Genomic DNA, 57,671 nt, shown 5'->3' on the forward strand with positions numbered 1-57,671 from the left:
CAGTTCGTACTGTCGCTGAGTCAAAAGCTTCTATTGCAAACGCCCAGCAACAACAAGAGCTGAACCAGTATGCCAAAGAGCTGGGTGATGCTGAGCAAGCCTACGGTGAGCTGTTTAAGACACTGGCTTATGATGAGTCTGGTAATCATCTTCGTCCAATCGAAGCGATTGCAGCAGATTCGGAAGCCCGTCGTGTTGGCCAGCGTCTGTTCCTGCAGAACTGTGCTCAGTGCCATGGCTCTGATGCTCGTGGTCAGCAAGGATTCCCGAATCTGACAGACAACGACTGGCTGTACGGTGGTGAACCTGAGACGATCAAGACAACCATCATGCATGGCCGTCAAGGTGCAATGCCTGCGTGGATTGACACTTTAGGTGAAGACGGTGTACAAGAAGTAGCCAGCTATGTTCTTAGCCTGTCTGGACGTAAAGTAAATGCCAAAGAAGCTGCTGCAGGTAAACAACGCTTTGTTGTCTGTGCTGCCTGCCATGGTACTGACGGTAAAGGTAACCCGGCTTTCGGTGCACCTGACCTGACAGATAACACCTGGCTGTTTGGCGGTTCACGTCGTGCGGTTGTTGAGACGATCACTCACGGTCGTCAAGGTGTTATGCCAGCATGGGAGCATATTCTGGGTGAAGAAAAAATCCAGCTTATCTCTGCATATGTCTGGGGTCTGAGCAACAGCGAACAGTAATTCATATTTCTGTTACGAATCAGTTGATTGTTGACGTTTGCTGACAATTTCACTGAAGATATGCCACTGAGCCCCTGCTAAAATCAGGGGCTCTTTTTATAGATTCGATAAAGGATTCACAATGCAAAAACCATGGTATAAGCAGTTTTGGCCTTGGTTCATAATTGCGATCCCAACCATCTCTGTCGTCTACAGTATGACGGCACTGTATGTCTTCTCGCAGAACAAGGTCGATTTAGTTGCTGAGGATTATTACAAGAAAGGAAAAGGAATCAATCAGGACTTTTCCCGACTTCGTGTTTCTGACGCTCTGAAAATCCAGGCGAATATCAGCGTAAGCGACACCGATATCGTTCTCCGTCTGAACAAGGGTGAATTGAAGTCCTTCCCGACTTTACGTGTGATGTTTACGCACCGAACGCTGGCTGAAAAAGACTTCACTCAAATGATCAGCCCGGATATGCAAGGGAATTATCGTTTCTCCGCTCCGGAGTCAATTGACGGTCCCTGGTTTGTTGAAGTTGAGCCTTTCAAAGGCGACTGGATGCTGAATGGTCGTTTGAATCTCCCCTCATCTGACCCGATTCCACTTTATGGACAGAAGCAAAGATGAGTGAATCTTGCTACCACTGTGGTGATCCGGTTCCACAAGATACTCATTTGAATGTCGAGATCCTGGGAGAGGCACGAAGTATGTGCTGCCCGGGATGCGAAGCTGTTGCACAGACTATCGTCGATAGTGGTTTAACATCTTATTACGAGTATCGTACAGCCACAGCAGATAAAGCCGATCTGGTGCCTCAGCAACTACAATCTTTGTCTCTCTACGATAACGAAGATATTCAGCAGGATTTTGTCCGATCCAGTGAGAATGCAAACGAAGTGACATTGTCACTCGAAGGTGTCTCTTGCGCGGCCTGTGCATGGTTGATTGAAAAGCAGCTCAAACGTGAACATGGGGTGCTCAATATTCGGGTAAACACAACGACGCATCGTGCCTTGCTCAGTTGGGATCCTGCTCAAGCAAAACTCAGCCAACTCTTATCTGCGATACATCGTCTCGGGTACAAAGCGGCTCCTTTTGAAGCTGATAATCAGGAACAGCATTACCATCAGACAATGAAGAACTACCTGTACCGGCTGGGCATTGCTGGTCTGGCAACGATGCAAGTCATGATGCTGGCGGTAGCGCTGTACTTTGAAGTTTTCGGTGATCTTGATGAAAGCTTCAGAAATTATTTCCGCTGGGTAAGCCTTTTATTTGCAACCCCTGTCCTGCTCTATTCTGCATTACCCTTTTATCTCAATGCCTGGCGGAATCTGAGAGCCAGAGCACTGGGTATGGACGTTCCCGTCTCTATCGCTCTGATTTTTGCTTACGTAGCCAGTTTTTATGCAACAGTCACAGAGAAAGGTGAAGTCTTCTTTGAATCTATTTCGATGTTCACTTTCTTCTTATTGATTGGGCGTTACCTGGAAATGCGAGCAAGGCGTAAAGCTGCTGCTGCCAGTGCGAATCTGCTCAAGCTTATCCCGGCCATGGCCAATCTCGCCGATGGCAGTCAGATTGCAGCAAAAAGCCTGAAAGTAGGTGACGTTGTCACTGTTCTGCCCGGAGAGAGCCTGCCTGCAGACGGCGTAATTGTTTCAGGAAGCAGCGTGATTGATGAATCCATGCTGACAGGCGAGCCATTACCTGTTCGCAGAATCCGTGGTGAGGATGTCTACGCAGGTACGATAAATGGTGATGGCAACCTGAATATTCAAGTGACCCAGGATCGCCAGCATTCTCTGATCTCGAATATTATCCGACTCCAGGATGAAGCTCAGGCATCAAAACCCAAGATTGCTGAATTAGCTGATGTTGTCGCGCGATATTTTGTTGCCACAATACTGATGATTGCAGCCGGCACCTGGCTATACTGGCATCAGACCAGGCCCGACGATGCCCTTTGGATCACACTGGCTGTTTTGGTCGCCACCTGCCCTTGTGCCTTATCGCTGGCAACACCGACAGCGCTGACGTGTGCAACGTCCCGTCTTGGACGCCTCGGTATTTTGTTAAGACGCGGCCATGTTCTGGAAACTTTATGTAATATCAATCAGCTTGTGATTGATAAAACCGGAACACTCACAGAAGGCAATGTCCGAATTGTGACAACGGCGTGTTTCTCTCACCAGTGTGAAGCTGAAGTTCTTTCAATCTCAGCCGAACTTGAACGCTTTGCGAATCACCCGATTGCCAGAGCATTTTCATCTCACCGAAACTCCGATTTTTCGTTTGATGAGGTGATCAATGAAGTCGGTTTTGGGCTGAAAGGATATCGCAATGGCCAGGAGTGGCGAATTGGTAAAGCATCATTTGCGCTTTTTAATCAAGCCCAGATGCCAAACGAAGAGGATTTTCAGGTCTGGCTGACTTGTGATGGACAGGCAATCGCCGCTTTCAAACTGGATGATCCGATTCGCCCTGACAGTAAAGCATTAATCAGTGCCTTTCAGTCGGAAGGAATTCAGGTCACCATGCTGACAGGTGATCATTCAGACAACGCTACACGCGTCGCTGAACAACTCGCTGTCGATAAGCTGGTAAGCGGGGCGACACCACAAGGCAAACTGAATTATCTGCAGGAACTGGATAAGCATCAGATTACTCTGATGATTGGTGATGGTGTCAATGATGCGCCTGTGTTGGCTGGAGCGCATTTGTCACTGGCGATGGGCAGCGGTACTGACATTGCAAAATCGTCTGCAGACATGGTGCTCTTAGGAGACCACCTCAGCCGGATACTGGAAGCACGCAAACTTGCGATGAAAACACGCAAGATCATACGCGAGAATCTGTCATGGGCGTTAGGCTATAACCTTGTTATTCTACCCCTGGCGGTTGCAGGTCTGGTTGCCCCTTACATTGCGGTTTTGGGCATGTCGGCCAGTTCCATCATTGTTGTGTCCAATTCACTGAGGTTATTAAAAGAAGATGGCTAGCCTTTATCTGCTGATTCCAATTGCAATCATTTTCGTCTGTATTGCGGTTGCGGTGTTTATCTGGGCAGTGAAATCAGAACAGTTTGAAGACCTCGAAAGACAGGGGTATGACATTCTGTTTGATGAAAATGATGACAATCCAAAGCCTGATCATCTTTCCAAAGCGTCTGAGGCAGAGAAAAAACAGTGACAACAGATTTCTTTGCCGCTTTTGCGATTGGCCTGCTGGGTGCAGGCCATTGTCTCGGCATGTGCGGCGGTATTGCTGCTGCCATCACGCTTGGTATGCCAGGTCAGCAACAAGGCCAGCGCTTTCCTTTCCTGTTGTTGTATAACGCTGGTCGTCTGGCTTCTTATGCGACCGCAGGTGCGCTCATTGGCGGCGCCGTCGCTGGCATGGCATCGTTCAGTGGCATCAGCTCCGCCCTTCTCTATCTGCGTCTGTGCGCGGCTCTGATGATGATCCTGCTGGCGCTTTATATTGGCCAATGGTGGCAAGGCATAACTAAAATCGAATTTTTAGGGCAATCGCTGTGGCGCCGCATTTCACCTTTTGCGAAATCAATGTTGCCGCTGAAATCCCCCTTTGCTGCTTTTCCCTTTGGTCTCATTTGGGGCTGGCTCCCCTGCGGTTTGGTTTATTCGACCCTCAGCTGGGCAGCTGTCGCCGGAAATGCTGTTTCGGGTGCGATGGTTATGCTGGCATTCGGACTGGGAACCCTGCCCGCAATGCTACTGGTTGGCGCTATGGCGGAAAGGCTCAACCATTGGCTGTCGAATCATATATTTAAAAAAACCAGTGCATTTATATTATTGAGCTATGGAATTCACACAGGTTATGTAGCAATCACACAGTTTTCGTGATGTTTTATACTCGTCATCGTGAATAAGAGTATGTTAAAGTGAGTCCAGTATCCGAACTTGGTTAGGCCACAGTTTATGAATTCAGATAAAATCCCTACAAAACGTGTGCAGTCTGGTGGATGTGCAATCCATTGCCAGGATTGTAGTATCAGCCAATTATGTATTCCCTTCACACTCAATGACACTGAGCTTGATCAACTCGACAGCATCATTGAGCGTAAGAAGCCAATTCAGAAGGGACAGGAACTGTTCAAAGCCGGGGATGAACTTAAATCGCTGTATGCGATCCGTTCAGGCACAATCAAAACTTACACAATCACAGAACAAGGTGATGAACAGATTACTGCTTTCCATCTTGCAGGTGATCTGGTGGGCTTTGATGCAATTAACAACAATAAGCATCAGAGTTTTGCGCAATCGCTTGAAACATCCATGGTCTGTGAAATTCCTTTTGAAATCCTGGATGATCTCGCCGGCCAGATGCCTAAGCTCAGACAACAAATCATGCGTCTGATGAGCAGTGAGATTAAAAGTGACCAAAACATGATTCTGCTTCTTTCTAAGAAAAATGCAGAAGAACGTCTTGCAGCTTTCCTCTACGATCTGTCTTGCCGCTTCTCTGAGCGAGGCTTCTCCGCCCGCGAGTTCCGTTTAACCATGACGCGGGGTGATATCGGTAATTACCTGGGCCTGACGGTTGAGACAATCAGCCGCCTGCTGGGACGATTCCAGAAAGCCGATATTATTGGTGTTAAAGGTAAGTACATTACGATACTTGACCGCGAGCAGTTAGCCGAACTAGCCGGCGCCAATTTGTGTAAATGATTTTTCTATAAATTGATGGGCTTGATGCCCATCAATTTTTTCTCCAATTCCCTTCCAAACCGCTCCACTAATTCGCAGCAATCCATTACAGTGAATATACTAATCTGAATAAAAACAGTTTTTCAGGTCAGGTCGATTGCTATTCTGTTGAAGAAGGGGGCAGTTATGAACGTATACAAGAATATCCTTGTGGTCGCGGATCCACTTCAGGATCATCAACCAGCCTTATCTCGTGCCATACATCTTGCTGAGAAAGCCGACAACGCCCGCATCACCGTTTTTCTCGCTATCTACGATTTTTCATACGAAATGACATCGATGCTCTCTTCGGAAGAACGACAGGCAATGCGTCGAGGCGTTGTTCAACAAAGAGAAGAGTGGCTAAAAGACATCGTTCGCCCTCATACCAGTACAGGTTTGGACATTGATATTATTGTTGTCTGGCATAACAGACCCTACGAGGCAATTATCGCGGAAGTCTACAGTCAGCATCATGATTTGCTGATTAAAGCGACGCATCAGCACGATAAAATTGGTTCCGTAATATTTACACCGACTGACTGGCACTTATTACGCAAATGCCCCTGCCCTGTGCTTCTGGTGAAAGAACACAGCTGGCCTGAGAACGGAAAAATCCTGGCCTGTGTGAATCTGGCAGCGGAAAACGACACCCATGATGCCCTGAACGAAAAGATCATACATGAAGCGAAATCTTTGGCTGAACTGCTTTGTGCTGAGGTCAATCTGGTCAATGCATACCCTGCGACGCCTGTGAACATTACCATTGAGCTCCCCGAGTTTGATCCGGCAACCTATACTGATGCGGTCCGGGGTCACCACCTCACCACAATGAAAGCCCTCAGACAACAGCATGGAATTGAAGAAGATAAAACCCATGTCGTCGAAGGCTTACCTGAAGACGTCATTCCAAAAGTCGCAGAAGAGTTAGATGCAGAACTCGTGATTTTGGGAACAACCGGTCGAACCGGTCTTTCTGCTGTGTTCATTGGCAATACAGCTGAGCACACGATTGACAGCCTCAATTGCGACTTACTGGCACTCAAACCCGACGGCTATATCAGTCCATTAGACCCGAATCAGTCAAGCGGGCGCTAGCATTTCAATAGCTGCAATGATGATCAGACGCCCGGACTAAATGCCGGGCTGTTTCCTCAACACTCAGTTCGATGAATATGTATCGTATCATCATCTTACTCCTATCCAGCGACATTCATGGTTTATTCCTGCGTAGATACCAATAGAAACTAATTAAGAGAAAACAACAACCTCTGTAATTCAACGAGATTCATTATTGAATATTAATCCTTCTCATAAAACCAGCACAGTCATGATACTTACATCCTCATCAGAGCAATTTAAATTCATCAAAAAAAGATCTATAGCAAAATATATGAAAAATCATAGATTCAAACACATGCTCATAAAAACAACAGGTTAAAATGAAATATCACAAGCCACCTCTAAAAATTACATATAAATCAAACATCTGTATTGGTTTTGAATAATCATCTTAATTTCATTGAAAACGTGATGTAAACCTTTATTTATAAAAACAGATTATTCAATAAGAAAAAATCAGAAAACAATTCATCAATTGAAAACCGAATCTGTAATTCACACGGATATTAACCACCTTAAAACATTAATTTGCCATGGTGTTTAAGTTGAACTAAAGTACCAGAACCTGATGTATTGAACTGATAAAGTTCAAATGGTGCTCGTTAATAATTTGAATCTATTTAATTGAGGAAATAACAATGAGTACTATAGTTTGGAATGACGGTCGTAGCATTGCCTTAACAAAAGGCGACACAGCAACATGTGAAGCACTGAAAAGCGGTCAGCTTTATGCTGTATTTTTATATAATGCAGCTGGAGAGGATCAGGATATTCCGGTAAACGTCAATATCGGTAATGGCTTCCCACCAAAAACCGTCACTGTCCCCGGAACCACAGGCAACAATGGCTTAGCTGCTCTGGCATTGGTCTCAGGTACCGATACACAAACAGTTTCTATCTCAATCACCAGTCAACAGTCAGGAGCGAAAGTTGATGCATGGATCGGTAGTGTTGGTATGCCAACAAACACTTCTGGTATCGAAAACATGCAATTACCTTTCAATGGTGAGACTCGTTCGTATGGCAGCCGTGATCGTTACTACGCAGTGCCTGAAAGCCGCTGGTACCAGCTGACGATTAATAGTCCGCAAAATCAGTTCATTTCAGTTCAATTCACCGAAAACCAAGCGAAAGTATTTATCAATAACCCTGTAGGTGATCCCGGTAATGTGATTGTGCCAACCGGTACAGTTGCTGAAGGTTCAAGCTACGAAATCGTAAAACCTAAAGGACAACCACAAACAATTACTTATGATGACCAGGGTAATGGCAGACAAAAAGTATGGATGAATGCTGATAGTCAGCAAAACTCATCTGACTCAACAATTGTTGCTCAATATCTGTAAAAAATAATGAGAGGTTGCGTGAAATGGAAAAACCAAAGCAACCTTCTCATAATCAAACCGCTATAATGAATGTGCCCAGGCGTCAATTTCTGATTTCAACGGTTGGAATTGTATGCTTGGGATTTTCATTCCTTACCAGCTTTCCTGTTATTTCTTCTGAATCGCTGCAAAAAAGTCAAAGCATTATCAATTGGGATGATGGACGACTCATTTATTTGCAGGAAAGTCAAACTGCAACCTGCTCCTCTTTATTAAAAAATCATATATATTGTGTTGTCGTCTATAACGCTTCAGAAAACGATAACGATATTGAATTAACGGTCACTTGGAGCAATCAATACCAACCTGAGATTTTCACCATTCCAGGCACAACAGAACGTCAAGGAAACGCGTCTTTAATTATTGTTTCCGGTGATGATACTTCAACCCTTTCAATCTCTTTATCACAAGGCAATGGAGAACCACTGGAATGTTGGCTGGTGAGCACCGAAATGCCTAAAAACTTAACTCAATTATCAAAAACCGAACTACCCGCGGACGGAAAAATGTACCCGCTGCCAAAACGGAAAATATACAATGCTCAAACAAGCCAGAACTGGTATCAGTTAACGCTGGAGAACGTACAAACCCAATCCGTCATTGCTCAAATTCAGCAACAGAAAATTGTACTTTATATCGTCAACCCGGTTGAGCACCCAAATGTAAATATACTTGCACTGGGCACAGTGAAATCTGGTGATCAATATGTCATTCAGATGCCCCCTTCTGATGAACAGCCACAACGGTTAGAGACATTTGTTCAAGGAGACGGTGAGCAATTGGTTTGGCTTGGCGTGTCTAGTCAGCAGGACCTTGAAAATGCAAAAATTTCATTACAAACCCTGTAGTAAATGCCAATCGGCATAGTCACCAATCTTCATGTCCTCCTGATAATTTCTTCATTAACGGTGAAAACCCCGCTCAGCTTAACTTCGTCTTCCCAGGGATTGGTCGTGTAAACAAACACTTTTTCAGATCATAGGCTTCTGCGCGTTTACGCAAAACATACTGGAATCCATCGCAGGAATCCGTATCATACCCGCCATAATTTTTGCTAAAGGCCAGCAAGTCCGACTTGCGCCTCGAAAGCATGCATTTTTACGATGGCGAACTGTCGATTTAGCAGTTCATCACGCTCAGTGAAATAACCGCCAATAGGTTGAAAGCAATACTATTGGTGTGAAAGAGAGAAACAATGATTCAAGATCAAGAGCTTACAAAATCACAGAAGTATGGTTTTGACAAATTAGCGAAAAAACTGCGCCGCAATACCGGACAGGCCATTGCTGATTTCAACATGATCGAAGATGGCGATCGGATTATGGTCTGCCTGTCTGGTGGTAAAGACAGTTATACCATGCTGGAAATGTTGAGCAGTTTGCAACGCAGTGCGCCTATTAGTTTTGAATTGATCGCAGTCAACCTTGATCAGAAACAACCTGGTTTCCCTGAGCACATTCTGCCTGAGTACCTGGAGTCAATTGGTGTTCAGTACAAGATTGTCAATGAAGATACCTACTCCATTGTGAAAGAGAAGGTTCCTGAAGGGAAAACAACCTGCTCTCTTTGCTCACGTCTGCGCCGGGGAATTCTGTACCGCACCGCCAAAGAGCTGGGTGCAACCAAGATTGCTCTTGGACACCACCGTGATGACATGCTAGAAACCCTGTTCCTGAATATGTTCTACGGCGGCAAGATGAAAGGTATGCCCCCCAAACTGGTTTCGGATAATGGCGAACACGTTGTGATCCGTCCTTTAGCGTACTGCCGTGAAAAAGACATTGAACGTTACTCGGAAATGAAGGAATTCCCAATCATTCCATGTAACCTTTGCGGTTCACAACCGAATCTTCAGCGTCAGGTGATCAAAGAGATGCTGCGTGACTGGGATAAACGTTATCCGGGCCGGATAGAGACCATGTTTACAGCCATGCAAAATGTGGTGCCATCACATCTGGCAGACTTTAATCTGTTCGATTTCAAATCGATCGACAAAGATTCAGGTGCAATCAACGGTGGCGATATCGCATTTGACCGAGAAGAAATGCCCGCCTCTCCCGCTGCTGCGGATGATGTCAGTGAATTTGACCCGGGTGAAAAACTGAATATCCTTCAGGTCAATTAACCCAAAGTACTCCCTGAGCCGCAGACACTGCGGCTTTTTTTAATGTCTGCAGTCATCAGTTTCTCTGAGATTCCATACTTCAATTAAAAGATGATAGCTACAGCTTCTATATTTACAGTCAGTCACACTGCATTTTGTAGAAAACATTTAACAAAACACCAAAGTTTTTGTTAAAAACGGACTGGTATATGGTTGTATTATCCGTATCATACTAAGGTACGTTAGATACTTGTCATCATTTGAAGCCGTCTGTTCGCCCGCTGCGCAGATCGTTAAGAACCAGATCGAAACCCAGGAGTTTCTTCCCTGAACATCATTTCATCGATTGAACAAAGTGGCCTTTGGCTGGGTTCTTTATCGCTAGACGCGTTTCAGACAAGTAAGGTTCAAAGTCTGCAGTAGTCCTGCACGCTGCCAAGTCACTATAAAGGATTAAAAATGACTTATTACCAAAAATTGGAGCAACACACTAAGAAGCTCTCAAGAATTCATCATTTATCCTCAATCTGCAGCTGGGATCAAGCTGCAAAAATGCCTGAAGGCGGGAACACTGCGCGCTCAGAAGCCATGGCTGAGCTGGCTTTAATTCACCATGAACTCTCTACCGCTCCTCACCTGGGTGAATGGTTTGAAAAAGCTGAATCTGAGTCTCTGTCCGCTGAACAAAAAATCAGCCTGAAAGAAATGAAGCGCCAGTGGAAAAAGGACAACGTCCTTCCCGCAACATTAGTCGAGCAAAAATCTCTGGCCGGCTCAAAATGTGAGCATGCGTGGCGCTCTCAGCGTAAAGAAAACAACTGGCATGAATTCAGCCAGAATCTGGAAAAAGTGGTTCAGCTTGCGCGTGAAGAAGCACAGATTCGGGCAGAAGCCACAGGATTAAGCCGCTATGACGCGATGCTGGATTTATACGAACCCGGAATGACCTGTGACAAAATTGATCAGATTTTTGGCCAGGTCAAAACCTGGTTACCTTCTCTGATCCAGGATGTCCGGACAAAACAAAGCCATGACGAAGTGTTAGTGCCAAAAGGCCCATTCCCGGTTGAACAACAAAAGACGCTTAGTCTGGATATCATGGGCAAACTTGGTTTCGACTTCAGGCATGGCCGACTTGATGTCAGCACCCACCCGTTTTGTGGCGGTGTGCCAACTGATGTTCGCATCACGACGCGTTATGATGAAGACGACTTCACCAGTGCATTAATGGGCGTCATTCATGAAACCGGACATGCTCGTTATGAGCAAGGTCTGCCTGAGCAATGGCTGGACTTCCCTGTCGGCCAGGCACGATCAATGGGAATTCACGAATCTCAGAGCCTGTTCTTCGAAATGCAGCTTTCCCGCTGTAAGCCTTTTATCGAAATTCTGGCGCCTCTCGCGCGTGAAGTATTTGGCCGCAATAACGATAAAGCCCTCAGCACAGAAAACATGGCACTCTTCAATACCCGCGTTGAGCCGGGCTATATTCGTGTCGATGCCGATGAGGTGACCTATCCTGCCCATATTATTCTTCGTTATGAAATTGAGCGTGATTTGATGGAAGGCAAGATTGAAGTCGCTGATATTCCTGAGCTTTGGGATAAGAAAATGACGGAATACCTCGGCCTGTCAACAAAAGGAAACTTCACCGACGGTTGCATGCAGGATATTCACTGGACAGACGGTAGTTTTGGCTACTTCCCTTCCTACACGCTTGGTGCCATGTATGCCGCGCAATTCATGGCCGCTATGCGCCGCGAGATGAATGTTGATAACCTGATCCGCGAACGGAACCTGCAACCTATTTTCAATTGGCTGGACCGACACATCTGGAAAAAAGCCAGCTTCCTCTCTACCGAGGACATCCTGAAAGAGGCGACAGGTGAAACATTGAATCCGGATTACTTCAAGGAACATCTGGTCAGCCGTTACCTTGAAGGTTAAATGAGCTGAATCACTGAAATAAAGGGCCGTTGAGGCCCTTTTTCATTTCAGACCATACTCATTTCAAGCACGGTGTTAATCGCAGTACCATTCCATTTATAGACATAGTGTGCAGACTGGCAGACTTTATGGACTAGATTTGGCTTATAAAGTGCGTAACAATCATGCCCCCGATGACGCACAGATTCATACACAACGCCATCGCTTTTATTTTCTTTCAATGAAACAGCCAGCGCCTGTGAATGGGCATAATGCGTTGGGTGGTACAAATTAGAATCCAAATGAACCTGTGTTGTCAGGTCAGTGAGATCGGCGGTAAACCAAGCCTGAATGCTCCGCATTTGGATATCTTGTGCAGGTTCCCGGGTATATCCGAGAATCCGTTCCATGTGATAGATCGTTTCCTTAATGGAGGTATTCACATCTCGTGATGCATAGTAAGCACCAAAATCAGACGTGTTAAACCGGCCACCGTCAGGGTTCACATGAGTAAAAGCCGCCATCACAAAACTACAGTGCGGGATACCGACTAACCTTTCTTCCGCCGGGACCCTTGAAAAGTCTCCCGTTTCTTCAGATAACCGCGGATTCGTTAAAGCCTCAACTGCAAAAACGGCTTCTAATTGTTCGGGATCGGCAACATCTTCATATAGATTGATCGGTGGATACTTTGAAGGGATCAGCCTGAAACAGACCTGATCATTAAAATGCTGAATATTGTCATCATTCGGCATATCAGGATCGTCCTCCTCGCCAGGCATTCAATCGCGATGCAACTTCGTACAAGTCTGCCACCCGGCCCTGAGACATCACATCCATTGCACTTCGGCCAGCGAAGAATGGGTGACTGTTTGGCTTTTGAACCCATCGATAGACACTGTCTTCACTGGTGAACAAGATTCTCAGACATTTATGAATGTTCAGCAGATAACTCATTCTTTCCAGCAGATCCTTCGAGACTTTGGCTGACTCAGGATTTGAACGGTATTTATTCAGTGTTGAGCGACTGGATAAACCCAGCAACGCCATCTGTTGGTTCTGATTACAGTCCCATTTGTCCAGAATGTTGAAGACAACGGGTAGCACTTTGTTACCCGCATTCTCAATCGGCTCATTGGCAGCAACGGAATGCGTACTCATGACCCTCTCCCACCATGCTTATTAATAGACATATTATAGCACAATGTTTATAAATGGACATTCATCCGGCATGTTGGGAAGAAGGGAAAGTCAGCAGAATTGTGGAAGGTGGGCCCGAAGTACAATCCCTCAAGCCCGGACTTTAATTGACTAGGAAGAGGATTTTGCCAGCCAAGGCGTCACCTTATCCGCAGGGTAAGGTAAAGTTAAAACAGCATTTTCCGGAAGCTCTTTGACGTGGACGACAGCTTTACCATCTTGAATCGCAATCGTGCTCTTGTCTGAAACTTCAATCAGCCCTGATTGGGTCTGCTCAAAATGCATGACAACACCACTGACCTCTGGCATAAACCAGGAAGAGAACATACCACCAAGATCACTTAGCATTGTGTCCATTTGTGGCAGAAGTCCAGCAAGCTCAGCCTTTGTCACAGACTTTCCAAATGAGTGGGTCGCAATCACTTGCATGGACAGATCGCAGACGATGTCATCGTCAATGACAAATGTGACATCCGGATTCGCCTGACGGAGATTGTTATCCAGCGGAATCACCAAGGCATTATCTGCGGGAATCACAAGCTCCTCATAATGCTCTTCTTTCTGCATCCAGCCTTTATGAACAACACAGGTTTTACCCGTTTGCTGTTCAATCAAATAAAGGGCGATCTTTACATCAGGATGGGAAGATTCAACATTGTGCTTCAATTTGCCAAAAAGGTTGCTGTAGCGCATCTCAATATTCTGCGCCAAGGTTTGTGTTGAAGCACTGAGTAATGCTGCAGCGCATGCTGCCAGTAAAAAAGTGTTTTTAGCCATCGGTCAGCCCTGTTGCCAATACTGTCTGTTATGCCGAATCATTCCCTGAATTTCATCAACATAATCCTGCCCGCGCTCAGAGTAACGATGCAGGCCTTCCGCAAGTTTCAGTCCTGTAATTTTGTGGCCGGAAGCTCTTTCCTGAGCCCGGATTTCTCTCAGTTCTGCATAAGCCCGATTACGGTTCACATTCATGAAATAAGCGTGAACCGATTGCTGCGCATCGGAGAACACCGCGACTTCATGAGTTGCACCTTCGTTTCTTGCGCTCGGTACAAGGCCACAACCCGGTGTATAACACCATTGTCCAAAATAATTGTTGCCTTCTTTAGCGAAGCGGGAGGTTCCCCAGCCGGACTCGTTGGCGGCCTGGCTCAACACAAGCGTTTCCGGGATTTCATCGACGCGTACCAGCATCTCATCCAGCCATTGTTCGGTAATTTTGTCATCTGTGAGTTCAACTTTGTAAGCATCTCCAAGCTGCCGGGCTTCATCCAAGTCGTTTTCCTGAATTGCCTGTCCCACTTTAAACTGAGCCTGAATTGCCAATAAGAAAGAGCGTTCCTGGCTCACTCTGGCATTTTCCTGCGAGACTGCAGGACGGAGAAAGTTGAAAAAAGTTTGTTTCTTGTGAGTCACGTCTTCCATGACGTTGAAATCCGGCCGGGTCACTCGTTTCGTCTCTTCAGCTGGCTTTTCAGGTTCAGCACAGCCAAAAATCACCAACGTGCACCCTGCAACGGCAGTTTGTTTTATATTTTTTATCACGCGTCGAATACCTTCGTCTCTTCTTCTTTTCCTTGGTTATTGTTGTCGCCGCCATTGTCCCCTTTACGCACTGTGGTCACCTGAAGAGTGATACCAAACAGATTTCTGTACACAATCGCTTTTACATTAAAGAAAAACGGAATTGTCCAGATCAGACCAATACCTGCTGTCGCAAAGGAAAGGAAAAACAGGATCAGTACGGCCAGGAAAATAGCAGACATCGGCAGAATTTTACGGAATGTGGCGACAACCGAATATTGAATCGCCTTCATTGGTGTCACACGCTTTTCGCATACCAGTGTGATCGTCATGCTGAAGGCCATCGTCAGGAACAGGCCAATCAATGGGAACAACGCACTACCGATCCCCTGCAGCGAAGATGTCAGCAGCATTGTCACAACAGACACGACAGCAAAAGGAAAACCTTTCACCAGATATCGTGGTTTTGTAGGTAAACCGACCGCATGGTTCAATGCCATCAGGCTGACACCTGCGTATAAAGGCGCGCTGAGTACATCAGACCAAAAATTTGCCATAAATCCGGCTTCGAGAATATCCGGGGTCAGGCCTTCTCCTGTGATAAAAGCGTCAAAGAAGATGCCCGGGTTACCCAGTTGCACTTTCAGCGCAACCAGCAGCAGTGCCAGCTGCGCCAGAAACAACCCTGCAATCGCGGGAAAAAATGTCAGAAAGTGCTTTGCAGTCACTTTCCAGGCTTCCTGAAGAACAGCGATAGCCTGCAAATCTGCTGTACCAGATGTTGCTTTTTCGATTGAGCCGCCAACCTGAAGACTTTTGTTATTCATACAGATATAAGATTCACAGTAAATTCAAAACAGTGCTGTCGATTGTACGCTACCCCTTTCGGTAAACAAATCGCGCGATGGTTAAAAAATGCTTCAATACCTCAAAATGAGCGCAAAAGTATCGTCTTGATTCGGGTTTTGTTCAGATTAACACTGGGCCCAGTCGTCAGATTGCAATCTAAAAGCTGCATGATTAAGCTGGAAAACCGACAGATTTTGTTCAGAAATATTCAAAAACCTTTCGCAAAATCAATTGGCAAAAAAGTCATGTTCATGGGTCAAAAAAAACTTTGAATTCAACCGGTGGAAGACTATTATCCGCCTCCTGAAATAGACCTTATTTGTGCAGCATGTAGTTGCATGAAACGATGTGGAGACAAGGTAGAGTTGAACACAAACATCACATCCAAAGAATCGGTTATTCAACTGAAAGAGCTCAGTAAGAGCTTTGACGGTAAACAAATTATTACCGGGTTAAACCTCAACGTTAACGACGGCGAGTTCTTAACTATTCTTGGACCATCCGGCTGTGGGAAAACCACGGTCCTGCGTCTGATTGCAGGCTTCGAAGATGCTGACGAGGGCCAGATTCTGATTGCTGGACAAGATGTGACACAGGTTCAAGCCGAACAGCGTCATGTCAACACGGTATTTCAGAGTTACGCCCTGTTTCCACATATGACTGTGTTTGACAACGTTGCATTTGGCCTGCGGATGCAGAAAGTGCCTGAAAAAGACATCAAGCCACGTGTGATGGAAGCGTTGCAGATGGTCCAGCTGGATCAATTTGCCCCGCGCAAACCGCATCAGTTATCTGGCGGACAGCAGCAACGGGTTGCTATCGCCCGTGCTGTGGTCAATAAGCCGAAGGTACTGCTGCTGGATGAATCGCTTTCTGCTCTGGATTATAAACTCCGGAAACAGATGCAGCTGGAACTGAAACAACTTCAGCGTCGTTTGGGTATCACCTTCATTTTCGTGACTCACGATCAGGAAGAAGCCCTGTCGATGTCTGACCGCATTATTGTGATGCGTGACGGTAAGATCGAACAAGACGGCACTCCCCGTGAAATCTATGAAGAGCCGAGCAACCTGTTTGTTGCCCGCTTCATCGGTGAAATCAACGTCTTTGATGCAACGGTCATTGAGCGTATTGATGAGAAGCGTATCAAAGCGACCGTCGAAGGTCGTGAAGCCGTGATTCATTGTGACCTGAACGTCAACAAAGACGATGCACTGAAAGTTTTGCTTCGTCCGGAAGATATTCGCCTGGAAGAAATCAACGAGAACGAAGAATCCTGGGGCCTGATGGGTCACGTTCGTGAACGTACCTATAAAGGGATGACTCTGGATTCAGTGGTTGAAATCGAAACCGGCAAATCGGTCATGGTCAGTGAATTCTTTAACGAAGATGATCCGGATGTAGACCACTCCTTGGATCAGAAAGTCGCGATCACCTGGGTTGAAAGTTGGGAAGTGGTACTGACTGATGACGAAAAAGCTTAATCTGCAAAACATCATCATTTCGGTGATTGTCGGATGGCTGCTGCTGTTCGTTTTCATTCCGAACCTGATGATTATCAGCACCAGTTTTCTGACCCGTGACGATGCCAATCTGATTGATCTGACCTTCACGCTGGAAAACTATGTCCGTTTGTTTGATCCCCTGTATGCACAGGTGATGCTGCATTCGTTCTACATGGCCGGCATGGCAACAATTCTCTGCCTGCTGGTGGGCTATCCGTTTGCGTACTGCATTGCGAAAATGCCGCAGAAATGGCGTCCTGTCATGCTGTTTCTGGTCATTGTCCCCTTTTGGACAAACTCGCTGATCCGAACGTACGGCCTGAAACTCATGTTAGGAACTCAGGGCGTGTTCAACAGCAGCCTGATGGCTATCGGAATCATCGATAAGCCACTTCGCATTATGTACACAGAGTATGCGGTCATGGTTGGCCTGGTCTATATCCTGTTACCTTTCATGGTTCTGCCCCTGTATTCTGCAATCGAAAAGCTGGATCACACCTATATTGAAGCGGCGCGGGATCTGGGCGCAAATAAAGTTCAAACCTTCATCAAGGTCATCGCACCTTTGACAATGCCGGGCGTGATTGCAGGCTGCCTGCTGGTATTCCTGCCGGCAATGGGAATGTTCTATATTTCCGATCTGCTGGGCGGCGCGAAAAACCTGCTGATTGGTAACGTGATTAAGAGCCAGGTACTGAATGCCCGTGACTGGCCATTTGGTGCAGCGACAAGCATTGCCCTCACCTTGTCCATGGCCGTCTTGCTGTATGCCTACTATCGTGCTGGCAAGCTACTCAACCGTAAAGTGGAGCTGGAATAATCGTGGGACGTATTTTTAAATTCAGCTTGATGTCTGTGGTATACGCCTTCTTGTATATCCCGATCATTATTCTGATAGTGAACTCATTCAATGCCAGCAAGTTTGGGATGAAATGGGGCGGCTTTACGACGAAATGGTATGAGCAGCTGGTCAATAACGACAGTCTGATGCAAGCAGCCTGGCACTCGCTCAATATCGCGGTGTTTTCTGCAACCGCTGCAGCGATCATCGGCAGTCTGACTGCCGTTGCCCTGTTCCGCTACCAGTTCAAAGGCAAAGGTTTCGTCAATGGCATGCTCTTTGTGGTGATGATGTCACCAGATATCGTGATGGCCATTTCCCTGCTGGCACTTTTTATCCTGATGGGTGCAAAGCTGGGTTTCCTCACGCTGTTGCTCTCCCACATCACCTTCTGTCTGCCATTTGTGGTGGTTACTGTATACAGCCGCCTGAAGGGCTTTGATGTCAAGATGCTGGAAGCGGCGCGTGATTTGGGAGCCAGTGAATGGGTCATCCTGAAGCAAATTATTTTGCCGTTAGCAAAACCGGCTGTATTGGCCGGGTGGTTGCTGAGCTTTACCCTGTCACTCGATGATGTCATTGTCAGTTCGTTTGTGACCGGCCCGACTTATGAAATTCTGCCATTGAAAATTTATTCAATGGTTAAAGTTGGAATTTCCCCTGAAGTCAATGCGTTAGCAACTGTCATGCTAATCATTTCGCTGAGCATGGTTGTACTTTCACAGGTCATTACCCGCGATAAATTAAAATAAGTTGCGTTTCTTCTTTTCTGCCCGATAATCAGGCAAGAAACACGGCCAGGTAGATTTCTGCCTGGCCGTTTACGCAGAGAGTCAGTCGATTGATTCTCTGTTTTATTAACCATCCCATCAGGGATTTTGGAGTTATCACATCAATGAAGAAGTGGTCCGCGTTTCTGGCCAGCGCCGCATGTGCCGCTACACTGGTATCCGGTAGTGTCAATGCAGCCAATGAAGAATTAGTCTTTATGAACTGGGGTCCGTATATCTCAACGGAATTACGTGAACAGTTCACTAAAGAAACGGGCATTAAAGTCATCTATTCGACTTATGAGTCGAACGAAACCATGTATGCCAAACTGAAAGCACACCCGGAAGGTTACGATCTGGTGGTGCCATCAACTTACTTCGTTGCCAAAATGCGCGATGAAGGCATGCTGCAGAAGATCGACAAATCGAAACTGACGAACTTCAAAAACCTTGATAAGAACTATCTGAACAAGCCATTTGACCCGAACAATGAGTACTCTATCCCTCATGTTCTGGGGATCACTGGGCTTGCGGTTAACACTGAAATGTATAACCCTGCTGATTTTGACAGCTGGGAAGACCTGTGGGATCCGAAATACCGTGGTCAGTTGATGCTGATGGATGACACCCGTGAAGTGCATCACATCGCATTGAAGATTCTTGGTTACTCAGGCAATACAACCGATCCTAAACAGATCAACGAAGCTTACGAAAAACTGAAAGAGCTGATGCCAAATGTTCTGGTCTTCAACTCTGACAACCCAGCTGCGCCATATATGGCCGGTGAAGTTGGCTTAGGCATGCTTTGGAATGGTTCAGCGGCTGCTGCGCAGCGTGAAGGACTGCCAATTCAATTAGTATGGCCAAAAGAAGGTGGTATTTACTGGGTAGACAACCTGTCGATTACCAGCAACGCGAAAAACGTGGACGCTGCGCACAAGATGATCGACTTCCTGCTGCGCCCGGATGTTGCCGCAAAAATTTCAGAAGAAACCGGTTACCTGACGGGTGTTGCTGCTTCAAATGCGAAGTATAAAGACAACCCGACATTATTCCCGCCACAGGAAGAACTGGATCGCGGCGAGTTCCAAAACGCCGTCGGCGATGCCAATATTCTGTACGAGGAAAACTTCCTGAAACTGAAAGCTGGCCAATAAGTACTTTCTTTAGGCAACCAAACCACATTGGTTGCCTTTTTCCGCCCCCCCTCTGCTATACTCTCCCACTGATTCTTGAATGAATTCCACACGTTAGAAACGGCACCCGTGCCCTTCTGACATGCACCCGTCAACGTATTTGACATCACTTGTCCGCAAGAGAGGTGGGCATTGCTATAGCGACCGGATAGCCTCAGCAAGGCTTCTGAAGTTAGGAGTAAAAAAATGAATAAATGGTCTTCAATGATGACCGGCGGTGTGTTCGCCATGTCGCTTGTTTCCAGTGCGGCGCTGGCAGCAGACAATGAACTGTATTTCTATAATTGGTCTGAGTATATCCCGGCTGACGTGCTGGAAGACTTTACCAAAGAAACCGGTATCAAAGTGATTTACTCGACCTACGAGTCGAATGAATCAATGTACGCAAAATTGAAGACCTATGGTTCTGGCTATGATCTGGTTGTGCCTTCCACTTATTACGTCTCTAAGATGCGTGATGAAGGCATGCTGCACAAGATTGACAAATCAAAGCTGAGTCATTTTAAAGACCTGGATTCAAACTTCCTGAATAAGCCTTTTGATCCGAATAACGACTACTCTATCCCCTACATTTGGGGTGCAACCGGCATCGGTGTGAATACTGATACGGTCAATAAGGACGAAATCAAAGGCTGGAGTAATTTCTGGGACAGCAAATGGCAAGGCCAGCTGATGATGATGGACGATGCGCGTGAGTTCTTCCATATCGCATTACGTAAGCTGGGCTACTCAGCCAATACCAAGAATCCGGAAGAAATTAAAGCAGCATATGAAGAGTTGAAAAAGCTGATGCCAAACGTATTGCTTTTTAACTCAGATTTTCCGGCAAACCCATATATGGCCGGCGAAACCTCTCTAGGTATGCTGTGGAATGGTTCAGCCTATATGGCTCGCCAGGAAGGTGCACCCATTGAAATCATCTGGCCGAAAGAAGGCGCGATCTTCTGGATGGACAGCCTGGCGATTCCGGCTGGTGCGAAGAATATTGAAGCAGCCCATAAAATGATCGACTTTCTGCTCAAGCCAGAAAATGCGGCGAAAATTGCGCTTGAAATCGGTTATCCGACCCCGGTCGCAGCAGCAAAAGACAAACTGCCGAAATCCTTTGTCGACAACCCTAGTGTTTACCCGCCACAGGAAGTGCTGGATGCCGGTGAATGGCAAGACAGTGTCGGTGATGCTGTCACCCTCTATGAAGAATACTTCCAGAAGCTGAAAGCTGGTCAGTAAGGTTTAAGGCGCCGAAAACGGCGCCTTTTTTGTCAGGTTAAACAGAATCAGCTGCCAGTAACTCTTCAACCAGCTGCGGCACAATTTGAGATGCGGGCCCGTAGCGCTTTTCCTCAAACTCACTCTCGATAATACTCGGTTCCAGATTTAACTCGATGGTATGAGCACCATGCATTGCAGCCTCATGTACAAATCCGGCTGCCGGATATACAGAGCCAGATGTTCCGATGGCAATAAAGAGATCAGCTTCAGTCAACGCGGCATAAATCTTATCCATACCTTGCGGCATTTCACCAAACCAAACCACATTTGGTCGTAAAGGTGCCGGAATCTGACAACAGTGGCAGCAATCATCCAAAGAAATATCGCCGCTCCAGTCAATCGTCTGCCCACTCTGACTACACTGAGCCTTCAATAATTCACCATGCATGTGAATAACTTGATGACTACCAGCCAGTTCATGCAGATTATCAATATTTTGCGTCACAACCGTAACCTTGCCATCCAGCTCTTGTTCCAGACGTGCAAGCGCGATATGAGCCGCATTTGGCTTTACCGTTCCGCTTTCTAACTGCCTGCGGCGTTGGTTATAAAATGACTGAACTAAAACCGGGTCTTTCTGGTAACCTTCCGGAGTTGCAACATCTTCAATACGGTGGTTTTCCCAAAGTCCGTCCTGATCCCGAAAAGTTTTGATGCCAGACTCAGCCGAAATCCCTGCTCCAGTGAGAATGACAATGTTTCGATAGGGAAAATGCATCTTTCCTTGCCTTTGTTCATTTTTCTTTCAGTTATACCATCGACTGACAACGAATATAACTCCCTTCCTATCAGACCATGGTCTTATAGTGAGAGCATATTGTATGAATGCAATGTTTTAGTGTGTTGAATTTTAATACCACTCACAAGTTATAGTGCATTAGATGCAGATCAAAATTCTTACAATTCAGACCGCGTTATTTTTCCCAAGACAGCTCAAAAAATCCGCAACGTGGCAACCAATGCTCTGAATATACTTGTGAAATCAACAGAATCATTCCCTAACAAAGCTTTGAGCTTAATTGAGAAAAGTTTTCACAACCTCAGCAAGATTTTGAGCTCTCGTCTATGCTTCTGAAGTATCACAAAACAATGGAGTGATAAAAATGAAACAAAAAGCATTGGCATTATTGGTCTCAACGATGTTAGCCAGCCCGGCTGCACTTGCAGTAACCCTGGAAAAAGGTACGCAAGAGTTTGGTTTACAAGGTAGTTTGGACCTTGATTACATTGATGATTACCTGTTCATTTTAAATACCTCTTACGGATACTTCCTGACTAACGATTGGGAGCTGGGTGGCGTACTGGATGTCAATATGAGTGACAGTATGAAAACATTCCAGATTGGTATGTTCACTGAGTACAACTTTACCAACTCCACCGATTGGGTACCCTACTTAGGTGCTGCAGCTCAGGTTGCAAACTTGTCTGCAAATGCTGATGAAGATGTCGATTTTGATATCGAAGATGTCACCGCCTTGAATATCAAACTGGCTGCTGGCCTGAAATATTTCATTAATCAACACGTTGCTCTCAGTGCTGAAGTGAACTACAACATCGCAACAGATGATATCAATGTGACCAAAGACGGTGTGGAAGACAGTTTCACCCGGTTTATTTTCGGTACACGATTCTACTTCTGAAGATTTTCCCCTCTGAATCAACGCCACTGAGTGTGGCGTTGATGCTTACTTCAATTTCAACGTGTTTTGCTGCGCTTTACTTAATCCGCTGACAACCAGTTGATAGGATGCTGAAGCAAGCTGCTCTAACATGCCAGACTGGATCTGACCATCCATACGAACCGTTATCCAGTGTCTCTTATTCATATGATACCCAGGGGTAATTGAGGGGAACTCTCCCACCAGAAATTCCACATCTGCCGGCGTTGCCTTCACGGTCAGAACGGGGATATTTTCCCTCACAGCAACCCAGGCAAACATCTTCCCGGCCACTTTATAAACCGTTGGCTCAGGCCCAAATGGATAATCAATCACTGCACCAGGCTGGCTCAAAAGGTGCTGGTCAATGAAAGCAGCCCAATCATTTGTACTTTTCATTCCCACATCCTCCGCAAAGAAATACAACAACCGTATCAAAACTCAGACAGTTTGCATAAAGCTGTCTTGCTATACCTGAAAAGTTCCACAAAAAAATGCTGGCTCAATGTGAACTAGGTAAGCAGGTCTGTTATGAAATATGCGATGCCGTTGTTAGTGTTGTCATTCCAGTTACTGACCGGGTGCGAAAGCTTGTCAGTGACAAACACAGAAACAGTGAATCAAGAAGAACAAACCTTACTGCAATTGGCCCTGAATCATGCGCATTGTCAGATCAATCACGATGTGATTGAAGGACGCTATCTTGCGACGGGTTTGCCCGCAGATTACACCCCACCTTCCCTGCCCGAATTATCGTTGATGAAAGAAGCCAGTTTATGGGACAGATTTGCAAGAGAGAGCAACATCAACGTCCCCAATGACCGTCGTGTCAAATACTACCGGAACTGGTACCTGCAACGCCCTTTGCACATTAAAACAGTCTCCCAACGCGCCGAGCCTTTTCTCTATTATCTGTATGAGAATGTCAAAGCACGACACTTGCCGGTTGAATTAGCTTTATTGCCTTTTATTGAAAGCGCGTTTGACCCTTACGCATACTCACATCAGGGCGCAGCAGGACTTTGGCAAATGACCAGAGCAACCGGAAAATCTTTTGGCCTTCGAATCAACAATGAATATGACGGACGGCTGGATATTGTGGCATCAACCAACGCCGCACTGGATTTGCTTGAATATCTGTATGACAGATTCAACGGTAACTGGCTTCATGCAATTGCTGCCTATAACAGCGGAGAAAGCCGGGTACGTAAAGCGATACGACAAAATAAGAAACTGGGTAAACCAACAGATTTCTGGGCATTAGATCTCCCGAAAGAAACAGCACATTACGTTCCGAAGTTACTCGCACTCAGCCAGCTACTAAAGGAACAGCATCAGTTCAGTATGCCACTCGCCTTCATTCCCAACAGACGGGTCATGACAACAATCACAGTCACACACCAAATGCCGCTGAAGCAGATTGCTGAAGATGCCGGTATGTCCGGAAAGACGCTGAGCCTGTTCAATCCGGCTTATGCTGCAGGGCTGACGCTCCAGCGCGAAGAAAGCACTTTGCTGATACCACGCAAGCAACTGGAGCACTTTTATCAGCAGTCAGACGTCTTGCAATACATCAAACAAAAGTACAGCATTCATCATATTGAGCCGGGTGACTCGCTTTACCAGCTGGCGACACTGAACAACACTTCAATCGGCACCCTCAAACAAATCAATCAACTGGCGAGCAGCAAAATCCATGCAGGTCAGCGCTTGTTGATTCCAATCCCCTAGTTGAGAAGTCTCTGAATCATCAGCTAAAGCCACATATTTTCATGATGCGGAAGGGTTACTTCGGTGACCCTTCACTCGTGAATGTCTCACTGGTCATTGCCTCGCTGGTAACTGTCCCATTCTGAATGACATTCCAGTCAGGTTCAGCAGCAGATTTCAGCACACTGCCGACTTGATTCAGAAGTTTAATATCCGTTTGGTTATGAGATAAAGCCAGACCGACAATCACGCCTGCAAGCAAGCAAACCGGGGCGATCAGGCTCCGGATTGCCATCAGACTACTCAGGGCGACAACCATGAGGATCGTCGCGATATACAGATGCCCTGAAAACTGAGAAAAAAACGCGATGTAGACAGCAACCGCCTGGATCAGGCCACCGAGAATTAACAAGGAAATTGTCATTTTTTCACCACGATTGGTACTTTATTGTGCTGTTTTCAGTGAGTATAGACACAGGACTGACGTTTGTGGTGATCAACAGAAGTCACTTATATGAATTGATTCAGTGTTGCAAATTTGTTTTTCTTTCGTGTCAAATATGTTCTTACATTCCTGGACTATACTGAAAATAAAAGAAAAGCTGTGCTGTCTGGAGGGAGAACAGTCACAGGACAGAATAGAACAACGATAAAATAGCAGGAGGGTATGTCCATGAATCATCACGACGAAATGATTGTCCCCAGTACATTCGGGTTAATTGGCAGAATTGAAATTGCTGCCGCCTGCATTCTGGTCGCCGGATTATTTTTAATGCTTGTTTGAAACAGGAAGTCTCGCGTTCGGACAAAAAAGAAAATGAAATGAGAAATGATAGGGTGCTCAGCCTCAGATAAAGCTGAGCACCCTTTCGAATGCAGTTTCCCTACCGCTTATAGTCTCTGGCCTCTTCTACACGTCCAGATCAAGGATGGAGAACATTCCCCAAATGGTCGGGAATCATACATGAGTATGTCATCAGTTGCATCACTTTTGTGGTAACTTCGGAGAAATGTCTTTTTTCTGACACATTCACCATCTGGCTAGACCATTTGCTCTGAAATTATCGGTTAAACTACCCGGATTACGATGATCTAAGGTAGTTCCAACTCAATGTTTCTAAATTCTTACTTCGCTGAACAAAACGGTAGTTATTCTTTTTCTCGTGAACAAGCCAGCCACTTTGCCAAAAGAGTTGCCGGTGACTTTAACCCGATTCACGATGCTGACAACAAGCGCTTTTGTGTTCCTGGCGACCTGCTCTTTTCCGTGATGCTGGCAAAAACTGGATTAAGCCAGAAGATGCGTGTGGAATTTGCCGGAATGATCACCGATGGTATCGCACTGACTATCAACACCAAGTCAGCAACCGATCTGTCACTGGTCGACGACAAAGGAAAAGAATACCTGCATGTGATCCGTGATGGTGAGATTACCCACAATACAAAACTGATCGAAACAGTCACCCAAAACTATGTGAAATTCTCCGGGATGAACTTTCCGCATATCATGGTGCCACTCATGGAGTCTGAACAGGTGATGATCAACCCTGTCCGTCCACTGGTGATCTACGAAAGCATGGAGTTAGAATTTTCACGTCTGGATCTGGATGCTCCTCAAGTCGAACTGACTGACTCCATCATCGAAACCGACGGCAAGCGTGGCAGCGTCACACTAGCCTTCAGCTTTAAAGAAAATGGTGAAGTGGTTGGCGAAGGCAGAAAGAAAATGCTGATGAGCGGCCTGAAACCATATTCTCAGGAAGACATTAACGATCTGGTTGATCGCTTTAATGCCCGTAAAGCCGCATACCTGGCTGCATAATTCGTTTTATCAGACTCAGGTGTCCAGATTGTCTTGCTCAATTCTGGACACTTTTGTCTTTCCCTGCTAAATTCCCGTCACTTATCCCACAAAATGAAGGACACACGATGATTGTATTCAAAACCCGCCGGGCACAGAACATGGTAAAGAGTCAGTAAGCGAAAGAGTCCACTGAAACCCACTCCGCTTCTGCCCTTCCCGCTTGTCTTGCCCGGTTCATTCTAACCGGGGCCGTATTGCCCCTGAATAATTTCTAATTTCAGACAATGGCGCTTTGCGTCAGGGGTCAACACATCATGACAACACTTATTTCTCAACCCATATACGCTTTACAGGAACTGGGCTGGAAACCTTACTTTCAACAACAACTTTCCCTGCAAGAATGGGAAACATGTAAACCTGCACGTGTCAGTGCCGTCCATAAGAGCCGTATTGATGTTCTTACCGAACAAGGCCTGTTATCGCTGCCCATGCTACCGGCAATGCCGGCACTCGCCGTGGGAGACTGGCTTTTAGTTTCAGAAACCAACGCCTATATGCGCTTACTTGATCGTTATTCGCGCTTTCAGCGAAAAGCTGCCGGCAGTAAGGTGGCTGAGCAACTGATTGCCAGCAATGTCGATACTGTATTTATCGTCTGTTCACTCAATCAAGATTTCAATCTGAGCCGAATTGAACGTTATCTTGCTTTAGCGCATCAATCCGGTGTTGAGCCTGTCATCGTGCTGTCGAAAGCCGACTGTGTTGAAGACCCGGCACCATTCATGGAACAAGTCCGTCAGCTTGACAGCATGCTCCTGGTTGAAGCCGTGAATGGACTTGATCCGGACAGCGTTGCCAAATTGTCAGCCTGGTGCGGCAAAGGAAAAACAGTCGCTTTTCTCGGTTCATCTGGCGCCGGTAAATCAACACTGGTCAATACACTGTTATCTGCAAACGCCCAGTTAACGGGAAGAATTCGTGAAGATGACAGTAAGGGACGTCACACGACAACAGCCCGTTCCCTGCATCTTATGGCTGAGGGCGGTTTGCTTCTGGATACACCGGGTATGCGAGAGCTTCAGCTGGCAGACTGCAGTGAAGGTCTTTCCGTAACGTTTAATGATATTGAAGCACTTGCGGAAACATGCCGGTTCAGCGACTGTTCACATCGTCAGGAACCCGGCTGTGCGGTACAGGAAGCCATTGACAATGGTGATCTGGATGAGCGACGGCTGCGGAACTACCACAAACTGAACAGAGAAATTGCATTCAACTCTGCATCCATTGCGGAGAAACGTGCAAAAGCGAAACAGATTGGCCGCTACCACCACGCGATACAGACAAGCAACCGAAAACATAAAAACCGAGTATAAACAAAAAGCCCTCCAGAAACGGAGGGCTTATTTTATGTAACACACTAAATCAACGAAGATTTGCGCATTGCGCTTCTTTGTTCACAGAGTTCACAGACTGATGTTTTTCACGATAAAGCCGCACTGCGGCCTGCGGACCCGTCAGTAATGTCAGAACCATCAGGAAAGAAACCGGCACCGCTGTAATCACGATGAAAGACTGGAGTGCGTTTAATCCGCCATCACCGGCCATCAGCAGCACAGCGGCAACACATCCCATAGCAATTGCCCAGAACAATCTGTGGCTGGCCGCAGGTTCATTCTTCCCTGAAGTCACCATCGCAATGGCATAGGCCATTGAATCACCGGTTGTCACGACAAAAGTCGTCGTCAGTACCAGGAATGCCGGAATTAACCAGTCACTGAAAGGTAACTGCGCCAGTGTCGCCAGCAATACTGCAGGCAATCCCCCTTCATTCAGTGGACCAGAGATTGCACCTGGTTGCGTCAGCTCAAAATAAATCCCTGAACCACCCAACACGGAAAACCAGAAGTGCGTCACCAGAGGGGCACCAATCGCAACCGTCATCACCAGCTCACGAATACTGCGGCCGACTGAAATACGGGCAATAAAAATCGCCATCATCGGTGCAAATCCGATAAACCACCCCCAGAAAAACCAGGTCCACCATGCGTTCCAGTCAGGGGAAGTCTGAGTCAGACTCATCTGAGGCAAATGTTGAATGTACACAGACATTGCCTGTGAGAATTGTTCAAAAATAAATCCGGTAGGACCGGTCACCAGCATCACAGCCAACAGGAAAACAGCGACGATGACATTAAACCGGCTGAGCCACTGCAAACCTTTGTCCATACCTGTTGCCGCCGACAGAGAATAGATGGTGACGACAACCGCCAATAAACCGACTTGCGTCATCACCGAGTCATCCAGTCCGGCAACCACATGCAAGCTGTACCCCAGTTGCGAAGCCAGAAAACCAATCGGCCCAATGGTCCCCGCTGCAACTGCAATGATCGAACAGGCATCAATCACAGATCCAATCCAATGATTCTCCAGCCGGTCTCCCAGCAACGGATAAAGTAATGCTCTGGGACGCAACTGAATACCCTTTTGATGATGCGCATACATCAGCACAATCGTCGCCAGTGTTCCCAGCACAGCCCAGGCAAGAAATCCCCAGTGCAGAAAACTTTGACTTAGTGCCGGGGCAACCGCTTCTGCCTGCCCCGCTTGGACTCCCTCAAAAACAGGTGGCGTGGTCACAAAATGATAAATGGGTTCAGCTGCCGACCAGAACACCCCGCCACCAGCCAGCAATGTGCACATAATCATTGCTGTCCATCTGAACTGACCGATTTCTGGTTTCAGGGAATTCCCGAGTCTGACCTGGCCCAATGGCAGCAGAGCCAGCACAACCGCGAGGATAAAGTTCAGCAACATAAACCATTGCCAGAAATGTCCAAATGCGGTGGTCGCTTGACCAAAGAGTGTTTGAATCGCTGAAGATACCCAGGACAGATCCGCGATTGCCGCGATCAGGAACAGGCTCAGGAAGCCAATCGTTAGAACTGAAATTAATTTATCAGCCCCTGGTTGTTTGGTGGTATGCATAAATTACTCACTAGTTGTGTGAGGGGACGCACACTAACAGCTTATTTTCTGTAATTCCAACGAACCTGTGTGATTTTTAGCCCGCCATTCCTAAAAAACCTTCAGTCGTACAGAAATCCACCAATTAAATTCTGATGCCAAAATTTTACTTGTGATCACCAAGTCGGTTTGAGTACAAAACAAATGAGCCGATGTTGATTCCATCGGCCCAGGGAATTTGATTGATAAGTAATTTGACTGATTCGGAAAAAGTCAGGATCACTGCCCCAGCTTCTTGCAAATCATTTCAGCAAGATAATGAGAATTCAGGTTTCTCTGAATCAGCGTTTGATCCATCCTTCCATGTGAAACAACATCCAGCCAATGCGCAATCATCGCGGTAAAACCTTTACTCTCAAGCATTGGCGTCCAGTCCGGCAACGTCAGTTTGCTTTCTGCGCCATCAGTCCAGCCGGTCCCGGTCGCCAGTGAATCAAAATGGAGAGTCTGATTTTCAAAGTTTAGGGTCACCTGCTCTGCAGTGACACCATTAATCCGGTTCATTGATGCCTGATGAATGGTTTGATCAATCTGCCATGCGACGTCCAGTCTGGCTAACTTCCCATGCAATTGCTGAGTGATCACCTGAAGATCTTCTGCCTGGACATTTCCTTTCAGATTGACGCTATCAAGCGGATGGATAAAGTCATCAAATACAAAAGTCCGGACATCTCCGGGCTGATTCAGCCGGTGTTTCTGCCAGCGTATCTCCAGCAACTGCTCTTGCATTACCTTTTCGCTCAGATGAGGTTGAATCAGAGGCAGATATCGCCGGTTAAATCCCATAAACAAAGGCAATTGCTTCGTTTCTGCAAGGTTATACAAGGATTCACATTCCGCGTAAGTGTCACTCAGCGGCTTATCGACAAAGACCGGAATCCCTTGATTCAGAAAAAACTGTGCGATTTCAAAATGAGAGGCCGTCGCGCTGTGGATCATCACACCATCAACTCCCAGCCCCGCCAGCTCGCGGTAGTCCGTCACTGCATCATGAATACGATGGGTCTGAGCAAGCTGCTTCAGCACCCCTGAATTTCGGGTACAAAAAGCCAGCTCAATACCCGGCCATTGCGTGATCACAGGCAAATAAGCTTTCTGAGCGATATCGCCCAGCCCGATGATGCCAATTTTCATTTTTACTCCTTGTAATCCGGATAAAAAAAGCCCCTGTCTGTGACAAGGGCCGATGTATTCCGATCATGACAAATTGTCTGAGCCAATCAGTGCGTTGTCACGTTATGTTCATATTCAACAACAATTTGATTGCCACTATAACGCACATTTTTAATATTACCATCAACAATATAGGTATTGGTCAGCGTCACCGTATTCGGTAATGTGCCGCCAATTTGTTCCCGCAAAGAAGGAATCGTCAACACCGGATCAACCCCCATATACTGACAAAACTGACTGACGAAACGATGTTCCAGCGGCAAACTGCCCCTCAAAATGTCGGAGAAAAACAACTGACTGACACCCAGCTTTTTCGCCATTTCAATTTGTGTCACCCGCATCTTCGCCTTGTAACTCATCCATGTTTCATACAGGACTTTTCTGTCTTCTTCTGTGTATTGCATACCCGTTCCTAGCGCAAAAAATGTCAATTCATCGCAATTAAAGCCTAAAGCATCCGGTAAAATGTCAGAAAAACGTTAGGCTTGTTCCAAATAAGAATCTCGCAGAGCCGCATGAAATCTGGGTTTCGTTCATTCCACACAATTTCAGCAAGTTAGAAAACTCACCTTGTCTTGATTTTGATTATGAAAGCTTTCTGCAATCCGGTTATACTGCTTTGAGTTCATATTTCGTCAGGGATTTCATACCAAACGCCATGCTCTCACAGACGCGCAATCAGCAGAATTCAAGCTTAAGAAGGGTCATGATTGTTATCCTTTGTTTGCTGTTTTTGCCCTGGAGCAGCCTGAGTGTCGCCCTGACAATCGCTGGTGAAGATCTGCTCGATGGCTGTATGAACCCCGCGATTGAGATGACACAGTCAGACTGTTGTGATGGCATGACGGAAGGCGAACAGCGCACCTGCCGTGAAAGTCTCCATGCCGTGAATTGTGAACAACACTGTCAGTCTTCGTGTCACACGTCACTCTTTATGCCGGTATCCCCCCTGTTCCCCTTGATGCTGACATCTGGGATTTCATTTCATGCCTATGCATCCGGGTACTGGGATGAACCGGTTGCCACACGTTTAAGACCCCCGATTCGCTCCTGAACGAATAAATCCGTCCTCTTGTCTGGTTTTGTCTGGTTCAGACTGACTCTAGCCGGGAGGAATATCGTTTTCGCCAGCCCGATCAGGCTGTGCATCAGAAGTGAATCAAGGAAATAAACATGAAAAAAGCACATCAACTCTTATCCGCTGCTCTGCTCATGATGAGCTTGTCCTCTGTCGCAGCAGAGGTGATTGAAGGCACAAATTATCAGTCTCCGTCCTGTGGTTGTTGCAAGGGCTGGGTCAAACACATGAATGACAATGGATTTGATATCAAAATGACCTTCGAAAATAACCTGCATCCGATTAAGCAAGCGAATGGCATTCGTCCTGAGTACGCCTCCTGCCATACAGCAAAAATTCAGGGGTATGTCTTTGAAGGCCACGTTCCGGCCCAGGACATCAAACGGTTCCTGGCAGAAAAGCCTGCCAATCTGAAAGGTTTGGCCGTCGCGGGGATGCCGATGGGGTCACCGGGAATGGAATACAATGATCAGAAAATGCCATACGATGTCGTCGCATTTGATCAGGATGGTAATACCGTGGTCTGGGCAAGCCATCATCAGCCACAGACACCGTAAATAACAATAAAGGCCGGGATGACCGGCCTTTTTCTTTTCTGAACTGGTTGATCAATTCGACTGCTGATTTAAGCGATGGAACCACTGACGATTCGGATCCTGAGTTTCGGCCCATTGCGGATCCAATGCCCGTTTTTCGAGGTACACTTGAAGCCCTGTAAAATACAGAACCGCCGTCAGCTCAGAATCCTGGCTGAAATAAGCGAAAAAGGCATCTTCTCGCTCGGCTAATTGTGCCAGTGTACTCACACCGTGACGCAATGCCCATTGCACGGCATAGGGGGACACTTCCGTGCGATGCAAAATCTGAGGCTCAATCGACTTAAGCGCGACATCAATCCCCTTCGGTTCTTGAGCCAGACGCACCGCCGATTGCACATGGCTTTCTTCTTCTGCGAGCCTTTCCCGCAAACTGGCCAGACTCGCCGCCTGTTGCGTTTCGGAGTAACCATGGGTTGTCTTACAGAAACGAATGGCAAATCCCAGCTGATGGCGGCCAACCAGCTCAACTGTTTGTTCCAGGTACTCTTGCGGAATCGCATAAGTTTTGGCTAACTGTTCTACAGCCTGAACCAGATTCGGATAGACGATACCATTATATTCCACCTGAAATGCCTGACTGACCTGACCAACAGGCTGACCATCAATCGCCAGCGGCCACCCGGTATAGTTCACGCGTTCTCTGGCAATCTCAAACATCTTCCAGGCACTTTCCTTAAAGCCTTCAAAGGCTTTGCCTTCCATTTCTGAGTCTTCCAGTTCTTCCTTTGTCCAGTGCGCACCAATCTGCAAATGTTTCTGATACTTACGGTGAAGCCTTGCTTTCACCCGATCGCGTAATAAATCCAGCCCGCTCGCTTTCGTCCGGGTACACAAACCATAGCATTCTTCACAACAAGGGACTTTGACCGGCAGATCGCCTGCATAGTCCGGTTCAGGCCGGAAAATAAAGCTCTCATAATAAGGCTCACCGCAAAACCAGCAGGTATGGCGAAACTCAAAAGGGACATCGATCGACTGGATAGTCATGATTCTGCAGGCTCTCTTTGCATCAGGTCCGTTTTATTATGCGTATCATCGGTAACCGGTACAAGGTAAGTCACTCATTTGTCTGAACCGCAAATTAATTACAACTTTGTTTTTTGCCATTCCCGTACCGAACACGCTAAAATACGTGACCGTTTTTTGAATGTGAGTGGTATGGATGTCTGAACAGAAGCGAAAGGCGCTGAAAAAAATCGCCAAATGCCTCGAATTAGGTAACTCAGCCAATGTCAATGAAGCAGCACAGGCCATCAAGATGGCGCATCGTCTGATGCTGAAGTATGGCCTTGAGAAAGATGACATTGAATTTATCCAGATGGGTAAAACAAAATCAGCAACGCTGTTACCAACAGACATCAGCCAGCAGATCCTGAAAATCATCCGTGGCATCAACCGGCGCTTTGGTGTCGAGTGTGTATTGACCAATTACAAAGGATTGAAGCAGGCCGAGTTTATCGGTGTCGCCGAGCGGGCAATTTTTGCCGCGTTTGCCTTTGATGTGGTTTACCGGGAAATGAACCAGCAAACCGGCCAGTTCCGCAACAGTTTTGCCGGGACAGGTGCCAGTCAGACCGAAGTCACGCGCCGGGTCTCTTCTTTCCTGGCAGGCTGGATTGAAGGGGCATTAGAAAAATTACCCGTTCTGAACACCGATGATGATCATGACAAGCGCATGAGCAACTACATCGATCGTGAATTTGAAAACCTGGATCGTGAGACGTTCAAACAACAACTTCAGGAAGCAATGAAAGGCATCACGGATGACTACGAAAAAGGCATGAAAAAAGGCCGATCCATTTCGGTCAACCGCCCTGTCGGCGGCGATCGCCGGGAAGCCACTAAACTACTGAGCTGACAGCGGTTTCCGAAACGGGAAAAGCGACTTCGGTAACATCTGCAAGAAAAAATAAATCCGGTGCCCAATCAGGCACCGGATTTTTTTACATAATATCCCGCTTCGTTATCGGGTGCTGTTCTCCTCCGTTGCTATCTTCTGCAACAGAACATTCAGACACTCACCTAACCGGCGACGGTTATCTGAATCTGACATCATGCTGGCATGATCGCCATCCACCAGCGTGACATTCAGTGAATCAGCAGGCAGATACTGCTCCCAGCCCAATGCAGAATCATCCTTCCGGCTGTAACCTGACGGTTGAATCCGCGCCCAGTACTCAGCCAGCGCCTGACTGCGGATCGGCGGCATTTCCTCCTTCGCTTTCAGCAGGTGTACCGGCAGGCCAGAAGGTGTAATGACAGTCTCTTCCACCAGCGTCGCAAAGTGATAGCGCCGTTCCCACAACGACAGTTCCTGTTGCGGGTCTTCCAGCAGCGTACGAACCCCCATCTTCTGCAACGTCATCAGTACTTGCTGCAACGGCATTTCCCGCAGACTGTCCATCAGAACCATTCCCAGTTCAGGATATTCACTCTCCAGCCAGCTCATGAACAGATGCGTCATACTTGCCATCGCAACCTGAGGCCGCATGGTGTCAAGCAGTCCCAAACATGCCACCTGTTCACCTTCCCGTTGCAGCATATCAGCCACCTGATACGCAAGCACACCCCCAGAGGAGTAACCGAACACATGATACGGCCCGCTGGGTTGCACCTGACGAATCATCTCGATACAGGATTTCGCCATCATGGCCATACTTTCCGGCAACTGCGCTGACATATCCGGCCAAGGCACCGCATACACGGGATAATCCGCATGGAGTGACTTCGCGAACTCATACACATAGGAATGATCCCCGAAACCGGTCGGCATAAAGAACAGCGGTTGACGGGTTCCGCCACGGCGCGCGGGAAGAGCATTGCGTGCGCCTTTCACTCCCGGATTCCGGTCAAGATACTCAGCCAGATCCGACAGCACCGGATAGTCGAAGACTGCCTGTACCGAAATCTCCAGCCCGTACTGCTTCGCCATACTCACCTGACGAACCACCAGCAATGAATGACCGCCGAGCTCAAAGAAATGATCATGGCGTCCGACCTGCGCTATGCCCAGAAGCTCGCCCCACATATGTGCCAGGATCATTTCCGTCTCGCTTCTTGGCGGTACATAGTCATCACTGACTGCAGTCAGTCCTTCAGGCTTCGGCAATGCACGACGATCCACCTTGCCGTTTGGTGTCAGAGGCAATTGATCCAGCCACATATAGGCTGAAGGCAGCATGTAGGACGGCAGACGATCCGCCAGATACTTCCTCAGTTCAGCTGATTCCGGCGTTTTTGCACGATCACTATTAAAACCATCGCCTGGCGTCAGCCAGGCTACCAGACGTTGCTCAGCGCCCAGTGTTCGCAAATCCACCAGCGCATCACGAACCGCAGGATGTGACAGTAATTGTGCTTCAATTTCACCCATTTCAATCCGGAATCCCCTGATTTTCACCTGCCCGTCATTCCGTCCCTGATACTCCAGACTGCCATCTGGCAGATACCGGACCAGATCCCCAGTACGATACATGGTTGTGCCCGCGTGAAATGGATCCGGCAGGAAACGCTCAGCGGTAAGTGCCGGACGGTTCAGGTAGCCAAGCGCCACCCCCACTCCTCCAACATACAGTTCACCTATCGCTCCCCGGGGAACCACCTTACCCTGCTGGCTCAGCACATAAACCCGGGTATTTCCAACCGGCTTCCCAATCGGCAGCCGTTCACAGCCGTTCACTTGCTCAATATGAGCCGTCGTCGCATACGCACTTGCCTCCGTCGGGCCATAAGCATGAATCACTTTCACAGGCCCCTGATGTTTCAGCAGGCACTCGTAAGCCGATGGTTCTTCTTTCTCCCCACCGGAAATCAGATGCCGGAGCTGTGACAAAGCTTCGCCAATCAGGTGAACATACTGGTTGAACAATGCTGTCGTCAGGAACAAAGTCGTGATTTCAAGTTCCTTCAGCGACCGGGCAAGCAACTTCGCATCCATGATAACGTCCTGCGGAATCACCACCATCTGACCGCCATTCAACAGCGGCGCCCAGACTTCCATCGTCGAGGCATCAAAGGCCGGGTTCGATGAGAAAGCAATCCGTTCCGATGCATCAAAATCTGCATAGCCGTTGTGGATGACCAAACGGGTAATCCCCTGATGCGGCACCAGGACCCCTTTCGGCTGGCCGGTTGAGCCCGAGGTATACATCAGATAAGCCGCGCTCGTACTTTGCAGAGCCAGCTCAGGATTCTCGCGCCGCTGGCTGCGTTCTTCAGGGAACACATACGGCAATGCATCATTCCCCGGCTTATCTGCGATGATAAGACGGGCACCACTGTCACTGAGAATCCAGGCCTGTCGCGTTTCCGGCAGTTTTGAATCCACCGGAACAAACATCGCTCCTGTTTTCAGAACGGCCAGTTGCGCAGCCACCAGTGCCAGACTGCGGCCCAGCTTGAGTGCAATACGATCGCCGGGCTGAACGCCCCGTTCAATCAGCGTATGCGCCAATTGGTTTGCCATCCCATTCAGTTCGGCATAACTCACCCTTTGCTGGCCATCAATGACTGCAATCGCATTCGGCCGTCTGCGGACCTGCTGTTCAAATACGGTATGAACACAATCCTCTGCCGGATAATCCGTTACTGTCTGATTCCAGGTTTCCAGTTGCAGGTGATATTCAGCCTCCGGCAGAATCTCCAGTGAACTCACAGGCAAAGCCGGTGTTTCTGACAATGCATGCGACAGCGACGTCAGTGCATGAACCATATAACTGCAGATTCGTTCCGCTTCAAGTGGCTGACTAATCTGAGCCGTCAGACCCAGTGAATCTCCGCCATCTTCCACCGACATCACAAACGGGTAATTGGTCCGCTCCTCAGCACTCAACAGAGAAACGCCTTCAGGCAGAACCAGTTCATCCCCCATGTTATGCCGGTAATTCAGCAAGGCACTGAACAGTGGCGCCCCTGCAGCCATACCGCTGCAACGCTGAGCCAGAGCCAGTGGTGCATGCTCATGCAGCAGCAGGCCACTTAAGCGCTGATGCGCCTGGCGTACCGCAGACACAACATCCTGATCATCGATATCCAGACGCAATGGCAGCGTATTGATAAAGAGACCCATCGCCTGATCAGCCCCCTCACCGGCCTGCATCCGACCCAGTAAGACGGTACCAAACACCACCGCAGCTTTGTCTGTCACACGGGAAAGAACCTGCGCCCAGGCCAGATGACACAGACTTGCCAGACTCACCCCGAGATGACGGGCCTGCTCCCGCAGTGCTGCATTGAGTTCAGCCGGCACAACGCAATGTGCTGTTGCAATGGCTTTGCCGTCGCCCCGAACGTTACTCAGCTCAAACGGCAGCACGGGTTCCTCGATATCTGCCAGCATTTCCCGGAAGAATGCTTCATGGGCATCCTGACTCATCCCCAGACGGGTCTGACCAATTACATTCCGGTATGGCGGTGCAATCGCGAGCGAATCCGCTTTCCCGTCCAGAATCGCTGCCACTTCGCTTTCAATCAGTGCTGAAGTGGAGTGATCGCCGATCATATGATGCCATTGTTGCAGCATCAGCCATCGGCCCTGTTCATCTTTTGCAATCACCAGATTCAGGAGCGGTGCCTGTGTCAGATCCAGTCGTGAATGGCGCGGGTCAAACTGCGCCATCAACTGTTCGGCCACAGGTCCCTCCTGTGGATCCAGTACCAGTTCGCGGACAGGCAATGTTGCTTTGCGCCATACAACCTGAACCGGCTCAGACAGTCCCTGACTGAGAAAGGCTGAACGCAGGATATCGTGACGATCCACAACAAGCTGCATGGCCGACAGCCAGGCATCAAGGCGTGTACGACTATCAAATTGCAGCATGGCAGACAACAGATAGGTATCGCCTTGCTCACTGAGCAGATGATGGAAAAGGATTCCTTCCTGCAACGGCGACAGACCATAGATATCCTGCACATTGCCGACCCCGCCCGGAACCCCGGCAACCACCTGATCAATTTCCTGCTGACTCAGATTCGCCAGTGGCAGTAACGCAGGAGTGATGTGAGTTGTTTCAGCCGTGATCAGATTCTCCGGCACCTGAACCTCATGCTGGGTACCCAGCGCCGATGCCAGCGCCGCAAGCGTGGGTGAAGAGAAAAGCGTGTTCACACCAGCCGAAAGACCGTGCCGGCGCAGTGCCGCCATCAGTTTCACCACAAGTAACGAGTGACCGCCCAGTTCGAAGAAATTGTCATGGCGACCAATACCTTCCACCCCGAGCACTTCAGACCAGAGTCCAGCCAACAGGCGTTCCGTATCTCCCTGCGGCGCTTCATACACCCGGCCAGCGTCAGCATCCGGCACAGGGAGCGCACGGCGATCCAGCTTACCATTCGGGGAAATTGGCAACGCCTGCATACAGACAAAGGCTGCCGGAATCATATATTCAGGCAAACGTGCCGACAGGAACTGTCGTACCTGATCGGTCAGGGATATCTGTACACTCGCTTCCTGATTGTCCTCTTCTTGTTCGAAGACTTTCGGAACCATCCAGGCCACCAGGCGTTTTTCGCCATTACTTCCGGGCAAGGCATCCACAGCCACATCACGCAATGCCGGATGTGCTGCGAGCTGGGTTTCGATTTCTCCCAGTTCAATCCGGAAGCCACGGATTTTCACCTGCTGATCATTCCGGCCCAGATATTCCAGACTGCCGTCGGCCAGATAGCGCACCATATCGCCGGTACGATACATCCGCCCGCCCGGATGGAATGGATCTGCCAGGAAGCGCTCAGCCGTCAGGTCAGGCTGATTCAGATAGCCCCGTGCCACCTGAAGACCACCAACGTACAGCTCTCCCACTGTGCCGTGAGGCACTGGCAGACCCGCTTCATCCAGCAGGTAGATCCGGGTATTGCTGACGGGTCGCCCGATGGAAGGCACCGCCGCATCCAGCGCTAACGTCGCAGACGTTGCTACGACGGTTGTTTCTGTCGGGCCATAGTTGTTCATTACGATCAGCCCTTCAGGTACCTCCAGCGGCCAATGGCGGAGACTGTCACCACCGATAAGCAATTGACGTAAAGAAGACGGCACCATCCCATTTGCCAGCGCAACTTCCGCCAGCGGCGTCACCATAAAGGAAACCTGTGCGCCACTGTGCTGCCACCAGTGCAGCAATGCTTCACTGTTCCCGGCAACCTGAGGTGGCGGCAGCAACAAGGATGCACCCAGCGACAGTGCCGGCCAGATCTCCCAGACACAGGCATCAAAGCCAAGGCCAGCCATGCAAGTCGTTTTCTCCCTCGCCTGCAGCCCGGTCGCCTCTTCATGCCAGTGAATCAGATTCAGTAACTGACCGTGCTCGACCATCACCCCTTTGGGCTGTCCGGTAGAACCTGAGGTGTAGACGACATAGGCCAGATGCTCTGGAAGAACCTCAACCGATGGCGCACCGACAGAGACAGGTGTCGACAAAGGCTGATCCAGTGACAGCACAGGCACATCAATGTCCCTCAGGGTCTGATCACCGATGGCTTTACAGCCGACGGAATCAGCCAGCAGCAGGGTTGGAGCACAGTCGCTCAGAATATAACTCAAGCGGTCACCGGGATAAGCCGGATCCAGCGGGACATAGGCACCACCAGCTTTCAGCACGGCCAGCAAAGCCACAACCATATCCGGTTTGCGTGCGGCGCAGACAGCGACCCGTGTTTCTGTGCCGACACCGCGGGCAATCAGGGCATGCGCCAGTCGGTTCGCCCGGCTGTCCAGCTGACCGTAACTCAGCACTTCATCACCACAAACCAATGCGAGTGACTGAGGAGAGCGCCCCACCTGTGCTTCAAACAGATGGTGGACTGCCTGATGCTTCGGATACACCCGCTCCGTCTGGTTCATGTCATTGAGTAAGAGGTTACGTTCTGCTTCCGGCAATAGATCCACACGGGAAACCGGTATGGCAGAATCCGTCACCATCGCCTGAAGCACAGTTTTCAGATACTCGCTGAAGCGGTTGGCCGTGCCTGCATCAAACAAGGCGGTCGCATAGTTCAGGGCGCCCGTGATCTGATTGTCCGCTTCTCTCAGTTCAAGCGTCAGATCAAATTTCGCAATATCATAGGCCAGACCGGCCTCCGCAACAGCCAGCTCCGGTAAGTTGATGTCACGAACCGAACCCTCCTGCCAGGACAGCATGACCTGGAATAACGGTGTTCTGTCGAGCTGACGCGGCGGGTTAATCACTTCAACCACTTGCTCAAACGGCAAATCGCTGTTTTCGCGGGCAGCAAGGACAGACTGTCTGACCCGGGTCAGCAATGCACTCAATGTCGGATCGTCCCGCAGATCAATATGCAGGGCCAGTGTGCTGACAAAGAAGCCCACCAGCGGTTCAACTTCCAGACGGCCACGATTTGCATCCGGCATCCCAATCACAACTTCCTGCTGACCGGCCAGACGCGAGAGGACAATCCCCCAGGCAGAGAGCACGGTCATAAACAGGGATGTTCCCTGACGCTGGCTTAACTGACGCAAGGCTTGAGTCAGCTCAGCATCAATCACAAGGGGTACTTCCGCCCCGGCGAAAGACTGCACCGGCGGACGGGGTCTGTCGGTTGGCAGCGTCAGCTGTACGGGGGCATCACCCAGTGTCGCTTTCCAGAAGCTGGCCTGTGCATCCAGTCGTTCCTGGCTGAGATGTTCCCGTTGCCAGTGCGCATAATCCGCATACTGCAAGGCCAGCGGCGGTAATGGATTAGCCTGTTGCTGGCGGAATGCGCCATACAACTCGCTCAGTTCCTGCAAGAGGATCTTCGACGACCAGCCATCAGAGACAATATGATGACAAACCAGCAGGAACAGGTATTCATGGTCCGTCACCTGCCAGAGATGCGCAGCAACGAGCGGGCCATTTTCCAGATCAAACGGCGCAGCCATCACCTGACGAATCCGGGCCATGGCCAGATCGCGGTTCCGGGTTTCATTGCTCAGCGTTTCCGTGCGCAGGTCATGCCAAACGTAAGGCATCGGTTCAACCGGAAGAATACGAACCTGAGGCTGATCGTCCTGCGTGACAAACACACTACGCAGACTTTCATGCCGTGCATAAACTGCATCCAGACTTTGCCTGAACGCATCCGAATCCAGATCACCGGTCAGTTCCAGAACAAGCGGGATATGATAGGTTTCACTGTTGCCTTCCATCTGGCTCAGGAACCACAGCCGTTGCTGGGCAAACGACAGCGGCAAAACTTCATCCCGGGAAACCGGCACAATCGGTATCTGATGAACATCCTCATCCCGGTGGAGCCTTTCAGCTAACGCATGAAGGACCGGAGCCGTAAACAATGCGGACAGCGAGAGTTGCCATCCGGTCTGTTCTAGCCGGTTTGCCAGCTGTACCGCCAGCAACGAATGTCCGCCAAGATCGAAGAAGTTATCCTGACGGCCAACTTTTTCAATGCTCAGCAGAGATTCCCACAGCGTTGCCAGCAGCGTTTCCCGTTCACCTCGGGGTGACTCGTAGGATTCGCGGATCCCGGCTGCGCTTTCCGGCGCAGGCAAGGCACGTTTATCCAGTTTGCCATTGGTTGTGAGCGGCAACGCATCCAGCCAGAGATAAGAAGATGGTACCATGTAATCCGGCAAGCGACCCGCCAGGAACTGACGGAGTTGTCCTGCCAGCACCTCGCAGTCAGCCTGAGGTCCGGGAACAATCCAGGCCACCAGACGCTTGTCGCCATCTGCCGCTTCCCAGACATCTACCGCAACATTGAGAACCGATTCGTGCGCAAGAATTGCAGCTTCCACTTCTCCGCATTCAATCCTGAAGCCACGAATTTTCACCTGATGGTCATTCCGGCCCAGATAGTCCAGCTCGCCGTTTGGCAAATAACGGGCTAAATCACCAGAGCGATACATGCGACAGCCCGGATGGAATGGATCATCCAGAAAACGTTCTGCATTCAGTTCCGGACGATTGAGATAGCCCCGGGCCACCCCTTCACCACCCACATACAATTCACCTACGGCGCCGTGCGGGACCGGCTGACCATGCGGATCCAGCAGATACACACGCAGATCCGAGATCCGGCGGCCAATCGGGCTGCCGCTGGACCGGACATCAGCCGGTGACATTGCCCTGTAAGTGACGTGAACAGTTGTTTCGGTGATCCCATACATATTGACCAATTGCGTTACATCGGCCGGATTGCGGGCATACCAGGGAGCCAGATCAGCCGGATTCAGCATTTCCCCGCCAAATACGATGGTTCTTAACTGATGCGGCGTTTCATCCTGGGCCTGAATGAAAGCTTTGAATGCACTTGGCGTCTGGTTCAGAACCGTCACGCCATGCCGGCAAATGAGCGAATAGAAATCCCGGGCCGAGCGTGCTGTCGCCTGAGGGACAACCACCAGGCAGCCACCGTGTCGCAATGCCCCCCAGATTTCCCACACCGAAAAATCAAATGCAAACGAATGGAAAAGACACCAGACATCATCTGCACAAAAACTAAATTCGGTCTCAATCGCACTGAACAGGCGATCGACCTGCCGGTGTTCAACCATGACACCTTTCGGTTTCCCAGTGGAACCCGACGTATAAATCACATAAGCCAGACTGGCGGGCGTCAATCCGGTCACCTCCGGATTCCGGCTGTCTCCGTCAAAAGCTTGTTCAAGCGGCAACTGCAGCAGCTCTATCTCACCCAGTGCGGTACGGCCTTTTTCATCAGCCAGTAACAGGACCGGCTCGGCGTCTTCAAGGATGTACTGCAAACGATCACCAGAATAAGCCGGATCTAACGGAACATAAGCGCCGCCCGCTTTCAGAATGCCAAGCAAACCGATGATCAACGCCGGACTGCGTTCAGCACAGATTGCAACCCGGCTCTCCGGCTGAACACCCCGCTCAATTAACACATGAGCAAGCCGGTTTGCTTCGGTATTCAGCGCGGCATAGGTCAGACGTTGCTCACCACAGACCAGCGCAATCGCTTCAGGCGTTTGCACCACCTGATCTTCGAACCGCTGTGTCAGGCATAGTGACGCAACATTGAGGGCGGGTGTCTGATTCAGTGTTTCCAGTAACAGACGAAGTTCACTGGGGGGCATCACATCCAGCTGACTGACCGGCAACTCCGGTGTCTCCGACAAAGCGTGCACCAGTAAGGCCAGCGTCTGCTCCATATAACCGCAAATGCGCCCGGCTTCAATTGGCTGACTGATTTGTGCCGTCAGTCCCAGTGAATCACCACCGTCTTCAACAGACATCACAAACGGGTAGTTGGTCCGGTCATCCACATGCAGCAGCGTGACACCTTCCGGCAGCTCCAGCTCATCGCCGTCATTGTGCCGGTAGTTCAGCAAGGCACTGAACAAAGGCATTCCGGGAATAATGCCACTGCAACGCTGTGCTTCGGCCAGTGACGCATGTTCATGCTGCAACAATCCACTGAGTCGCTGATGCGCCTCGTGTACAGCGGCTTCAACTGTCCTCTGATTGATATCCAGACGCAGCGGCAGCGTATTAATGAACAGTCCCATGGCCTGTTCCGCGCCTTCCCCGGCCTGCATCCGGCCCAGCAGTACTGTACCGAACACCACAGCATCCTGTCCGGTCATCCGGGCAAGAACCTGCGCCCAGGCGAGATGACACAAGCTGGCCAGACTGACCCCCAGACGCCGGGCTTGCTGACGTAAATTCCGGTTCAGCTCAGCAGGCAGTTTCAGACTGGCTTCATTTATTGTCCGGCCGCCGCCCTGAACATCGCTCAGACCAAAAGGTAATGTCGGTTCGTCGATATCCGCCAGCATCTCGCGGAAAAATGCTGCATGCTCACCCGTTCCGAACCGGGCCTGAGCCACTGCATGACGGAAAGGCTGTGCTGGCAGCAATGCGGCGCCCCGGCCAGACAGAATCGTCCTCACTTCCTCCATCATCAATGCCAGTGTCGAGTGATCCCCAATCAGGTGATGCCATTGCTGCAACAGACACCAGCTGCCGTCTGTGTCTTGCGCAGCCGCAAACCGCATCAGCGGCGCCCGGGTCAGATCCATCCGGTTCCGCGCCGAATCAAAGCGGGCTTCAAGGGGTGAGGCAAGGGTTCTCTCCTCTGCTCCCTGTTCGGAATCCGCTTCTGAACGCAGCTGGAGGAAATCAACCTTCAAGTTGGCTTTGCGCCAGACCACCTGAACTGATTCCGACAACCCGGCACTCACAAAGGCGGTGCGCAGGATGTCATGACGATCAACCACCTGCTGCATTGCATTTAACCAGCCATCCAGTGTTGCACGAGATTCAAACCGCATCATCGCCGACAGCAGATAGGTATCACCGCGCTCATTCAGCCGGTGGTGGAACAAAATCCCTTCCTGTAAGGGGGACAGACCATAGATATCCTGAATATTCCTGAGACCCTCAGGAACCGTCGCCACAACACGATCAATTTCCTGCTGATTCAGATTAACCAGAGGCAGCAGCTCTGGCGTAATTGCCTTCGTGTCCGGTGTGAGCTGATTCTCTGGAACCTGAACATCGTGTAATGTTGCCAGCGCTGCCGCCTGAGAAGCCAGAGTCGGAGCAGAAAACAACGCTTTCATCTCCGCAACCAGTCCATAACGGCGCAATTTTGCCAGTAACTTCACCACCAGCAGCGAATGGCCCCCCAGTTCGAAGAAATTATCCTGACGACCAATACGTTCAACACCCAGCACCTCTGCCCAGATGTCGGCCAGCAGCCTCTCCTGCTGCCCCTGTGGTGCCTCATACCCGGCACGTTCCTGAGGATTTTCTTTGGGTTCAGGTAAAGCCCGGCGATCCAGTTTACCGTTTGGCGACAAAGGCAATGCATCGACCGCAGACCATGCAACAGGCACCATATATTCCGGTAAACGTCCCGTCAGGAAATCCCGCAAGTCGGCCGGCACCAGCGCTGTGCCTGTTTCACACACAACCCAGGCCACCAGCCGTTTGTCATCACGGCCATCAGCACGCGCATCAACCACCACCTCACGAACCGCCGGATGAGTCGACAAGACCGCTTCAATTTCGCCACACTCAATCCGGAAACCGCGAATTTTCACCTGCTGGTCATTCCGGCCCAGATATTCAATGTTGCCATCAGGCAGATATCGGGCCAGATCCCCGGTTCGGTACATCCGCCCGCCGGAATAGAACGGATCAGCCAGAAACCGTTCTGCGGTCAGTTCAGGACGATTGAGATAGCCCCGTGCCACCTGAATCCCACCAATATAAAGTTCACCGGCTGCACCCTGCGGTACAGGTTGCCCGTATTCATCCAGCAGATATATGCGAGTGTTTGCCACCGGACGACCGATCGGAACGGTCACCAGCTCAGGTTCGCGGGTGCAATGCCAGGCAGTCACATCAATCGCGGCCTCCGTCGGACCATAAAGATTATGCAGTTCTGCATGAGGCATCTGACGATAAAACTCCGTCACCAGACTCGCAGGCAACGCTTCACCACTGCACATCACCCGGACAACGTGCTGACAGCGCGCAGTCGCTCCCTCATATGCCAGAAAACTTTGCAGCATAGACGGAACAAAATGCAACGTCGTGACGTTGTCATGTGAAATAGCACGACTCAGATAATCCGGGTCCTTATGGCCTTCAGGACGCGCCATCACCAGACGGGCACCATAAATCAGCGGCCAGAAAAACTCCCAGACCGAAACGTCAAAACCAAACGGTGTTTTCTGTAAAACAGTATCTTCTGCAGTCAGGTCATATGTGTCCTGCATCCAAATCAACCGGTTGACGATCGCTCGGTGCTCATTCATCGCCCCTTTCGGTTTTCCGGTTGAGCCCGAGGTATAAATCACGTAAGCCAGATGATGGGCCTGCGATTGTGATAACGGATTCTGACTGCTGAGATCCGAAGAATATGCGCCATCCAGAGCCAGTACAGGCACACTGTGTGTGCCAAGTGCCTGACGACCGGCAGCATCGGCCAACAATAGCACCGGAACAGCATCTTCCAGAATGTACTGAAGCCGCTCTCCCGGGTAAGCAGGATCTAACGGCACATAACCGCCGCCCGCTTTGAGGACCCCGAACAAGGCGACGACCATGGCCACACTTCGCTCAGCACAGACAGCCACCCGGCTGTCCGGACCAACACCGCGTGCAATCAGCACATGAGCCAGTTGGTTAGCTGCCGCGTTCAGCTCGGCGTACGTCAGACGCTCCTCTTCACAAACCAGTGCAATTGCTTCCGGTGAACGGGACACCTGCGCTTCAAACAATTGCTGCACGGTTACATCAACCGGATAATGACGTTCGGTTTGATTTAAACCATCCAGTAACCACATCCGCTCAGTATCTGGCATCAGATTGAGTTGCGATGCAGGCTGCGCCGCATCAGACACCATCGCCAGAAGCACCTCACGCAAATAGCCGCCAAAACGCTCAACGGTAGAGGCATCAAACAGCGCGGTTGCGTAATTGAGCATCCCTTGAATCTGATTGCCCTGCTCAGCCAGTTCCAGCGTCAGTTCATACCGAGCTGTGTCATGAACCAGATTTGTTTCTTTTACCTGCAGACCTGGAACAGAAATATCCCGGACTGAACCGTCCTGCCAGGCCAGCATCACCTGAAACAAGGGCGTTCTGTCCAGCATTCTTGGCGGATTGATGGCTTCCACCACCTGTTCAAAAGACACATCATTGTTTTCACGCGCAGCAAGTACCACCGTTTTTACCCGGGTCAGTAAATCAGCGACAGTCGGATCGTCACGCAGATCCAGATGCAGGGCCAGTGTACTGACAAAGAATCCGACCAGCGGCTCAACCTCCAATTGTCGCCGGTTGGCCTCAGGGATCCCGATGACGACTTCCGGCTGCCCGGCAAGCCGAGACAGCACGATTCCCCAAGCGGTCAGCACCGTCATAAACACCGAGAGGTTGTGCTGTTCACTGAACTGACGCAGCGACGCTGTCAGTTCTTCACTGAACACGACGGGGATCTGTGCACCAGCAAAGGATTGCACCGGCGGATGGGGCCTGTCGGTCGGCAATGTCAGATGTGTCGGAGCTTCACCTAAGGTTTCCCGCCAGAATTGCGTCTGTTGTTCCAGCCGTGCAGGATTCAGGTGCACCTGTTGCCAGTTCGCATAATCCACGTACTGCAATTTCAGTGGCGGTAAAGGATTCACCTGTTGCTGGCTGAATGCCCCGTACAGCGCACTCAGGTCTTGCAGGATGTTTTTAACTGACCAGCCATCTGACACAATGTGATGGCAAAGCAACAGGAACAGACATCTGTCGTCGGCCAGTTGCCAGAGATGCGCGCACACGACAGGGCCGGATGCCAGATCAAAGGGCTGGCCGATCACCTGACAGGCCTGAGCCATTGCCTTCGATTCACTGTCTTGATCAGCACGCAGGTCATGCCATGTCAGTGGCATCGGCGAAACCGGCAGAATCCGGACTTCCGGCTGACCGTTTGTCGCGACAAAAGTACTCCGTAAAGCTTCATGGCGTTCATAGAGTACATCCAGACTTTGTTCAAATGCAGATGTGTTGAGATCTCCCTGCAGCTCCAGCAACAGCGGAATATGATAGATTCCGCTGCTTCCTTCCAGTTGCTCCAGGAACCACAAACGCTGCTGCGCAGACGACAACGGCAGTTTGCTCTCTCTGTGAACCGGTTCAATCGACTGGACAATTGCATGCTGAAGGCTTTCCAGTTGCTCAGCCTGTGCATGCAGCACGGGTTTGGCGAACAGCGCAGCCAGCGGCAGTTTCCACCCGGCCTGTTCCATCCGGTTTGCCAGTTGTACGGCTAAGAGTGAATGCCCGCCCAGTGCAAAAAAGTTATCCTGACGACCGACCGTATCAATTTTCAGGACTTCTCCCCACAACCGGGCCAGCAACTGTTCTTTCTCCCCTTTCGGCGGTTCATAGACCTGACGGATCCCGACTGTATTTTCCGGTGCCGGTAAAGCACGCTTATCCAGCTTGCCATTGTTCGTGAGAGGCAAGCTGTCCAGCAGGACATATGATGCCGGAATCATGTAGTCCGGCAGGCGATCTCCCAGTGCATCTCGGATTTGAGCCGAGAACTGACCCTGGTCGGCATTCGGATGCGGGACAATCCAGGCCACCAGCCGCTTGTCGCCATCCGGCGACTGCCATGCATCAACAGCCACGCTGGTCACCTGTTCATACGCCAGAATTGCAGCTTCCACCTCACCACACTCGATCCGGAAACCCCGGATTTTCACCTGCTGATCGTTTCGTCCCAGATATTCCAGCTCACCATTTGGTAAATAGCGGGCCAAATCCCCGGAACGGTATAAACGGCTGCCCGGATGGAACGGGTCATCCAGGAACCGTTCTGCATTGAGCTCTGGCCGGTTCAGATAACCGCGGGCTACCCCTTCGCCACCGACATACATTTCTCCCACGGCGCCCAGTGGCACTGGCTGGCCGTAAGGGTCAAGCAGATAGAGGCGAAGATCCGAAATGCGATGTCCGATCGGGCTGCCTATGTTTTCAATATCTGCCTGGGACATCGCACGGTAAGTCACATGCACCGTTGTTTCTGTAATGCCGTACATATTTACCAGTTGCGGTGCATCAGCAGCATTGCGTGCGTACCAGGGTGCCAGATCCGCCGGATTCAGCATTTCCCCACCAAAAATAATGGTTCTCAGCTGGTGGGAAGTCTCATCCTGGGCCTGAATAAACGCCTTGAAGGCACTTGGGGTCTGATTCAGCACGGTCACACCGGTCTGACAGATCAACTGGTAAAAATCTGTCGCCGAACGGGCCGTTGCCTGCGGAACGATCACCAGCTGTCCGCCATGTCGTAATGCGCCCCAGATTTCCCAGACAGAAAAGTCAAAAGCATAGGAATGAAACAAACACCAGACATCATCTGCACGGAAGTCAAAATCGGCATGTGTGGCATGGAACAACCGGTCAACCTGACGATGTTCGACCATCACCCCTTTCGGTTTGCCGGTTGAACCAGATGTATAAATCACATAAGCCAGATGGGCTGGCGTTAAACCTGCGACCTGCGGATTCTGACGACTGCCTTCCCGTGACTGACCTAACGCAAACAGCGGCACATGTTGCTCTCCAACCGCCGCTTGACCGGCTTCATCGGCCAAAATCAGTACTGGCTCAGCATCCTGCAGAATGTAATTCAGACGTTCACCGGAATAAGCCGGATCCAGCGGCACATAGGCCCCGCCCGCTTTGAGAATTGCCAGAATCGCGACGATTGTATTCGGCCCGCGATCGGTACAGAGGGCAACCAGACTGCCCGGACCGACGCCGCGCGTAATCAGATCATGCGCCAGCAAATTAGCCTCGGAATTCAGTTGGCCGTAGGTCACGGTTTTCTCCTGGTAAACCAGCGCAATCGCCTCTGGCGTCCGGGCCGCCTGCGCCTCAAACCGGTGATGCAGACAGGCTGGCTGAGTGTCATTCTGCGCTGTGACATTCCAGCGGTTCACCAGCAGATCAAACTCATCGTCAGGCAAAATTGACAACTCATAGGCCGGAATATCCGGCGTCTGCGCCAGAGCATTGACCAGTGCACCCAGCGTTTGCTGCATATAACCACAAACACGCGACGCTTCGATCGGATGAATCACCTGCGCTGTTAAGGACAGTGAATCCATGCCGTCGTCGACACAGAGGACAAACGGATAATTTGTCCGCTCATTGGCACTGACCAGACTCACTCCGTCCGGCAACGGCAGATTTTCACCTTCGTTATGGCGATAATTGAGCAATGCACTGAACAACGGAGCTCCCGCCGTCACGCCGCTGCAACTTTGTGCGAGCGCCAGCGATGCATGTTCATGGGCAAGCAACCCGCTCAGGTTCTGATGTGCCTGACGCGCAGCTTCTTCAATACTCCGGCTGTCGAGGTCCATACGCAGAGGCAAGGTATTAATAAAGAGACCCATTGCGCTGTCGGCACCTTCCCCGGCCTGCATCCGTCCCAGTAAAACGGTCCCGAAAACCACAGTGTCCTGTCCGCAGGTTCTCGCCAGTACCTGACCCCAGGCCAGATGACACAAACTGGCCAGACTGATGCCCAGCCGTTTGGCCTGATAACGCAACGCCTGATTCAGTTCCGGCGTTATTGCCAGACGGGCTTCATTAACTTGATGACCATCACTGTGAACATTGCCCAGCCCAAAAGGCAGCACCGGTTCTGAAATATCAGCCAGCATCTTGCGGAAAAATGCCTTATGTTCGCTTTCGCTGACACCCAGTCTTGCCTGCGCAACTGCATTCCGGAAAGGTTGCGGGCGGCTCAGTGTCTTCTGATGGCCTGCCATCATCGTCCGAACTTCATCGACCATAAAAGCCAGTGTGGAATGGTCACCGATCAGGTGATGCCATTGTTGCAGGACGCACCAGCTGCCGTCCGTATCTTCCGCAACCACGAAATGCAGCAATGGCGCCTGCGTCAGATCCAGACGGGTATGGCGGGGATCATAACGTGATTCCAGCTGTGTACTGACAGGCCCGTCTGCGGGGTCAAGATCCAGCTCTGCCACCTGAAAGTCGGCCTGACGCCAGACCACCTGAACCGGTGATGCGGCTCCGGATCCAACAAACGCAGTGCGCAAAATATCGTGACGGTTCACAACCTGCTGCATGGCGTTCAGCCAGGCATCCAGACGAGCCCGATTTTCAAAACGCAATGTCGCTGACAACAGATAAGGATCACCCTTTTCTGCCAGCAAATGATGGAAAAAGATCCCTTCCTGCAAAGGAGACAAGGCGTAGATGTCCTGGACGTTGGCGACACCGCCCGGGACTATCTGAACGACGGCATCAATCACTGCCTGACTCAACTCAGCCAGAGGTAGCATCGCTGGCGTAATCTGCTGACTGTCTGGCCGGATCTGATTTTCCGGCACGATCACGTCATGTTGTGTGCTCAGCGTCTGAGCCAGTGCTGACAAGGTCGGCGCCGCAAATAAGGCCGGTAAATCCGTTGTCAGTCCGGCGCTTCTCAGCTTCGCCATCAGTTTCACCACCAGCAGTGAATGCCCGCCCAGTTCAAAGAAATTGTCCTGACGGCCAATACGTTCGATGCCCAGGATTTCCTGCCAGATCTTTGCCAGTATTTGTTCTGTTTCACCCTGCGGTGCAACATACTCGGTTCGGCCCCCCGTATTCAGTTCCGGCACAGGCAGTGCTCGCCGGTCCAGCTTGCCGTTCGGAGACAGCGGCAATGCATCCAGACGAATATAAGCGGTTGGGATCATATAGCCGGGCAAGCGCTCCGCCAGAAACTCACTGAATTCTGCTGTTAAGCTCAGCCAGTCACAAGTCGCGGTCGGTACCACCCAGGCAACCAGTCGTTTCTCGCCGCTCTGATCATCCGGGGCATCAACCACCACATCGCGGACTGCGGGATGAGCGCCCAGCTGCGCCTCAATTTCTCCCAGTTCAATCCGGAACCCCCGAATTTTGACCTGTTGATCGTTCCGTCCGAGGTATTCAAGACTGCCATCGTCTAGATACCGGACCAGATCCCCGGTCCGGTACATCCGTCCCCCCGGATAAAACGGATCATCCAGGAAACGTTCAGCAGTCAGTTCAGGCTGATTCAGATAGCCCCGGGCAACCTGTTCGCCACCAACATATAATTCACCAATCGCGCCAAACGGAACGGACTGCCTGTGCTCATCCAGCACATAAATCCGTGTATTCGAAATTGGACGACCAATCGAAGGAACAGCCGCACCTGTCTCCGGATTTCCTGACGTCGCGACAACCGTGGTTTCCGTCGGGCCGTAGTTATTCAGAAGCGTCAGCCCTTCCGGTAAGGCCTGCGGCCAGCGACGGATGCTGTCTCCGCCAATCAGCAGCATGTTCAGCGCGGGCGGTAACGTCCCGTCCGCCAGTGCAATCTCTGCAAGCGGCGTCACCATAAAAGACACTTGTGCTTCACTGCGACGCCACCAATTGAGTAACGCATCGCTGTCACCCGAGACCTGAGGCGGTGGCATCAGCAGCGTGGCCCCCAGAGACAATGACGGCCAGATTTCCCAGACGCAGGCGTCGAAGCCCAATCCGGCCATACAGGTCGTGTAGTCTCCTGCTTTCAGCCCGGTTGCCTCACCATGCCAACCAATCAGATTTCGTAACTGATGATGTTCAACCATGACCCCTTTGGGCTGACCGGTTGAACCCGAGGTGTAAACGACGTAAACCAGTTGGTCTGGCTGCACCTGTATCTCAAGATTTTCAGCAGACAACGTGGCAGTTAACGGGGCTTCCAGATCCAGTACCGGAATCTCTTGTTCACCCAAAGCAGACCGGCCTGTTGAATCGGCCAGCAATAGCACCGGCTGGCAGTCGTGCAGAATATAAGTCAGCCGTTCACCGGGATATGCCGGATCGAGCGGCACATACGCCCCGCCCGCTTTCAGAACAGCAAGCAAAGCGACAATCAGGTCCGGTCCCCGGACGGCACAGACAGCAACCCGGGTTTCAGCCTCAACACCGCGCGTCAAAAGCTCACTGGCAAGACGGTTTGCCCGGTGATTCAGTTCAGCAAAACTGAATGCGGTATCTCCGCAGCACACCGCAATTGCATCGGGGGTTTGTCTGACCTGTGCTTCAAACAGCGTATGAACACCGTCCACTGCCGGGAAATCAATGGCAGTGCGATTCATCTCCTCCAGCAAGATGTGGCGCTCTTCTGCATCCAGTAAACTCAATGTTCCGACAGACAATTCAGGATGGATACGGGCCTGCTCCAGAAAGTCGCGTAAATGCTTACTGAAGGTATCAATGTGCTGCGAACTCTGTACCGACTGATCATAAACCCAGCGGAATGTCTCTCCGTTTTTATCAATCTGGAGCAAAGTGCTGACATGGCATGCGCTTTCAGGGGCGGATGAAATATCGGAAATCAACTCAACCGCAAATGGCCATTGTGTGGTTTGCGTGATCAGTGCATGTAATTCTGGATGAAATGGGAGATGCGCCATCACCCGCTCACATTCACCCTTCAGCAGTTGCTGCGTACAGGTAAAGGTCTGGGTCATATCCAGAGAAATTTGTACTGGCAACACAGCATCGGGCAGAAGGCTGTTGGTTTTACGTTGCAGCCAGCCAATCTGAAAATCGGTTTGCGCCCCCATCCGGGCAATGTAAACCGCTACCGCGCTCAAAAATGTCGATAAGGCCGTATGGCCCGTTGGCATCCATGCCGTGGTTTGCCAGTCTACTGCTGTCTGAGCCGCCCTTCGATGCGCCGGGAATGCAGATAACATGGGTTGTTTTAGTCGCGAATCCCAGAAAGACGCGTAACTGGCACCTTTGGCAAAGAGTTCAGCAAGTCGGGAGGCTTGTGCTTTCGTCAGAACTGGCAAGCGATGCCCAACTTCCAAATGGAACTGACGGGCAAGTTCCATCCCGGAACTGATTGCGCCCGATGCACTGAACCAGCCGCCAATACACGCGATGCCCTGCGACGTTGCAATATCCCACCCTTGGTCATCGATATGCAGCAAAGTCCCCGGGGCTGCTTTGTGCACTTCCTCGCTCACAGTCAAATGACCTATCCCAACAACGCGATCAGGCAATGCCAGTTTCAGCGGACATCCATGAGACGGATGCGCAATCGCATAAAACAGACGTTCCAAATCCTTGGCAGGCTGATCCCAACGCAGTACACCGCCCGCATCAGGATCACGGCGGAAAACATAAAAGTTGTCATGAATGATTGCCGGGTCTTTTTCAGCGGCAATTTGCGTCAAATCCCCGAGCGTGATATCAGGCTGACGACAACATGCCTGAAGAATAAACTGAAAGCGCTGCTGAAGATTTTCAAGCTGCGCTTTTGAATGAATATGGGGGGCATCGACAAACATCACATCCATTGCCTGCGCCTGCCGATCTTCAAAAAACAGAATCTGCAAATCACTGACCGAAATATTACCGCCGTAATGCCAGCGGGTTTTGCACTGCCAGAAACTGTCCCCGTTATCAAAAGACACGATATTGATTGCCGGGCCGAACCAGGATGCATCTGCTGTGTCTCTCTGACGGCGGATATCTTCTCCGCGATATAATTGACGGCGCACCACTTTCCCCATTTCTGCCGTCACCTGCCGGGTAAAACTGGCCAGCGTTTCCTCAGGGTTGATCTGCAGAATCAGTGGTACCACATTCGCAGTCATACCAATGCTGTTTCTTTCAAGTGTCCCGGTCACAGGCAAACTAAAGTTCAGTGCGGTTTCGCCAGTGATACTGTAAAAACAAGCTGCCACGGCGGTTGCAAGAATATGGGCACGGTGTACGCCAATCTGGGATGCGCATTGGTCAATTTGATCCAAAGCTTCCTGACCGAGAACATGCAGACTGCTGTTCATTGCGGAATATTGAATCGGCTTTTCTTTTCGGGTCAGCGTATGCGGAGCAGAAGCAATGTAATTCTTCCAAAACTGGCTGTCTTTACTGAGTCTGGTGGAAGACTGGTATTTTTTATCGTTTTCAGACAAACAGGTAAAACCACGGTTATCAAACTCGGGTGTCGGCGAATTGGAAGCCAGTGCATTGTAATAAAGGACAATCCGACGAGAAAACTCACCACCACTCAAACCATCAATCAGCATGTGGTGCGTACGGCGATAAAAAATAAACTTTTCCGGCGCTAATGTCAGTACGGCGAAATGGTATAAATCCGGATCCAGTGCGGATACGATTTTATCGGCATCATTTTGCATCCAGGCCAATGCACTTTCGAATGGCGACGTACTGGCACTGAAATCATAGAACTTTAAATGTTCAGTGGTTGATATCGCACGATATTGATAAAGTTCACCCTCTTTTTCAACAAAATGAGCTTGCATGGCAGGTGTATCATGAATAATCGCCTCTACGGCCTGACGCAATAACGCAATATTCAAAGGCCCTTCTATCGTGCCGTAACCCCAAATATTAAAGGGTTGCTTTTCAGACATGCGTTCACTTAACCAAAGTTCATGTTGAGCCGTCGTTAATTCATGCAGCTCATTTTTTTCTGGAATGGTTAAAAATTGAGACTGACTTTCATTCCCATTTATTTGTTCCTGATTGTTCATTATATTCCCTATCATTTTGTCAATACGCAATAGAACTCACCGTCCGGTCTGCATACAAACAACGATGCGCCAACTGACAGACATGTGAAAAAGAAGTGTGGGATAAGATATATCCAAAAAATGACAAACGTGGTATCACGATTATTTTCTGAGATTCCTCACGTCATACACAGCGTGATAAATTGTAGAAAACAGTATTTCACTTGTCTAAATAACAAGAAGTGATAGAAGACATTTTTGCGTACGATAAGATGATGTGATGAAAATACTTGTAATTGAGAATATAGACAATTTAAAAACCAAATAAATCAATAGAGAATGTATGTTTAATAATTTTTTACTTCTCAATAAGTATTGATGAAAATTAAATCCAACTCTAACAAGCGTTTAATTTTCACTGTACCTGATGAATGGCCATAAAAAGAGTAATCACTCCAATTTTTTATGTTTGAAGCATTATATCAATTCGTTAGACAAGTGAACTTCAAACGGGTTTTTATTCACCCGAAAAGGTACTGCTGCGAAACCAGTGTTTCATGTTGAACATTTATTTATCTTAATTTACTGAAAAATAAATTTGCTCAAAAAGCAACCAGAAACAAAATGGCGAGTTTCTCACTCGCCATCTATTGATATATGTTGAAGCATCGATGAAATTTACATGAATAGAATCATCATCAACATTCCGATATTGCATTCCGGACACGTTTATCCGACACCGGATAAGGCGTGCCTAATTGCTGAGCAAAATAACTGACCCGCAATTCCTCCATCATCCAGCGAATTTCTTTCACCTTCTCCGGAACAGGCTGGCCTTTCGGGATCTTATTCAGCAACTCTTGATAGTCATGAGCCACCGACTCAATCTTCAGTATATGCATTCTGTCTTTATTCGGATCGATCGGCAGTTTCTCCATTCTGCGCTCAATCGCCTTCATGTAGCGAAGAATATCCGGCAAACGACGCCAGCCACTCTCGGTCGCAAAGCCTTTAAAGATCAATCCTTCCATCTGGGCTTTGATATCAGACAAAGCAAACGCCATCGTGAAATCGACTTTTCCTTTCAGCTTTTTATGGATGTTAAACGCTGTCGTCAGAATCGATTCAACCTGCTTGGCAATGTCAACGACAGTATCTCCCAACTCGGCACGGACATACTCTTTCAATTCCGCGAAAGCTTCCGTGTCCCAAACCAGACCGCCTTTCTGTTCAATCAGCTTATCCACCCCGCAGGCAATACAGTCATCGATCAGATCCATGACCCGTCCATACGGGTTGAAATAAAGACCTAATTTTGACTTGTTCGGCAGGTTCTCGTGCAGATACTTAATCGGTGACGGCACATTCAACAGGATCAGACGTCGCTGTCCCTGCTGCATGGCGGTACGCTGCTCTTCTTCCGTTTCAAACAGCTTAATCCCGACAGAGTCCTTGTTATCAATAATTGCCGGATAAGCTTTGACTTCAAATCCGCCACGCTTTTGTTGATAACGCTCAGGTAATGCGCCGAAACTCCAGGTCGTCAGTCCATTCTGTTCAATGTCATCATCCGCGACCTGAGACAGGGTTTCCTGAACCTTTTCTTTCAGACTCTCTTTCAGCGCATACAGGTCTTTGCTTTCACGCAATTTGCGGTTGCGGTGGTCCACAGCCCGGAATGTGATCTTCAAATGCTCTGGCACCTGATCCAGATTCCAGTCTTCACGCAAGACGGTGACACCAGTGATTCGTTTCAGTTCTTTTTCCAAAGCATCCAGCAACGGCGCAGACATCGCCTGAACACGAGCCAATACCGCATCAGCATAGTTGGGTGCCGGCACAAAGTTACGCCGTAATGTTTTCGGCAATGACTTGATCAGCGCTACGACCAACTCATGACGTAACCCTGGAATCTGCCAGTCGAAACCGTCCGGCTCAACCTGATTCAGAACAGGCAACGGCAGATGTACGGTCACACCATCGTTATCCTCGCCCGGCTCAAACTGGTAACTCAGTTTGAGTTTCAGGCTGCCCTGATGCCAGAAGTTCGGATAGTCCAGCTCCGTCACATGGCTCGCATCCCCTCTGAACAGCATATCGCGTTCAAAGTTCAGCAATTCCTTATCTTTACTTGATGCTTCTTTCCACCAGGTATCAAAATGGCGTCCTGAAACCACAGTATGATCAACCCGCTGGTCGTAAAATTCATACAAGGCGTCATCATCAATCAGAATGTCACGACGACGGGACTTGTGCTCCAGCTCTTCAACTTCACGCAGCAACTGACGGTTCTGATGGAAGAACTTGTGCTTGGTCTCCCAGTCCCCCTCAACCAGCGCGGAACGAATGAAAATCTCCCGGCTGATCACCGGATCAATCTTGCCGTAATTCACCTTCCGCTTCGGAACGATCGGAATTCCGTACAAACTAACCTTCTCAAAGGCCTGGACCGAAGCTTGTTTTTTCTCCCAATGCGGTTCACTGTAGCTGCGTTTGATCAGATGCTGTGCCAGTGGCTCAA

At 49.5% G+C, this 57,671-nt stretch carries 37 protein-coding genes and 2 pseudogenes (2 of these 39 running past the window's edge); 23 read left to right on the forward strand and 16 right to left on the reverse strand.

Going from position 1 to position 57,671, the window contains the following annotated elements:
• The 11 genes from ccoP to SPK40_RS04080 form a co-directional block, all read left to right on the forward strand.
• On the forward strand, nt 1–698 hold the 3' portion of the coding sequence (gene ccoP, locus SPK40_RS04030; protein ID WP_330959514.1) for a cytochrome-c oxidase, cbb3-type subunit III. Its footprint begins 280 nt before the window's first position; only the last 698 of its 978 coding nucleotides appear in the window; its start codon lies off the left edge, out of view; its stop codon occupies nt 696–698.
• Nucleotides 699–819: 121 nt separating this feature from the next.
• Nucleotides 820–1,311, forward strand: coding sequence for a FixH family protein (locus SPK40_RS04035; RefSeq protein WP_248140321.1), 492 nt, complete (start codon nt 820–822; stop codon nt 1,309–1,311).
• Entirely contained in the window at nt 1,308–3,686 is a 2,379-nt protein-coding gene (locus SPK40_RS04040) for a heavy metal translocating P-type ATPase (RefSeq protein ID WP_330959515.1), read from the forward strand. Before SPK40_RS04035 ends, SPK40_RS04040 begins: the two co-directional genes overlap by 4 nt.
• Nucleotides 3,679–3,876, forward strand: a complete 198-nt coding sequence (gene ccoS / locus SPK40_RS04045; RefSeq protein WP_330959516.1) for a cbb3-type cytochrome oxidase assembly protein CcoS — start codon at nt 3,679–3,681, stop codon at nt 3,874–3,876. Before SPK40_RS04040 ends, ccoS begins: the two co-directional genes overlap by 8 nt.
• On the forward strand, nt 3,873–4,550 hold the full coding sequence (locus SPK40_RS04050) for a sulfite exporter TauE/SafE family protein (protein ID WP_330959517.1): 678 nt from the start codon (nt 3,873–3,875) through the stop codon (nt 4,548–4,550). The genes ccoS and SPK40_RS04050 overlap by 4 nt, the downstream gene beginning before the upstream one ends.
• 75 nt (nt 4,551–4,625) lie before the next feature.
• On the forward strand, nt 4,626–5,375 hold the full coding sequence (locus tag SPK40_RS04055) for an FNR family transcription factor (protein ID WP_248140325.1): 750 nt from the start codon (nt 4,626–4,628) through the stop codon (nt 5,373–5,375).
• 165 nt (nt 5,376–5,540) lie between these two features.
• Nucleotides 5,541–6,491: a universal stress protein UspE gene (gene uspE / locus SPK40_RS04060; RefSeq protein ID WP_248140326.1), complete on the forward strand. Its 951-nt coding sequence runs from the start codon at nt 5,541–5,543 to the stop codon at nt 6,489–6,491.
• A 662-nt stretch (nt 6,492–7,153) separates the two neighbouring features.
• Nucleotides 7,154–7,861, forward strand: coding sequence for a hypothetical protein (locus SPK40_RS04065; protein WP_330959518.1), 708 nt, complete (start codon nt 7,154–7,156; stop codon nt 7,859–7,861).
• A gap of 23 nt (nt 7,862–7,884) precedes the next feature.
• On the forward strand, nt 7,885–8,748 hold the full coding sequence (locus tag SPK40_RS04070) for a hypothetical protein (RefSeq protein WP_330959519.1): 864 nt from the start codon (nt 7,885–7,887) through the stop codon (nt 8,746–8,748).
• A 347-nt stretch (nt 8,749–9,095) separates the two neighbouring features.
• Nucleotides 9,096–10,025: a tRNA 2-thiocytidine(32) synthetase TtcA gene (ttcA, locus tag SPK40_RS04075; RefSeq protein WP_330959520.1), complete on the forward strand. Its 930-nt coding sequence runs from the start codon at nt 9,096–9,098 to the stop codon at nt 10,023–10,025.
• A gap of 438 nt (nt 10,026–10,463) precedes the next feature.
• Nucleotides 10,464–11,951 (forward strand): carboxypeptidase M32, encoded by a 1,488-nt coding sequence (locus SPK40_RS04080; protein WP_330959521.1) that lies wholly within the window; start codon nt 10,464–10,466, stop codon nt 11,949–11,951.
• Between the two features lie 47 nt (nt 11,952–11,998).
• Here the strand turns inward: SPK40_RS04080 and SPK40_RS04085 are convergent, their stop codons facing one another.
• The 5 genes from SPK40_RS04085 to SPK40_RS04105 form a co-directional block, all read right to left on the reverse strand.
• Nucleotides 11,999–12,685 (reverse strand): RES family NAD+ phosphorylase, encoded by a 687-nt coding sequence (locus tag SPK40_RS04085; protein WP_330959522.1) that lies wholly within the window; start codon nt 12,683–12,685, stop codon nt 11,999–12,001.
• Nucleotide 12,686: 1 nt separating this feature from the next.
• A complete protein-coding gene (locus SPK40_RS04090; protein WP_248140332.1) occupies nt 12,687–13,091 on the reverse strand; it encodes an MbcA/ParS/Xre antitoxin family protein in 405 nt (134 codons plus the stop codon).
• Between the two features lie 150 nt (nt 13,092–13,241).
• Nucleotides 13,242–13,907 (reverse strand): DUF2987 domain-containing protein, encoded by a 666-nt coding sequence (locus SPK40_RS04095; protein WP_330959523.1) that lies wholly within the window; start codon nt 13,905–13,907, stop codon nt 13,242–13,244.
• Nucleotides 13,908–13,910: 3 nt separating this feature from the next.
• A complete protein-coding gene (locus SPK40_RS04100) occupies nt 13,911–14,630 on the reverse strand; it encodes a glucosaminidase domain-containing protein (protein ID WP_330959524.1) in 720 nt (239 codons plus the stop codon).
• Between the two features lie 41 nt (nt 14,631–14,671).
• Nucleotides 14,672–15,481, reverse strand: coding sequence for a hypothetical protein (locus SPK40_RS04105; RefSeq protein ID WP_330959525.1), 810 nt, complete (start codon nt 15,479–15,481; stop codon nt 14,672–14,674).
• Between the two features lie 387 nt (nt 15,482–15,868).
• Here SPK40_RS04105 and potA point away from each other — a divergent pair, with 387 nt between their 5' ends.
• The 5 genes from potA to SPK40_RS04130 all read left to right on the forward strand — a co-directional run bounded on the left by potA (nt 15,869) and on the right by SPK40_RS04130 (nt 21,045).
• A complete protein-coding gene (gene potA, locus SPK40_RS04110) occupies nt 15,869–16,987 on the forward strand; it encodes a spermidine/putrescine ABC transporter ATP-binding protein PotA (protein ID WP_330959526.1) in 1,119 nt (372 codons plus the stop codon).
• On the forward strand, nt 16,971–17,828 hold the full coding sequence (gene potB / locus SPK40_RS04115) for a spermidine/putrescine ABC transporter permease PotB (protein WP_248140337.1): 858 nt from the start codon (nt 16,971–16,973) through the stop codon (nt 17,826–17,828). Before potA ends, potB begins: the two co-directional genes overlap by 17 nt.
• Before the next feature lie 2 nt (nt 17,829–17,830).
• Nucleotides 17,831–18,601: a spermidine/putrescine ABC transporter permease PotC gene (gene potC, locus SPK40_RS04120; protein WP_248140338.1), complete on the forward strand. Its 771-nt coding sequence runs from the start codon at nt 17,831–17,833 to the stop codon at nt 18,599–18,601.
• Nucleotides 18,602–18,744: 143 nt separating this feature from the next.
• Nucleotides 18,745–19,776 (forward strand): extracellular solute-binding protein, encoded by a 1,032-nt coding sequence (locus SPK40_RS04125; RefSeq protein ID WP_248140339.1) that lies wholly within the window; start codon nt 18,745–18,747, stop codon nt 19,774–19,776.
• Nucleotides 19,777–20,019: 243 nt separating this feature from the next.
• Nucleotides 20,020–21,045 (forward strand): extracellular solute-binding protein, encoded by a 1,026-nt coding sequence (locus tag SPK40_RS04130; RefSeq protein WP_442957552.1) that lies wholly within the window; start codon nt 20,020–20,022, stop codon nt 21,043–21,045.
• Between the two features lie 37 nt (nt 21,046–21,082).
• On the opposite strand, the gene cobB is transcribed toward SPK40_RS04130, so the two are convergent.
• Nucleotides 21,083–21,805 (reverse strand): Sir2 family NAD+-dependent deacetylase, encoded by a 723-nt coding sequence (cobB, locus tag SPK40_RS04135; protein ID WP_248140340.1) that lies wholly within the window; start codon nt 21,803–21,805, stop codon nt 21,083–21,085.
• 385 nt (nt 21,806–22,190) lie between these two features.
• Here cobB and SPK40_RS04140 point away from each other — a divergent pair, with 385 nt between their 5' ends.
• Complete coding sequence (locus SPK40_RS04140) at nt 22,191–22,727, forward strand: outer membrane beta-barrel protein (RefSeq protein ID WP_248140341.1); 537 nt, start codon at nt 22,191–22,193, stop codon at nt 22,725–22,727.
• 45 nt (nt 22,728–22,772) lie between these two features.
• Here SPK40_RS04140 and SPK40_RS04145 read toward each other — a convergent pair whose 3' ends face one another.
• Nucleotides 22,773–23,144, reverse strand: a complete 372-nt coding sequence (locus SPK40_RS04145) for an MmcQ/YjbR family DNA-binding protein (protein WP_248140342.1) — start codon at nt 23,142–23,144, stop codon at nt 22,773–22,775.
• Between the two features lie 132 nt (nt 23,145–23,276).
• On the opposite strand from SPK40_RS04145, the gene SPK40_RS04150 reads away from it, so the two are divergent.
• Entirely contained in the window at nt 23,277–24,476 is a 1,200-nt protein-coding gene (locus SPK40_RS04150; RefSeq protein WP_330959527.1) for a transglycosylase SLT domain-containing protein, read from the forward strand.
• Nucleotides 24,477–24,531: 55 nt separating this feature from the next.
• On the opposite strand, the gene SPK40_RS04155 is transcribed toward SPK40_RS04150, so the two are convergent.
• Entirely contained in the window at nt 24,532–24,879 is a 348-nt protein-coding gene (locus SPK40_RS04155) for a hypothetical protein (RefSeq protein WP_248140344.1), read from the reverse strand.
• 687 nt (nt 24,880–25,566) lie between these two features.
• Here SPK40_RS04155 and SPK40_RS04160 point away from each other — a divergent pair.
• Nucleotides 25,567–26,277: a DUF3581 domain-containing protein gene (locus SPK40_RS04160; protein ID WP_248140345.1), complete on the forward strand. Its 711-nt coding sequence runs from the start codon at nt 25,567–25,569 to the stop codon at nt 26,275–26,277.
• 296 nt (nt 26,278–26,573) lie between these two features.
• Nucleotides 26,574–27,632, forward strand: coding sequence for a ribosome small subunit-dependent GTPase A (rsgA, locus tag SPK40_RS04165; protein WP_330959528.1), 1,059 nt, complete (start codon nt 26,574–26,576; stop codon nt 27,630–27,632).
• Between the two features lie 49 nt (nt 27,633–27,681).
• Here rsgA and SPK40_RS04170 read toward each other — a convergent pair whose 3' ends face one another.
• The 3 genes from SPK40_RS04170 to SPK40_RS04180 all read right to left on the reverse strand — a co-directional run bounded on the left by SPK40_RS04170 (nt 27,682) and on the right by SPK40_RS04180 (nt 30,860).
• Nucleotides 27,682–29,244 (reverse strand): BCCT family transporter, encoded by a 1,563-nt coding sequence (locus SPK40_RS04170; RefSeq protein ID WP_330959529.1) that lies wholly within the window; start codon nt 29,242–29,244, stop codon nt 27,682–27,684.
• Between the two features lie 258 nt (nt 29,245–29,502).
• Nucleotides 29,503–30,417, reverse strand: coding sequence for a Gfo/Idh/MocA family protein (locus SPK40_RS04175; protein WP_330959530.1), 915 nt, complete (start codon nt 30,415–30,417; stop codon nt 29,503–29,505).
• A gap of 86 nt (nt 30,418–30,503) precedes the next feature.
• Complete coding sequence (locus SPK40_RS04180; protein WP_036752068.1) at nt 30,504–30,860, reverse strand: helix-turn-helix domain-containing protein; 357 nt, start codon at nt 30,858–30,860, stop codon at nt 30,504–30,506.
• A gap of 302 nt (nt 30,861–31,162) precedes the next feature.
• Here SPK40_RS04180 and SPK40_RS04185 point away from each other — a divergent pair, with 302 nt between their 5' ends.
• Together SPK40_RS04185 and SPK40_RS04190 are read left to right on the forward strand one after the other, a co-directional pair.
• A complete protein-coding gene (locus SPK40_RS04185) occupies nt 31,163–31,510 on the forward strand; it encodes a hypothetical protein (protein ID WP_330959531.1) in 348 nt (115 codons plus the stop codon).
• Nucleotides 31,511–31,629: 119 nt separating this feature from the next.
• A complete protein-coding gene (locus SPK40_RS04190) occupies nt 31,630–32,091 on the forward strand; it encodes a DUF411 domain-containing protein (RefSeq protein WP_330959532.1) in 462 nt (153 codons plus the stop codon).
• 51 nt (nt 32,092–32,142) lie between these two features.
• Here the strand turns inward: SPK40_RS04190 and SPK40_RS04195 are convergent, their stop codons facing one another.
• A complete protein-coding gene (locus SPK40_RS04195; protein WP_248140351.1) occupies nt 32,143–33,120 on the reverse strand; it encodes a hypothetical protein in 978 nt (325 codons plus the stop codon).
• A gap of 175 nt (nt 33,121–33,295) precedes the next feature.
• Here SPK40_RS04195 and SPK40_RS04200 point away from each other — a divergent pair, with 175 nt between their 5' ends.
• Nucleotides 33,296–33,991: a DUF2786 domain-containing protein gene (locus SPK40_RS04200; protein WP_248140352.1), complete on the forward strand. Its 696-nt coding sequence runs from the start codon at nt 33,296–33,298 to the stop codon at nt 33,989–33,991.
• 105 nt (nt 33,992–34,096) lie between these two features.
• On the opposite strand, the gene SPK40_RS22975 is transcribed toward SPK40_RS04200, so the two are convergent.
• The 4 genes and pseudogenes from SPK40_RS22975 to hrpA all read right to left on the reverse strand — a co-directional run.
• Complete coding sequence (locus SPK40_RS22975; RefSeq protein ID WP_442957553.1) at nt 34,097–38,167, reverse strand: non-ribosomal peptide synthetase; 4,071 nt, start codon at nt 38,165–38,167, stop codon at nt 34,097–34,099.
• Between the two features lie 9 nt (nt 38,168–38,176).
• Nucleotides 38,177–41,371 (reverse strand): annotated as a pseudogene (locus SPK40_RS22980) (non-ribosomal peptide synthetase); the annotation flags it as partial.
• Between the two features lie 18 nt (nt 41,372–41,389).
• Nucleotides 41,390–55,186: pseudogene (locus tag SPK40_RS04205) on the reverse strand (amino acid adenylation domain-containing protein); the annotation flags it as partial.
• A gap of 662 nt (nt 55,187–55,848) precedes the next feature.
• On the reverse strand, nt 55,849–57,671 hold the final stretch of the coding sequence (gene hrpA, locus SPK40_RS04210; RefSeq protein WP_248140354.1) for an ATP-dependent RNA helicase HrpA. The gene runs 2,101 nt beyond the window's last position; the window shows 1,823 of its 3,924 coding nt (coding positions 2,102–3,924); its start codon lies beyond the right edge, outside the window; it ends in the stop codon at nt 55,849–55,851.

This window comes from Photobacterium sp. 53610 (assembly GCF_036409375.1).
In the GTDB taxonomy this organism is placed as follows: domain Bacteria; phylum Pseudomonadota; class Gammaproteobacteria; order Enterobacterales; family Vibrionaceae; genus Photobacterium.

Coding starts and splice junctions, on each gene's coding strand:
- ccoS (WP_330959516.1), top strand. CDS start 3,679: ATGGCTAGCCTTTATCTGCTGATTCCAATTGCAATCATTTTCGTCTGT.
- SPK40_RS04140 (WP_248140341.1), top strand. CDS start 22,191: ATGAAACAAAAAGCATTGGCATTATTGGTCTCAACGATGTTAGCCAGC.
- potB (WP_248140337.1), top strand. CDS start 16,971: ATGACGAAAAAGCTTAATCTGCAAAACATCATCATTTCGGTGATTGTC.
- SPK40_RS04035 (WP_248140321.1), top strand. CDS start 820: ATGCAAAAACCATGGTATAAGCAGTTTTGGCCTTGGTTCATAATTGCG.
- SPK40_RS04155 (WP_248140344.1), bottom strand. CDS start 24,879: ATGACAATTTCCTTGTTAATTCTCGGTGGCCTGATCCAGGCGGTTGCT.
- SPK40_RS04090 (WP_248140332.1), bottom strand. CDS start 13,091: ATGAGTACGCATTCCGTTGCTGCCAATGAGCCGATTGAGAATGCGGGT.
- SPK40_RS04200 (WP_248140352.1), top strand. CDS start 33,296: ATGTCTGAACAGAAGCGAAAGGCGCTGAAAAAAATCGCCAAATGCCTC.
- SPK40_RS04130 (WP_442957552.1), top strand. CDS start 20,020: ATGATGACCGGCGGTGTGTTCGCCATGTCGCTTGTTTCCAGTGCGGCG.
- uspE (WP_248140326.1), top strand. CDS start 5,541: ATGAACGTATACAAGAATATCCTTGTGGTCGCGGATCCACTTCAGGAT.
- rsgA (WP_330959528.1), top strand. CDS start 26,574: ATGACAACACTTATTTCTCAACCCATATACGCTTTACAGGAACTGGGC.
- SPK40_RS04095 (WP_330959523.1), bottom strand. CDS start 13,907: ATGGCTAAAAACACTTTTTTACTGGCAGCATGCGCTGCAGCATTACTC.
- SPK40_RS04180 (WP_036752068.1), bottom strand. CDS start 30,860: ATGCAATACACAGAAGAAGACAGAAAAGTCCTGTATGAAACATGGATG.
- SPK40_RS04190 (WP_330959532.1), top strand. CDS start 31,630: ATGAAAAAAGCACATCAACTCTTATCCGCTGCTCTGCTCATGATGAGC.
- SPK40_RS04195 (WP_248140351.1), bottom strand. CDS start 33,120: ATGACTATCCAGTCGATCGATGTCCCTTTTGAGTTTCGCCATACCTGC.
- SPK40_RS04150 (WP_330959527.1), top strand. CDS start 23,277: ATGAAATATGCGATGCCGTTGTTAGTGTTGTCATTCCAGTTACTGACC.
- SPK40_RS04170 (WP_330959529.1), bottom strand. CDS start 29,244: ATGCATACCACCAAACAACCAGGGGCTGATAAATTAATTTCAGTTCTA.
- SPK40_RS04040 (WP_330959515.1), top strand. CDS start 1,308: ATGAGTGAATCTTGCTACCACTGTGGTGATCCGGTTCCACAAGATACT.
- SPK40_RS04175 (WP_330959530.1), bottom strand. CDS start 30,417: ATGAAAATTGGCATCATCGGGCTGGGCGATATCGCTCAGAAAGCTTAT.
- SPK40_RS04105 (WP_330959525.1), bottom strand. CDS start 15,481: ATGAATAACAAAAGTCTTCAGGTTGGCGGCTCAATCGAAAAAGCAACA.
- cobB (WP_248140340.1), bottom strand. CDS start 21,805: ATGCATTTTCCCTATCGAAACATTGTCATTCTCACTGGAGCAGGGATT.
- SPK40_RS04055 (WP_248140325.1), top strand. CDS start 4,626: ATGAATTCAGATAAAATCCCTACAAAACGTGTGCAGTCTGGTGGATGT.
- SPK40_RS04185 (WP_330959531.1), top strand. CDS start 31,163: ATGATTGTTATCCTTTGTTTGCTGTTTTTGCCCTGGAGCAGCCTGAGT.
- SPK40_RS04065 (WP_330959518.1), top strand. CDS start 7,154: ATGAGTACTATAGTTTGGAATGACGGTCGTAGCATTGCCTTAACAAAA.
- SPK40_RS04080 (WP_330959521.1), top strand. CDS start 10,464: ATGACTTATTACCAAAAATTGGAGCAACACACTAAGAAGCTCTCAAGA.
- SPK40_RS04070 (WP_330959519.1), top strand. CDS start 7,885: ATGGAAAAACCAAAGCAACCTTCTCATAATCAAACCGCTATAATGAAT.
- SPK40_RS04085 (WP_330959522.1), bottom strand. CDS start 12,685: ATGCCGAATGATGACAATATTCAGCATTTTAATGATCAGGTCTGTTTC.
- SPK40_RS04160 (WP_248140345.1), top strand. CDS start 25,567: ATGTTTCTAAATTCTTACTTCGCTGAACAAAACGGTAGTTATTCTTTT.
- SPK40_RS04145 (WP_248140342.1), bottom strand. CDS start 23,144: ATGAAAAGTACAAATGATTGGGCTGCTTTCATTGACCAGCACCTTTTG.
- ttcA (WP_330959520.1), top strand. CDS start 9,096: ATGATTCAAGATCAAGAGCTTACAAAATCACAGAAGTATGGTTTTGAC.
- SPK40_RS04125 (WP_248140339.1), top strand. CDS start 18,745: ATGAAGAAGTGGTCCGCGTTTCTGGCCAGCGCCGCATGTGCCGCTACA.